Here is a 57,671-nt window from a genome sequence, read left to right on the forward strand (position 1 = left end):
CGCATGAAGTCCAAGCAGACCTCGAGTGTAAATTTTAGCAAAAGACATTATTATTGTTCCGTTATAGTGCTTTATTTTTAATCGTTTTGTGTCTTTTAATGCACCAAATAAGTGCTTATTTATTGTTTTTAATTTTAATTTCTAATGCTTCAACGTGTTTAAGCAGTTCATTCAGTCGTAAGTTGGCATTATTGAGTGCAGTACGTTGACGTTCAATTTCATCTTTTGAAACCAGATCCATCTTGGAAACAGCTTCATTGAGCAAGGCACGCAAATTATGTTCAATATCTTTTTTGGGCTGGTCTATTTGTTCCATGATTGCTTGTAATAAAGTTTCGATCATTGTTGATTCCCTAACGGTGCAGAAGTATGAGCAGTGTAGCATTGCTCAAACCTAGACTATAGCCCCCAACGATCAGATATAGTTTTGTTCGATAAGTAAAATCGTAAATTTTATAGTAAAAATGTCTGTTTTTTAAAGATCGGACTACGTTTAAAAGTATAAAATAGGTTATAAAGAAAACTCGTGCCGAAACTCTCTATTTTCCCCCAACCTTAGAAATTTTGGCACGAAATTTGAACATAAAACCTTACTGGTGAAAGAAGCCGAAGGAAACAAACATGAAGCTCGTAACTGCAATTGTAAAACCCTTTAAATTAGATGACGTGCGTGAAGCACTCTCTGAAATTGGTGTTCAAGGGATCACCGTAACTGAAGTCAAAGGCTTTGGTCGTCAAAAAGGTCATACTGAACTTTATCGTGGCGCTGAATATGTCGTTGATTTCTTGCCTAAAGTAAAAATTGAAATTGCAATTAGCGATGATATGGTTGATTCAGTGATTGAATCGATTACGCGTGTTGCAAGTACAGGAAAAATTGGTGACGGTAAAATTTTCGTGACTAATTTAGAACAAGTCATCCGTATTCGTACCGGTGAAACAGGTGCAGACGCTGTCTAATTTGGCACGAAGTTTGCTGAGTACCTAATAACTCAAAAAATACTAGGTTGGGGGATACGAATGAAAAAAATGCTCATTGCGCTGAGTTTGTCTGGCGCACTCTTAGGTGGTTCTGTTGCTTGGGCTGAAGAAGCTGTAACAGTACCCGTTGCTTCTCAAGATGTCACAGTGGTTGAAACTGCTGACACATCGTTCACAAATTCTGAATTAGCTGCAGTACCTACTCCAGCTGAACCAACAGTCGTGCCTGTAGAAGAAAAAGTAAAATTAGATACAGGTGATACCGCATGGATTTTAGTGTCTACAGCATTGGTTTTACTGATGACCATTCCAGGTTTAGCACTATTCTACGGTGGTATGGTTCGTAAGAAAAATGTCCTCGGCACAATGGCACACAGCTTTGTGGCAGCGGCAGTGGTCAGTATTACCTGGGTGGTGATTGGTTATACCCTTGCCTTTGGTGAGGGAAATGCATTCATTGGTGGCCTGGATAAAATCATGTTATCCGGCATTACCACACAGGCCTTAACCGGAACCATTCCTGAAATTCTGTTTGTTATTTTCCAAATGACTTTTGCCATCATTACCGTAGCCATCATTACCGGTTCGATTGCAGAACGTATGAAATTCAGCGCTTTCGTTGCATTCATTACCATTTGGAGTGTGGTGGTGTATGCTCCAATTACCCATTGGGTTTGGGGTGGCGGCTGGTTGGGTAAAGACGGCGCACTCGATTTTGCCGGTGGTACTGTAGTCCATATTAACTCGGGTGTTGCAGGTCTGGTTGCTGCATATATGCTTGGCAAACGTATGGGCTTGGGCCGTGAATCAATGGCACCGCATAATTTGACTTTAACCGTGATTGGTGCAAGCCTGGTTTGGGTGGGTTGGTTTGGTTTCAATGGTGGTTCTGCACTCGGTGCCAACGGTTCTGCAGGTTATGCCATAGTTGTAACTCAAGTTGCAGCGGCAGCCGCAGCAATTGCATGGTTAATTACTGAAAAGGTGGTACGTGGTAAGGCTTCTGTATTGGGCGGTGCATCTGGTGCAGTTGCCGGTCTAGTAGTGATTACACCTGCAGCTGGTTTTGTAACTGTAGGCGGTGCAATAGCCATGGGCCTAATAGGCGGTGTCGTGTGCTTCTGGGGTATTACTGCGCTTAAACGTGCACTGAAAGCCGATGACTCTTTAGATGCTTTTGGTCTGCATGGTGTCGGTGGTATTGTCGGTGCAATCCTGACTGCAGTATTTGCGAGTGAATTCATCATGGGGGATAAAGTCCCTACAGATATGATGCATCAATTATGGGTGCAAATTGAAGGTGTACTTGCAACGATCGCTTACTCTGGCGTACTGACTTTCATCATTCTTAAATTGATTGATCTGGTGATTGGTATTCGAGTTGAGGCGGATGATGAACGTATGGGTCTAGACTTAAGTCAACATGGCGAACGAGTAGAATAATAAAAAACTGATAATCAATATATGGTGTCAAACAGCCCTTATGGGCTGTTTTTTTTCCATATCTTGCGTAAGCCTCTACAAAGTGCAGAATTTTTGCTACACTCTAAATCCGATTTGATTTGTTCAATTAAACCGCTATGCATTGTCCGTTTTGCAACGCCGCAGACAGTAAAGTTATCGATTCGCGTTTGGCCGCTGAAGGCTGTCAAATTCGTCGACGTCGTGAATGTATCAGTTGCGGAGAACGATTTACCACTTTTGAAACCTATGAAGTGGTGATGCCTCGGGTAATTAAATCTGACGGCAAAAGCGAACCTTTTGATGAAGCTAAAATGCGTCGTTCATTGATGCATGCTTTGCAAAAAAGACCCGTCACACAAGAACAGATTGAAACGGTGCTCAGCGATATCCAACTACAAATTCGTCGCTTGGGTGAGCGTGATGTGAAATCACGCATGATTGGTGAAATTGTCATGCAATCCTTGTTTGCCCTCGATCATGTGGCTTATGTGCGTTTTGCCTCGGTGTATCAAGACTTCCAGGATGTAGAAGCTTTTCGTCGTCAAATTGAACAAATGCAACAGCGTGAACACTAAAAGAGTTTAAAGATGTCTAAGTTAAGTCAAGATCCCATTCACCAACATCAGGTGTGGATGCAACGTGCGATTGAATTAGCGCGACTTGGACAATATTCAACCAAACCCAATCCTAATGTTGGCTGTGTCATTGTTAAAGACGGTCAACTGGTTGGAGAAGGTTTCCATCCGAAAGCAGGACAACCGCATGCAGAAGTCTTTGCCATGCGTCAAGCCGGTGATCTTGCTCAAGGTGCAACCGCTTATGTGACTTTAGAACCTTGTGCGCATTATGGTCGTACACCGCCTTGTGCCAAAGGTTTAGTGGAAGCCGGTGTTACTAAAGTGATCGTGGCTTGTGCTGATCCGAATCCGTTGGTGGCAGGTAAGGGCGTACACATTCTAAAAGATGCAGGCATTGAAGTTGAAGTGGGCCTGTGTGAATCAGAAGCAGAACAACTCAATCTTGGTTTTTTAAAAGCCATGGCAACCGGTATGCCTTATGTGCGTTTAAAAGTGGCTTCAAGCCTTGATGGCCGTACGGCAATGGCATCGGGTGAATCGAAATGGATTAGCGGTAGCGCTGCCCGTCAGGATGTACAGCATTGGCGCGCGATTTCCGGGGTGGTGATTACCGGAATTGAAACGGTACTTGCTGACGATTGTCTGCTGAATGTGCGTCAGCTCAATGGTATTGACGATATCACCACTATTGTTCAGCCGAAACGTCTGGTACTGGATCGTCAGGGACGTTTACCGCTTCATGCAAAAATACTGCAGCAGCCTGATACGGTGATGGTCATGGGGCCTTTCCGTCAGGACTTGGCTGATTTAGGCGTATTACAGTTTGCAGTACAGCCATTAAAAGACTTGCTGCAGACCCTAGCTACACAGCACCAAATTTACGATGTACTGGTGGAAGCAGGAGTAACATTATCGACAGCCTTGTTACAACAACAGCTGGTCGATGAAATGATCAGCTATGTTGCACCGACATTTTTAGGTCAAACAGCACGTGCAATGTTTAGTGCGGAATTTAGCCGTATGGCAGAGCAACTTCGATTTAAGCTCATGCAGGTCACCCAATTGGGGGATGATGTGCGCTTAAGGTTAATTCCTTCTCAAGAGACAGTATGAATTCAGAGTCTTCGGTTTATCATAAACGTCGTCATTCAGCACGTACCACAGACGAATATCTTTTCAATCAGCTTGTTCCGTATCTAGGTAACAAACGGCGTTTACTTCATCTGATTTTGGAAGCACTTGAGAGTACGGGAACCTTAAATAGCAAAGATGGTCGTGCTCCGATTTTTGCTGACTTTTTTGCAGGCTCAGGCGTGGTTTCACGTCTGGCGCGTCAAAATGGTTATCGTGTGATTGCCAATGACTGGGAACCGTACAGTCATGCCTTAAATAGTGCGATTCTATCCTGCACGGAAGCGCCGGCATTTAAAGAACTGGGTGGTTATCAAAAAGCCATCGATTACCTTAACCGGTTGCCGGAAGTCAAAGGTTGGGTCACGCATAACCTGTGTCCGCGTAATGATGAAATTTATGATCCGGCTCGTGATCGTCTGTTCTTCAAACGCCGTAACGGCATGCGTATTGATGCGATTCGTCAGCAAATTGCCGCTTGGCAGGCACAAGGTGCGATTGATGATGTCGAGATGTCGGCATTGCTTGCACCATTGCTTTATTCAGCCAGTTTTGTCAGCAATACGTCAGGTGTATTTAAAAGTTTCCATCATGGTTGGGGCGGTAAAACCCAAACCGCTTTGGAACGGATTGAATCATTACTCTGGCTAACACCGAGTCGTTTTTGTGCGGTGGGTGAACCGAAAAAGCCGGCAGCAGAAATGTGGTGTGTCGATGCACAGCATCTGGCCAATCAAATGAGTAGTTTTGAAGTGGATGTGGCTTATCTCGATCCACCGTATAACCAGCATGCCTATGGTAGTAACTATCACGTACTGAATGCTTTAACCTTGTGGGATCAGACAGATTTACCCAGTCCAGATACCAAAGGCTATAAGAGCGGGATTGACCGGGCATGGCGTAAAGAGCGTCCTAGTCAGTACAACTCTTCCAAGTATGCCAAAGATGCCTATGAGAAATTGGTTGCAACGATTAATGCACGTTATATTCTGACCAGTTATTCGACCGATGGTAATATTGAAGCGGGTGATTTGCTGCAGGCGAATCTGAAACGTGGTCGTGTGACTTTGCTCACGCAAGATGTGCCACGTTATCGTGTCAGCAAGCAACGTCAGTCAGAGCGCGCACGTGTATTAGAGTTTATTGTGATTACCGATACTCATGCCAAATCGGGTCCACCACTGCGCCAATTATTGGGTCAGTTGTATCATTTTGCTGAACTGGGTGGTGTCGATACCACTGGTGTGAGTACGCAACTGGCATTGTGGTAAAACAAAGATATAAATAGAGAATAGGTTATGTTTACAGGCATTATTGAAAGTCTAGGCAAAGTGGAAAGTTTACAAAGCGTAGGCGGTGATGTCCGTTTGCGTATTGGTACCCATCTCGACATGTCAGATGTGCATTTGGGTGACTCAATTGCCACCAACGGGATTTGCCTCACCGTGATTGAATGGGGTGAAAACTGGTATGCGGCCGATGTATCGCGTGAGAGTTTAAACCGTACCACACTGGGCACATGGAAAGTCGGTCAGCGCGTGAATGTGGAAAAAGCGATGTTGCCCACCACACGTTTTGGCGGTCATATTGTCAGTGGTCATGTCGATGCTGTGGGTGAAATTACCGTGGTGCGTGAAGATGCCCGCTCCATTTATTATGAAGTGACTGCGCCTGTTGAAATTGCCAAATATTTAGCTGAAAAAGGTTCGGTGACGGTCGATGGAATCAGTCTGACCATCAACCATTTACGCGGCAATGTGATTAGCCTGAATTTGATTCCGCATACGGCTGAACGAACCAATATTGGTACTTGGAAAGCCGGCGCTAAAGTAAACCTGGAAGTCGATGTTTTAGCACGCTATATCGAGCGTTTAATGCTCGGTGATAAAGCGGCTGAAACCAAGGAACCATCCAAATTAAGTATGGCATTTCTGGCAGAAAATGGCTTCTTGAAGTAAAAAACCATAGAATAGAAAACAGTCTGGTTGAAAAGTCAGACTGTTTTTTTTTATTTTTATTTAGGTTTTTTAGTGGGCTGGGTAGATCATGGGGCTAAAGTGGATTTGTGAAAATGCTTGATTTTTTAATGCATATTGAACAATGGTTACCGACTTTACTGGACAACTATGGTCTGTGGATTTACGCCATTTTATTTCTCATTATTTTTGCAGAAACCGGCTCTGTATTTATGTTTTTCTTGCCTGGGGACAGTTTGCTGATTGGCATTGGTGCACTGTGTTCAACTACAGATGTGATCCATTTAAACTACATGGGATTGTTGCTTTTTAGTGCTTCGGTATTGGGTTATACCGTCAATTACTATACGGGTCAGGTGCTGGGATTTAAATTTTTTCATGAACATTCACGGTTTTTAAAACCTGAATATATTGTCAAGACCAATCATTATTTTAGCAAGCATGGTGGAAAAACCATTCTGGTCGCTCGTTTTGTGCCATTTGTCCGTTCATTTGCCCCCTTTGCTGCCGGGGCCGGGCATATGAGTATGTTCAGTTTTATGCTTTATAACGTGGTCGGTGGACTGATCTGGATCAGTCTGTTATTGGGGATTGGCTATGGCGCAGGCAATATGCTGGGAATTGCTGTAGATTTATTTTAAGTTGTAAGCATTTAGATGATATTTGAATTTGATTAAATTGAATAAACAATCTAATCAAAATATGAAAATAAAAATAGCCCACCAAAGTAGACGGTTTTGACTGGTCTGTTTCAGTGTTTGGTAATGGTGACAGCAGTACTTTCTACCAAAGATCTTAGCGCAGCAGGCATAGAAACAGAAAATTGTCCTTTTTCAGCTTCACGAGAAATATAAATCGAAACTGAATGGAAGTCGGCATGGCTAATCAGTAAGTCTTGAGCAGATACACGCCATTGTTCTCCAGCATTTAATGCAGCAATTTGAGTGGAAATTTGCTTCAAAATATCCATTTTTCTTCCTGTTAATATGATGTTAAGTATTAAAATAGCCTATCTTTAAATGTACTGATTTAAAGATATGACCATTCTGTGACATAAACATGTCATTTATATGACAGTAGAAAAATAGCCAGATCACGAGCCATGAGAAATTAATGTTTTGGTTTCTCGGTTGATAAATCAGAATCTTTCAAAATATAGTCAATTTCGTCTTGGCTGGCCTGATTTAATTTGGCACGAAAGACCGTAACCGCCTGTTCAATCAAGCTTTCAGCTTCTAATTCGAGACGTAAACGCACGCTTTCCAGTTCAGATAGCATGGTAGTGTCAGGAATCGACCGTATGCCTTTAGAAAAATTCAGTGCTGAGCCTTCAGGATTTTTATGATAACGTGCTGTATAAACATGCGTTTCATGCTCTAAATTTTGCCGGATAAAGGCCAAGGTTTGGCTTTGTTCGTCAAACTGTCGAGCTTCGTCTAGCTGCAAGGCTTGAGCATAGGCAGCCTGTTCCGCACGTTTATTTTCCAGCGACTTTTCTAGTGCAAGCTGCTTGCGAATGCGTGCTTCTTCAATTAATTGTGCCTTGCGCTCTGCGTATGCATGTTCAATTCTCTCAACAGAGTGTTGTTGTGCTTCCCTATCCTTTTCTAACCATTTTTGAATATTGGTTTCTGGTTTTAGCACATTGCAGACACGGTGCAGGTCATCAATAAAGACCTGACGAACAGCCTCAGGCACATCTAACCAGCGCTGTTTAAAATCTTGACCGACATTTAATGCCACCCCGTATCTCCTTATTGCAATTGACCGGCTAAAGCTTGAAGGTTCGTGGTTCAATACCTAAACGGCGATATTGTTTAAATTTTTCACGACCCAGTTGTTTTGCCGATTCGTTATTTTCTATGATTTCTATAATGTGACTAAATTTATCAATCTGTTCAAGCGCTTGATTGTTAAAATTAAACACAATCCAGTCGGATTGCTCTGGCAGTCGAGATGAAATACAAATCGTGGCATGTTCTTGATCAATCCCATGCGGAATAAAGCTGCCGGGATCAAAACTCCACAATTGTTCATCAAGCTGTTGCTGTAAGTTGGTGTCGGAACAATACAACCAGATATGTTCCGGTTGTTTCAGAATTTTACGGCACAAACGGCAAGTGCTTTCCACTTGCCGCTCATTACTTTTTTCAAATAGATAAAAGCTAACTTTAGCCATTCGACTGCGCACGGTTTGCCAGGAATTGAACCAGTAATGGAACAGGGCGGCCAGTTGCACCCTTGGCTGTACCTGAGTTCCATGCTGTTCCGGCAATATCTAAATGCGCCCAGCGATATTCACGGGTAAAGCGTTGCAAGAAACATGCGGCAGTTACAGCACCGGCTTTAGGCCCACCAATGTTGGCAATGTCGGCAAATGGAGAATCCAGTTGTTCCTGATAGTCTTCAATCACCGGCATGCGCCATACGCGGTCAAAACTGGTTTGACCTGCAGCGGTAATTTCAGCTGCAAGTTCATCATCGGGTGTGAACATACCGGTTAGAACGGAGCCTAAAGCCACCACACAGGCACCGGTCAAGGTTGCAATATCAATCACCAGCGCAGGGTTGAAACGTTTGATGTAGGTCAGGGTGTCACATAACACCAAGCGGCCTTCTGCATCGGTATTTAAAATTTCGACTGTTTGACCGCTCATGCTGGTGACGATATCGCCCGGACGTGTCGCATGACCCGACGGCATGTTTTCAGCTGCAGCAATTGTACCCACTACATGAATTGGCAGTTTTGATTCACACAGCGCGCGCATCGTACCGAGTACGGAAGCAGCACCACACATGTCAAATTTCATTTCATCCATACCCGCACCAGGTTTGAGTGAAATACCGCCGGTATCAAAGGTCACGCCTTTACCTACAAGTACCACAGGTGCTTGTTCGGTATTGGCCTGATATTCCATGGTAATGATGCGTCCCGGACGATCTGAACCTTTGCTGACTGCCAGAAACGCGCCCATACCGAGATCAGCCATTTGCTGTTCATCAAGAACGGTTACTTTTAACAGATCAGGATATGCTGCCGCCAAAGCTTGCGCCTGTTCCGCCAGATATTCAGGGAAACAGATATTGCCCGGACGGTTACCTAAATCACGTGCCAGGCTTTGACCTGATTGCACCGCGTGAATCAAGCTAAGTTGTTGTGCATTTAAACTGCTGTTGTTTGCAATAAGATGAATGTCTTCTAGAACGAATTCATTTTTCTTCGATTTATATTCATCAAAAGCATAGCTGGCTTGAGTTAAAGCCAAAGCAAATAAATAATGCTGTTCGGGTGCTAAAGCAGAAATATCAATGCTGATCTGTTTGAATTTTTTTTGTGACGCTTTGATAATGGTTTGTGCGATTTTTGCTAATTTGGCCGGTTGAATTTCAGCTGCCTTATCAATACCAATAAGCGCACTGTTGCTACATGCCGCCACTTTTCCGATCAGGGGGAGCGATTCAGTTAGACTGGCTTTAAATTGGGTTGCTTCAACTAAAGCATTTAAATCATTGATTTCATAAGCAGTCGCCACCTTTTGAAGCTGCTCAGAATCAACTAATATCAACAAATATGGGCTAGATGCATTCTCTTGGAATGACGTATTAATTGTCAGTTTCATGTTCTGTATTCATGCCTGTGAAAGTTTGCAAACCATTAAACCATTGAAACATTTCTATGAATAGAGTTTCAATGCGCAACAACAGTATAGGTTTTATATTTTCACCATTCGGGTAAACTAGCGCTAGTTTTTATTAGCCTCTTTTTTGGAAGAATTAATTTGATTATTCGGCGTTATCTGGTCAAGCAAGTGGTGTCTACATCCTTGGTTGTGATTGCCTTGCTTACCTTGATCATGATGGGTGGTCGACTGATCAAGTACTTTGGCATTGCGGCACAAGGTCGTTTAGATGTCAGTATTTTGTTCAGTATTATTGGTTATCGGCTACCGGAATTTTTAACCCTGATTCTTCCCCTAGGCTTTTTCATCGGTTTGATGCTGGTATTTGGCCGTCTGTATGTCGATCACGAAATGGCAGTCCTCAACGGCAGCGGTGTCAGTCGGCATCAACTGGGCTGGTTACTGATTCCGCTGGCCGTGGTATTTCTTGCGGTGCAAACCGTGTTGATGGTATGGATATCTCCTTGGGGGCTGCGTCAGTTTGAAGAGTTGACCACCAATCAGGCGGTCAGAACCGGTTTCGATTTGGTGCGTCCGAAAGAGTTTATTTCCTCCGGTCCTTACACCATTTATGCCGGAGACCTGTCAGAAGACCGTCGTAATCTTAAAGATGTGTTTTTCTATCAACGCGCAGAAAAACCGGGTAAACCGGATGTCATGATTTTGGCGAAAGAAGCCACGCGTGTAGAAATGGCCAATGAAACGGCCAGTATTGTCGATTTATCTGAAGGCCGCCGTTACGAAATTTTTCCGGGAAAACCAAAATATACCCAAACAGAGTTTCAATCCTATCGTTTACGTTTAGAAAGTGATGCCGAAGCCAAATTTGAAAGTGCAGAAGTTGAAGCATTGCCGATTGGCAAGCTCTGGAACAACCGTACTGACCCTGTTGTGGCGAGTGAACTGGGCTGGCGGATCTTCGTGCCATTTTCAGTGCTTGTAGCTTTAATCCTGGCAGTTGGACTTTCAGAAGTGACTCCTCGTCAAGGACGTTATTTAAAACTATTTCCGGCTTTGCTGATTTTCGCCAGTTTGATTGTGGCACTAATGGCATTGAAAACCCGTGTCAGTAAAGATGAGTTAGGAATTTGGGCATATCCTTTGGTCTTGGTCGTGTATGGTGTTGCGGGAGCCTTGTTCTCCCGAAAACAAAAGCTTGCGCCTAAAATCAAGAAACGAATTCAGCAGGCGAGGTCTTAAAAATGTTAGCACGTCGAATCATTGCCAAACATGTGACCAAAACCACGGCATTGGCCATGCTGGGGGCAACAGCAGTACTCTCTGTTTTACAGGTACTGTTTACCTATTTGGGTGAACTGGGTTCACTGAACGAAGACTATGGTGCCTGGCAGGCATTTCTCTATGTATTATGGGGTGCACCCCGCTATCTATATGAAATTTTACCGATCTCTGCATTAATTGGTGCTGTACTCGGTTTAGGTACTTTAGCCTCCAATAGTGAACTGGTGGTGATGCGTTCAATCGGCATTAGCTTATGGCGTATTGTCGGTTGGGTGATTCGCTCCGCATTAATCTTGGTGGTGTTATCCTTTGTCTTAAGTGAATGGGTCATTCCCTATACCAATGAGCAAGCCAAAAGCGTGAAAGATCACCGCAGTGTAAGTTCACTGGGTGAAGTCAGCGGTTATTGGACCCGCGAAGGTCAGCGTTTTATATATATTGATTATGCCAATGCACAAGGGCAACTGAAACATGTCCAAGTGATCGATTTTGATGATGATTACCACTTGAAAGGTGTTTTAAATGCCGAGCAGGGTCAGTTCGTTAAAGATGGTGCCTGGAATCTGAAAAGTGCTGCGCAAATGGATATTTTGCCGCAGGGTAATTCAACGCTGATCAAAACCGATCAGCTGCCTTTGGCCTTAGCCTTGCAACCGAAATATGTGCATATGGTCACCATTGACCCAGAAGATTTATCACCGAGCCAATTGGTGAGCTTTATGAGTTATATGCATGAATACAGCCAAGTCCCGAAAACCTATAAGCTGGCATTTTGGCAAAAAGTTGGCTCGCCATTTGCACTCATTGCTTTGGTACTGATTGCATGTTCGTTTATTTTTGGTCCTTTACGTCAACAGTCGATGGGTTTTCGTTTGGTCATCGCCTTATTTATTGGCTTGGGATTTTTCTATCTGCAAGATTTCTTGGGCTATGCAAGTCTGGTGTATTCACCTTCACCGGCATGGTTCGTATTTGTACCGATTGTGCTGATGATGCTGGTGGGCGGTTATTTACTGCGGCGCGCACGTTAACAGACTTAATAGTGATAAAAACAATGTGCATGATCAGCTTTAGTCATGATCTGCACATAGAGTCTTGACTGAAAATTCGTTAAGATATCCCGATGAAATTGTAAACAAAAGAGTGCTCATTATGACGGATGCAACTGCAGGCAAAATCCCTCACGTATTGGTAATTATGGATGGTGTGGGTCATCGCGAAGCGGTCGAAGACAATGCTTTCCTGGCAGCAAAACGACCAAATTTAACTGCTATGCAACAAAAGCATCCACATGGTTTAATTTCAGGTTCGGGCGAAGATGTCGGTCTGCCTGATGGTCAAATGGGCAACTCTGAAGTGGGTCATATGAACCTGGGCGCAGGTCGTGTGCTGTATCAGGATTTCACCCGCATCACCAAGGACATTCGTACTGGTGCTTTTTTTGAGCATGAAGTTTTGCTTGATGCGGTAGAGAAAGCCAAAGCTGCAAATGGCGTAGTACATATCTTGGGCTTGTTGTCACAAGGGGGCGTACATGCGCATGAAGACCATATTGTTGCCATGTGTGAATTGGCATTAAAACGTGGAGCGACAGTGTATCTGCATGCTTTCCTGGATGGTCGTGATACGCCACCGAAAAGCGCGCAACCGTCTTTAGAAAAATTGGATGCAGTTTTTGCCCAATATCCGGGTCAAGGTCGGATTGCGACCATGATTGGACGTTACTTTGCCATGGATCGTGACAATCGTTGGGATCGGGTTGAACAGGCCTATCGTCTATTGACTGAAGGGGAAGCTGCACGAACCGCAGCAACAGCAGTTGACGGTCTGGAACAGGCGTATGCAGCGAATGAGTCGGATGAATTTGTGAAAGCCACCCGTATTGGCGAGCTGGCTAAAATTCAGGATGGCGACAGCGTTGTATTTATGAATTTCCGTGCCGATCGTGCGCGTGAGATTACCAAAGCCTTTGTCGAAAAAGACTTTGCCGGTTTTGAACGTAAAGTCGTTCCCCACCTGTCTAAATTTGTGATGTTGACGCGTTACCAAGCGACGATTGATGCACCTGTTGCCTATATGCCAGAAGCGTTGAAAAACTCGATTGGCGAATACTTGTCGAATTTGGGTAAAACACAGTTGCGTATTGCTGAAACAGAAAAATATGCGCATGTGACTTTCTTCTTTAGCGGTGGCCGTGAAGATGAATACCCTGGCGAAAAACGTATCCTGATTCCATCGCCAAATATTGCAACTTATGATCTTAAGCCTGAAATGAGTGCTTATGAAGTTACCGATGAACTGGTTGCTGCAATTAACTCGGGTGAATATGACTTATTGGTGGTGAACTTTGCCAATGGTGATATGGTTGGGCATACCGGTGTATTTGATGCGGCGGTACAAGCCGTTGAAGCTGTCGATACCTGCCTCGGTCGGGTATATGAAGCAGTGATGGCAAAAAAAGGCCATATGCTGATTACTGCTGACCATGGTAATGTCGAGCAAATGCAGGACTACAAGAGTGGTCAGGTACATACGCAACATACCACAGAACTGGTTCCCTTCATTTATGTGGGACCAACTTCTGCGAGCATTGCTGAAGGCGGTGTACTGGCAGATGTGGCACCAACATTGCTCAGCTTAATGCAAATTCCTGTCCCTGAAGAAATGCAAGGTCGCAATTTGATTACTTTAAAATTATAAAATTAACCCGATAAACAGGTGGAAGGATGGTTTTACAACGCTGGAAGATGGTTGTCGCTTTAACAACGTTATTCATCTGTGTGAGCCATTCTGCACTTGCGGCTGTGAAAAACCAGCCTGTTTTGGATTTTGATGATGAAGTCGAACAAAATTATGCTGAAGTTCCGGTGGAATCGATTCAGCAATTTGTACAAATCTATAGCATTGTTAAAGAAAATTATGTAGATGCGAAAAATGATGATGCTTTGTTTCAGCAAGCCATTCGAGGCTTGGTCAGTGGCCTAGACCGTTATTCTCGCTACCTCAGTCCAGAAGATTATAAACAGCTGATGCAATATACCGAAGGTGATATTGCTTCTGTCGATTTTGAACTGATCTATGATCAGCAGTTACATCAATGGGTGATTCAAGGTTTAAAGGATAAAGCTGATTCTACCAAGCAAGGTTTACGCAATGGCGTAACGGTATTTAAGATTGATGATCAAGAACTGAAGAAACTCAATCCCGATCAGGTCAATAGTCTGCTCAATGGCTCAATTGGTTCAACCTTAACTTTGCAACTGGCACAAAATAGTACGCCTATAATTTTGGTACGCAGTAAAAAAATAGAAACAGATATCCAAGCCAGCGTTTTGCATAATCAGGTTTTAGTGATCAAGGTAAAAGTTTTTCAGCAAGACACTGCCAATGAAATTAAACGCTTAATTGAAGATCATTCTTCTTCACGTCTCAAAGCAGTGTTGCTTGATTTAAGAAATAATCCCGGTGGATTATTGTCTGCTGCAGTTGAAACGGCTGATTTATTTTTAAATCAGGGGGTGATTGTCTCTACCAAAAGCCGTTCTGAAGGCGCTCAACAATTTCAAGCTTTACCTAGTTTTGAGTTTCAAAATTTAAAGCTGGGTATCTTAATCAATAACCGTTCTGCTTCAGCCGCTGAAGTCTTTACTGCGGCAATGAAAGACCATGGCCGCGCTTGGGTCATCGGTGAGAAGAGCTATGGAAAAGGCGTGGTACAAAAGCTATTCCCGCTTTCCAATGGTGCTGCTTTACAGATGACGGTATCGCATTATTACACCCCGAAGGGGCAAATGATTGAAGGTATCGGGATTCAGCCGAATCAGCAATACCTGCTGCAACATGAGATGAAAGAAGAAAACTATCTTGAACATGTTGCAGAAATTATTCTAAACCGTAAGTAACGGTTTATTCCTCATCTGTGTCCAGACCAAATTTCTTTAAGCGGTAACGTAAAGAGCGGAAAGACATGCCGAGTTTTTTGGCTGCCAGCGTTCTGTTCCAATGAGTCAAGTTTAGCGCATTGAGTAAAATATCTTTTTCAATATTCTCCAGATAAAGCTCTAAACCTTCATTCGGTAACTTTTTAGCAGAGACCAAGATATCACTACGAAAAGCAGGGCTGGCTTCTTGCTGATGATCTAACGGTGCTGCTGTTGGATAACGCAATGGTGCGCTTTGTAAATGCGGTAAATCAATTTTATCTTCATCACTGAGCGTGATAGCACGTTCAATAATATTGCGCAGCTCACGAACATTGCCAGGATAATACTGGCCCAGCAAAAAGTTTTTCGCACGTTCAGTCAGTTGTTTTTGAGGAATGCTCCATTCCTGACTAATTTTTTGAATAAAATGATGCGCCAATAAAATAATATCCTCCCCCCGTTCACGCAGTGGCGGAAGGACCAGATCCATCACATGAATACGGAAGAATAAATCTTGTCGAAATCTGCCTTGCTGCACCAATGCATCCAAATCCTGATGACTGGCGCTGATCACGCGAAAATCGACATCAATTTCAGCATCTGAACCGACTGGACGAATCCGTTTTTCCTGCACTGCACGCAGCAGTTTGACCTGCATGGTTAAAGGCAGTTCAGCAATTTCATCTAGAAAAAGACTGCCACCATGTGCTGATTGAATCAGACCTTGTTTGTCTTGCGTTGCACCGGTAAAGCTGCCTTTCTTATGCCCAAACAGTTCACTTTCCATCAATTCAGTGGGAATGGCGCCACAGTTAATCGCAATAAAAGGGCCTTCATTACGATTGCTGAGTCGATGCACCAGATTGGCAATGACTTCTTTTCCTGTCCCGGATTCACCGCTAATAAAGACAGGAGCTTGAGAGCGGGCAATTTTATTTAAAGTAATGCGTAATTGCTGAATCGGCAGAGACTGGCCAATCAATAATTTTTGTTCCAGACTATCTTCTTTGCTTTGGAAATTTTCAACCGGTTTGTTCAACGCTTTTTGTAAGAGTTGCTCCAGGTGTTTCTGATTAATCGGTTTACTGACAAAATCAAAAGCGCCGGCTTTTAATGCCGCAATCGCAATTTCCATATTGCCATATGCAGTCAATACCGCTACAGGTAGGGCAGGAAAATGTTGACCAATCCATTCTACCAATTGCAGTCCATTCCCATCCGGTAAATTTAAATCCGTTAAACAGGCATCATATTCGTTTTCGGATAAGCATTTTTTGGCCTGTTCAAGACGATATGCGATATGGGTCTTGATGCCCATGCGTGATAAAGACATTTGCATTAAAGTACACAAATCTTCCTCATCATCTACCAATAAAACAAATGGTTGTCGTTCCAAAATTACACCCCAACACTATTAATTTAAAGCACCATCCAGGCATTCTATTCTAAAGCATGCGCCTTGTTTTTGTTCTACATAGTCCAGTTTTGCTTGATTCGCCTCACAGAAACTATGAGATAAGTATAATCCTAAACCAGTTCCCGTGATTTCGGTACTAAAAAAAGGTTGAAATAAGTAGGTTAAATCTTGGGATGCCACCCCTGAGCCAAAATCTCGGACTTCAATTCGGACATTGGATCCATGTGAATAAATATTTAATTCAATATGTGAATGCTCAGGTGAATTGTGCCGAATTGCATTACGAATCAGATTAATCAGAACTTGGCGAAATTGTGCTTCATCAAAAGTAATTGAGATTTTATTTTGTATGGTGCATCGAATCTGATGGATGATATCAGATAAATCTTCCTGGATCATTTGCGGAATAAATTGATTCAGATGGATCTGTGCAGGATGTGTTTCCCTGTTTCGCACCATATTTAAGGTGTCTTGGATGATACGGTCAATGCGCTGTGCTTGTTTTGCAATCATCTGACTTAATAGCTTTTGTTGGTTGGAATCACTATCAGGCAACAGTTCGTTGGCTTGAACAATCGCAGCTAAAGGATTGCGAATTTCATGGGCGATACTGGCAGACAATTGTCCTAAAGCAGCTAGTTTTAATTGTTGTACCCGTTGATTGATTTTGCCTGCATCTTGCAGCATCAACAGGGTGAGGGTCTGATGCGGAACCATTAACTTCTGCACTTCGATATGCATATGATAACGGCTTAGCTGTGACTCGAATTGAAATCTTTCGCCATCTTGCAGCTGATCAAACTTAATCAGTTCAAACAGATCAGGTTGTGTTTTGTATAAAGGATATTTGTCATAGGCATAGAGGGGGGGAATGCCTAACAGCATACACGCCGCAGGATTACTCAGTACGATATGACAGTTTTCATCCAGAACCAGATAACCGAGTTCAATCTGTTCCAGAATATAACGGTTCAGATTTTGCAGCCGATTGAGTTCCAAGGATTGAGAAAAATTTAAATTTTCCAGCAATTGGAAACGTCGTACAGCCACTTGAGCACTGCCATAAACCACAAAAAACAGGAATGCCAATAAGGCACTATTGCCAATATTATTTAATGAAGAGAAATCGAAAAGATTGCCTACAAATAGTTGATAAACAATACTAATGACGGCAATCAGGGTGATAATTAAAGCTTGTTGGGCATTTAACAGTAAAGACGCGGCAAAAATGGTAATCACAAACAGGAGACTTAAATGCAGATTCGGACCATCCATCGCAAAAGTAAGTAAACTTAAAGCAATGACGTCGACAGCAAATACAAGCTCCAGTTGTTGTGGAACTCTGGAGCGTATTTTTTTTAAGCTCAGTAACTGTATGCAGCTTATCAATACTAAGCAAATCAGGACGTAAAGATAGAGCTGTGGATAGCGATAATCTGTATTTAAAAGCTGGTAGGTGAGTAAAAAAATCAGCAGAAGACAGCTGGCAATAATCAGTCTGTAGGCGCCATACCAAATGCCTAAATGGTACTGATTAAACTCAAAATTTTGGGTAGGCTGCGTCATGCATGTCTTCTAGAAAGCTAAATCAAAAGCATTAAGGTTTAATCAGCCCATAACGAATGGCCAAATGGGTCAGTTTCACGTCACTATCTAAATTTAACTTTTCAAAGATACGATAACGATAAGTATTGACGGTTTTAACACTGACAAAAAGCTTATCGGCAATTTCCTGGGCACTAATACAATTCACTACCATCATCGCGACTTGCATTTCACGTTCAGAGAGTGAATCAAATGGCGATTGCTGGGTATCTGAAAGATATGAACTGGCCAGTTGTTCAGCAATATCTGCACTGAAATATTTGCCACCTTGCATGACTTTATTAATAGCACGAACCATTTCGGTGACCGGTGCACCTTTGGTGATATACCCTTTTGCGCCGGCTTTAAGCAATAATGATGGATAAGGTTCTTCAGCCAAACCACTCACCGCGACAACTTTGGTCTCAGGTGCGCTTTGCAAAAGACGGCGCGTGGTTTCTACTCCACCGATGCCCGGCATATTGACATCAAGTAAAACCACATTCGGATGATGGTGACGCACCAAGGTAATCGCTTCTTCCCCAGATTCAGCCTGACCAATCACTTGAACATCCGCATGGTCTTCCAGCATTCGGCAAATCCCGGTACGTACTAATTCATGATCATCTACTACTAAAACTGTGATCACCTATTTCTCCCCTCATATAAAAAAAGCAATTTTTTTGTTACATAAAGCAAAATAAGCTTGCAATGAAATGACAAAATTAGCAATCCTATTATTCATCTTTAAATGAAATGTTAAGCATAAAGGTTTATGCGTAAAAAATGTTCACCTTTGTGTTTAAATGTAAGGCATATTTGAGGTAATACACAAATGTATCTTGCCTCCATGAGTTGAGTAAACCACCGTGAAAAATTCGAACAAGTCTTTAATCCATGTGCTAGGTATGTCTATCTTACTTAGTCTGAGTTCTACCAGTTTTGCAGAACTTATCATGGATGCTTCTGGAGGCACAGGTCAAGCTGCTTTAAACTGGTCTTCTGAAGAGGCCAAACAATTACTCAATGGCGATGTTTCGACATTGAGCGAAGAACCAACGCCACTAGGTTCAACTAAAATTACCACTTCAGTGCGTAGTTCTAATGGTGTGATTAGTCATTCTGCACCTAAAACTGTACAAATTTTAGATAATTCAGGTTATAGCAACCAGCCTTCTGTTAATGCACGTGCCGCATTGGTGATGGATTCACAAACAGGTGAAGTGCTATATAGTAAAAATAGTAACACCGCATTACCGATTGCCTCCATCACTAAGCTGATGACTGCAGTGGTAATTTCAGATGCTCGACTGAACATGTCTGAAAAAATCACCCTGCAATCGATTGATTTCGCAGGAGCGGGCGGTAAAAATTCGAGTTCGACCTTGCGTGCCGGCGATTCAATGAACCGCGCGGAAGCGTTATTGTTTGCTTTGATGAAATCGGAAAATCCGGCTGCTGCTGCTTTGGCTCGAACTTATCCAGGGGGACGTGCTGCTTTTGTTTCAGCAATGAATGCAAAAGCAAAATCTTTAGGCATGAATTCGGCTCATTATTATGAATCCACCGGTCTTGACCCACGTAATGTGGCTTCTGCACGTGATTTAGGTATTTTGGTGAGTGCAGCGTCGCAATACAGTTTAATTCGTCAATTCTCAACCACACCAAGCTATGATTTTAATTTGGGCTACCGTGTATTGAAATCAAATAATACCAATGCTCTAGTGCGTAATGGGGGCTGGAATATTAATATTTCCAAAACCGGTTATATCAATGAAGCAGGGCGTTGTGTGGTCATGCATACCACTTTAAATAACCGTCCAGCTGTGGTGGTGCTTCTTGGAGCAGATTCATCTGCCGCACGTACCAATGATGCAACCCGTTTAATGAACTGGGCGAGCCAACTTCCAAAACGTATTTAATCTTTGCTGTATGTGTAGCGAAAAAAAGCCCCGCAATTGCAGGGCTTTTTGTATTTCTAATGATGCTAAAAAGAATTACATATTAGAAAGAATAGATTCTTTCACTTGATTCATTGTCGCATCGATTGACAGCATCACAGCATCAGAACATTGTTTGATGGCAGTATCTGGGTCTTTCAAGCCATTACCCGTCACAGTACACACAATCACTGAACCTTCAGCGATCTTGCCGGCTTTAATGTCACGGATGGCACCGCCCACAGATGCTGCAGAAGCAGGTTCTACAAACACGCCTTCGTACATTGAAAGTAAACGCTGTGCTTCAAGAATCTCGCTATCGGTTAATTCGTCAAACCAACCGTTCGAATCACGAACAACCGCTTTGGCATGGTTCCAGCTTTGTGGATTACCAATACGGATAGCAGTCGCAACAGTTTCAGGGTTTGCAATAGGAGCACCACGTAGGAACGGTGCAGCACCAGATGCTTGATAACCCGCCATGATTGGAAGGCCAGCAGGTTTAGGACCAGTGAAAGCATCTGTTTCAGCATCGTAAATCACTTGCTCAAATTCTTCTTTCGGCTGATTGGCAACTGCTTCGGTATACCCCATCCAGTGTGCAGTGATATTACCCGCGTTACCGACTGGCAAGCAGTGATAATCAGGTGCACGACCCAAAGCTTCAACGATTTCGTAAGCAATGGTTTTTTGACCTTGCAAACGATAAGGGTTGATTGAGTTTACGATGGTTACCGGCGCTTGATCAGCCACTTCTTTCACCAGGCGCATGCCGTCATCGAAGTTACCGCGAATTTGCATGGTGATTGCACCGTACATCATTGCTTGTGCCATTTTGCCCATGGCAATTTTGCCTTCCGGGATTAAAACGAAAGCTTTGATGCCTGCGCGTGCAGCATAAGCAGCAGCGGCAGCAGAGGTATTGCCGGTAGAAGCACAAATAATAGCTTTAGAACCTTCTTCAACCGCTTTGGTCACCGCCATGGTCATACCACGGTCTTTAAATGAGCCGGTCGGGTTTAAGCCTTCGTACTTCACATAGATTTCAACGTCTTTACCAATAATGCGTGGAATGTTCTCAAGCTTGATCAGTGGGGTATTACCTTCACCTAAAGAAATAGCACGAGTGGTTGCAGATACGGGTAAACGGTCGCGATAACGGTCAACTAAACCAGTATAACGATTGGCATTAGACATGATGATGTTCCAATTGTGTGTAGAGCTTGGCAAGGGGGAATACTCCCCTCAACCCGATTAATTATCAAGCGATTCTAAACGAATTCGTACAATTTCGCCATGAATGAAAGGCAATGCTTGAATTTGTTGCATCGCTTCATCCATTTTTGATTCCACGATAGGATCAGTTAAAATCACGATCGGAATCAGGTCTTTTAAGCGTGGTTGCTGCATGATGGCGTCAATACTGATTCCGGCACGACTTAAAATAGTCGTCACATCGGCAAGTACGCCCATTTGGTCTTCGGCATTAATACGAATGTAGTAACCCGTAGTCATTTGTTCACGCGTTAAAATTGGTAAATCCGTTAAAGCTTCAAAGGCCAGTTGCGGAATGGTTCCAGCGCCATCTTCGGTATAAATAATATCACGCACAATATCGACAACGTCAGCAACCACCGCAGAAGCGGTTGGACCAGCACCAGCACCAGCACCGTAATACAGTGTTGGACCGACTGCATTGGCTTGTACCAAAACGGCATTTTTCACGCCGTTGACATTGGCAATCAGCTGGTCATCTGGAATTAAAGTTGGATGCACACGTAATTCAATCCCTGCATTGGTACGGCGTGCAATACCCAAATGTTTGATGCGGAAACCCAAGTCTTCTGCATATTTCACATCTTGTGCAGTGACTTTGCCAATCCCTTCAGTAAACACTTTATCAAGCTGCAATGGAATACCAAAGGCACATGAAGCCAGAATGGTCAGTTTATGGGCAGCATCAATCCCTTCTACGTCAAAAGTAGGATCAGCTTCGGCATAACCGAGTTCTTGCGCTTCTTTCAGCACATCTTCAAAAGCACGGCCCTTTTCACGCATTTCACTTAAGATGAAGTTGCCTGTGCCATTAATAATGCCTGCCAACCAGTCAATTTTATTGGCTGCCAAACCTTCGCGAATGACTTTGATAATTGGAATACCGCCGGCAACAGCTGCTTCATAGGCAATTTGCACAGCGTTGTCTTCTGCCGCTTTAAATAATTCATTACCATGTTCAGCCAACAGGGCTTTGTTGGCAGTGACAATATGCTTGCCATGTTTCATGGCTTCCATGATGACTTCATAGGCAGGGTGGATACCGCCCATCACTTCAACCACAACGTCAACATCTGGCTGACGTACAATTTCTAAAAGATCAGCACTTTGTTTGATTGATTCTGGAAGATCCAAATCAGGACGCGGACGACGTGTACCCACATGGGTAATTTCAATTTCCCGACCGGTGCGACGTCTAATCTCAGCAGCGTTTTCTTTTAAAAGTTTAAGGGCACCACCACCTACAGTACCAAGACCGAGGATTGCCAGACGAACTGGTTTCACGTCACACTCCAATATCTAATCAATTTTAAGCGAACCTAGATCATAGCTAAAAAAAGCATGAGACTCTAGGAAAGAAATCACTTTATCTTCAACTATAAAAAACAGTAATTTAACGAATAAAAATTAGTTATTTAAACGTTCTGCCAATTCTTCAGGAGACAGGTATCCACCTAGATAAACACCATCTTCATTGTAAATTGCCGGTGTGCCATTTACGCCCATATTTAGACCAAGTTGATACTGATCTCTAACGGGGTTTTTGCATGTTGCTGGGGCAAGAGGCGCACCAGCAATGGCCTGGTCAAAAGCAGCCTGACGGTCTTTGCTGCACCAGATGCTTTCCATGGCTGGCATGAACTGTTCGCCACGTGGCCATGCGATATAACGCACTTCAATGCCTTTGGCATTAATTTCGCTCATGTGTTCATGCAGTTTATGGCAGTACGGGCAGCTGGCATCGGTAAATACATACACAATATGTTTGGTTTTGCCTTGCGCCTTATAAACTAAAAGATCTTCAGTTTTTAAGCCAGCCAGAAGCTTTTTGTTGGCTGCGGATTGCAGGTTTTCACTGACATTGTGGATTTTGCTGTCGCCCAAACGAAGCACATCGCCTTGAATAATGTATTTACCATCTGCAGTTGCGTAAACAGACGACATGCCTTCCAGGTTGACCCAATACAGGTTCGGTACTTCAGTGGCTTTAATATCCAGCACTTTGGCATTGATATTGGCTTTTTTAAAGTGCTGTTGCAGGGTGTTAATTAAACGCTGCTGTGCATTGCGCTCGGAAATATTCGAGGCCTGTCCGGTTGCGGGAGCACTAGCGGTTAAAGTGCCTTGCTTTTTTTCATCGTTATTTGAGTTGGAACACGCAGTGATGAGCATACTGCTTGCCAAAGTGCATGCAATAAAAATTTTTGAGCGGGTAAGTGACATAAACAACCCTTTCTTTTAGCTATATAAAAATTGATGGCCTAGCATAACAAAAAAAAAGCCCGGCTCGTTAACACTTCTTAGTCTTAGATGATCAATGAAGATCAGACTAAGCGCGAGGGTGATGCGTGGCATGCAGTTGCTGCATGCGAACTTGGGCAACGTGAGTATAAATTTGGGTGGTAGATAAATCACTATGACCCAATAACATCTGAACCACACGCAAGTCCGCGCCATGATTGAGTAAATGGGTAGCAAAAGCATGGCGTAAAGTATGCGGAGACAGTTCGGCTTGTACCCCGGCTTGTAGTGCATAGCGCTTAATGGCATACCAAAAATTTTGCCGGCTCATAATGCCGCCGTGCTGAGTCAAAAATACATAGTCAGTGGCAGATTTATATAAACTGGAACGTGCTTCATTGAGATATTTTTCGATCCATTCACAGGCCACTTGTCCTAATGGCACCAAGCGTTCTTTATTGCCTTTGCCGACAACGCGTAAATAGCCTTGTTTTAAATTAATCAGTTCTAGACGTAAATTGAGCAATTCCGTCACCCGTAGTCCACAAGCATAAAGCACTTCAAGCATGGCGCGATCACGCAAACCCAAAGCTGTTTCAATATTCGGGGCATGAATTAAGGCTTCAACTTCTTGTTCGGAAATATCTTTGGGCAGCGAACGGCCAATTTTTGGGGTTTTATGGGTTGCCACAGGATTGTCGGAGCGAAGTTTTTGTTCACGTAAAAACTTATAAAAAGAACGCAGTGCAGAAAGTGATCGGGCAATCGAGCGCGGACTTTTACCCTGTTTGGTTAATGCCAGTAGAACATCAGAAATGTCATCGCTGGACCATTGCGGCATGGAATTAGAGTTGCATTCACTACATTGAACCAAATCAGACAGATAGGCATTGCGAGTATGCGGACTGACGGTTTGTGCAATTAAATAATCTCGGAAACCCTGTAAAAAACTTAAATGTTCAGGAATGCTCACCGGAGCAGGGATACGAGGTTTTTTATTAAGCATGACAGTTCTACATTGAATGAAAAATCCAAGTTTTTCTTGGCTTGGGTCAATTTAGAACAATTTCTTGCCAATGTCGATCTGAGAGAGCAGATGAGAATTGGAATCAAACCTTACTTGGTAATTATTCTCATTTGTTTGTATACTGTTCAAAATATTTTAGGATTAGATGCGGTGCGTTTATCTGATTTAAAAGTGAAACAAACGGCCATCATCAGCAAAGTCAATAAAACTTTAGATGGCAATATTTCTCAAAACGATTTGGTCGCAAGCCGTTTAGAAACGCTAGGGTTTGTTCCGGGCACAAAAGTAAAGGTGATTACCAAAGGTGTTTTTGGTGGCGATCCGATTTTGATTCAAGTTGGATTTACCCGATTCGCACTGCGTAAAGTTGAAGCTGAAAAAATTGAAATTAATTTTGACGGAGCACCTGCATGAGTGATGCGCTACGTATTGCCCTGGTAGGTAACCCAAACTGTGGTAAAACATCATTATTCAACCATCTGACCGGCACCCGGCAAAAGGTGGCCAACTATGCCGGTGTCACGGTCGAGCGTAAGGTGGGACAGTTCACCTTGCCATCAGGCAAACCGGTTCGTGTTCTAGATTTACCCGGAACCTACAGCTTAAATGCGACCAGCCCGGATGAAGCCATTACCCGCGATGTGGTGCAAGGAAAAATTGCCGAAGAAGGGCAGCAAGATGCGTTCTTGTGCGTGGTCGATGCCACCAATTTGAAACTGCATTTAGGTCTGGTGCTCGAGATGATCGAGCTGGGTCGTCCGATTCTACTTGTGCTGAACATGATGGATGAAGCACGTCGCCGTGGTATGCAAATCAATACGCAAAAACTGGCGCAACGTTTAGGTATTCCAGTGGTGGAAACCGTTGCGGTACGTAATTCAGGCATTGAAAACCTGATGAATGCGCTTGATCAAGGTAAATATTCGACACCGCATACTGAACTCAGCGGCTTAACTGGCGATAATCATCATAAAATCACCACGATTTTGCATGATGTGGTGCAGTCAGTCGATCAGGAAGATAAACGCTCCGATTTCCTCGATAAAATATTTTTACATCCAGTCTTAGGTTTGGTCAGTCTGGCACTGATGATGTTTGTGGTGTTCCAGGCGGTATTTGCTTGGGCTGCACCCTTTATGGATGGTATTGAAGCCTTCTTTGGCTGGTTCGGTGAATTCGTTGGACAACACATATCGCATCCATTGCTGAACAGCTTGGTGGTTGATGGTGTGATTGCCGGGGCAGGTGGGGTGGTGGTGTTCTTGCCACAAATTCTGATTCTGTTCTTCTTTATTCTCGTCCTCGAAGAGTCGGGTTATTTGCCGCGTGCTGCATTCTTGCTGGATAAGCTGATGTTTAAAGCCGGCTTAAGTGGTCGTGCGTTTATTCCATTGCTGTCTAGCTTTGCCTGTGCAGTCCCCGGGATTATGGCAACCCGCAGTATTAGCGACCCACGCGACCGTTTAACCACGATCTTTGTTGCACCGCTGATGACCTGTTCGGCACGTTTACCGGTATATGCGCTACTCATTGCCGCCTTTATTCCAGAGTATATGGTTTGGGGGGTGTTTAATCTGCAGGGTCTGGTGCTGTTTGCTTTATACATGGCCGGAATTGTCAGCGCACTGCTGGTTTCTTTCATCTTAAAGTTTTTCCAGAAAGACAAATCACAACATATGTTGTTGATGGAATTGCCAAGCTACCGTTTTCCCGACGTGAAAAGTATTTGGATTGGTTTGCTGGACCGCGGCAAAATCTTCTTGAAACGTGTCGGTGGCATTATCTTCGCGTTATCAATTTTGCTTTGGTTCTTGTGTACTTTTCCGCAGCCGCCAGAAGGCGCGACTTTACCTGCAATTGATTACTCGCTCGCAGGTATGCTCGGACACGTGATGCAACCGATTTTTGCCCCACTGGGCTTTAACTGGCAGATCTGTATTGCTCTGATTCCTGCCATGGCGGCACGTGAAGTTGTGGTCGCGGCACTGGGTACGGTTTATGCCTTGTCTGCAACCGATGATGATGCAATATCGCAAGGTTTGGCGTCCATTATCAGCAGTGATAGTCACCTTGGTTGGTCGCTGGCGACCGGTTTATCGCTTTTGGTCTGGTTTATTTATGCACCGCATTGTCTGGCAACCTTGGCAACGGTGAAACGTGAAACAGGTTCATGGAAAACCGTGAGCTTTATGACCGCTTATTTATTTGGTTTGGCTTATTTAATGTCGTTCCTGACCTATCAAGTTGCGACCCACTATTTGGGTTAATTAAATCAGGTTAAGTTGACTGAAAATAATCTGTAGAGGAGATTGAGATGATTGAAGTTGTGATTGTTGCGGCATTGGTGATTTGGAGTGCAATTGTGGTCTTCAAAAAGGTATTTCCTCAGACGGCAAACTCAGTCTTCATGCAGTTATCCCGTGTTTGTGATAAGCAAGGATGGCTCAGTTTAGCCAAATGGTTAAAACCTGCCATGGTCTCTGGTTGCGGTGGAAGCTGTGGATGTTCTGCAACACAAGACAACACCCAGAAAAAACCGGAAGTTCAAGCGGTAAAATGGAAGTAATTTTCTAATTTTTGCCCAATTTAAAAAAACCGTCTTTTTTATGACGGTTTTTTTACGCGTGGACACAAAAAAAGACGCATAAAGTCAAAACAGAAAAAGCATTCAAAAGAGCAAAGTGCTAACATTTTGACAGTTTTAAAACATACCAACATATGGGGTAAAAATGTTAATTCAACGTGGTGGATTAAAAGTCGTTGCAGGACTCGGAATTTCAGGTGTTGCAGCAGTAAATTTCTTACATGAACATGGCTACCGCGTTGCAGTAACAGATTCTCGGAAGACGCCTCCGGGACACGATCAAATTCCAGGCGAAGTTCAAACCAGTTTTGGTCAGCTCGATCAAGAGATGCTATTACAAGCTGAAGAAATTGTGATAAGCCCGGGGCTTGATCCAAAAACGCCTGAAATTCAGGCAGCCATTGCCAAAGGTATTCCTGTAGTCAGTGAAATCCAGATTTTACGCCGTGCCACCGAGAAGCCAATTATGGCAATCACCGGTTCAAATGCCAAAAGTACCGTGACTACGCTGATGGGCTTAATGGCGAAAGATGCTGGAATTAAAGTCGCAGTCGGTGGCAATCTGGGTCGTCCGGCACTGGATTTAACCAAAGATGATCCTGAACTGTATATTTTGGAGCTTTCCAGTTTTCAGTTGGAAACCACATCTAATCTAGATGCAGCAGTCGCAGTCATCCTTAATTTGAGTGAAGATCACTTAGACCGTCATGGTGACATGATGGGCTATCACACTGCAAAACACCGTATTTTCCAAGGGGTGAAAAAAGTAGTCCATAACCGCGATGACTCACTGACACGTCCATTGGTTCCAGATGTAACCCCGATGCAAAGCTTTGGTTTAAATGCGCCAGATATGAATCAATATGGCATCTTAAAAGAAGATGACGGCACCCTCTGGTTGGCACGAGGCCGTAAGCGTTTACTGAAAAGTTCCGATATGTACATTCAGGGAACTCACAATGTAGCCAATGCTCTGGCATGTCTGGCTTTGGGCGAAGCAATTGGTTTGCCGCTTGAGTCGATGCTGGAAACTTTAAAAACCTTTAAAGGCTTGGAGCACCGCTGTGAATTTGTAAAAGAAGTGAATGGCGTACGTTATTACAATGACTCTAAGGGCACCAATATTGGTGCAACCTTAGCTGCAATTGACGGTCTGGGTGCTGCCATTGAACCTAAGCAAGGTAAAGTAGCAATTATTTTAGGCGGTCAAGGTAAAGGGCAGGATTTTACAGCCTTAAGGGATGCCTTAAGCAAATATGCCAAAGTTGCGGTATTGATTGGTGAAGATCGTGCAGTGATTGAACAAGCCATTGTCGGGACAACGACATTGCTTCATGCGGAATCGTTAAAAGAAGCGGTGGAATTATGCCAACAACATACCCAAGCCAATGATGTGGTGCTATTGTCACCTGCATGTGCAAGTTTTGATATGTTTAAAGGTTATAGTGAACGTGGACACCAGTTTGTTGCATGTGTGAACACACTTGCTTAGAAGAATTATAAGGAACGTTGTATGGCTGGGTTAGCTCAGACGACCATAAGTAAAATTAATCAGGTCTATAATGAGTGGGGAGCAAAAATCCCTGCTGAAGTTACACCGCGTAATGTGCTGATTTTTTGTGTGATTGCCTTGTTGTGTATAGGCTCAATCATGGTGGCATCGGCCTCGATGCCCTATGCCGACCGTCTACATGAAAATGCATTTCATTATGTGATCCGACATGGTATTTCAATTTTTGTGGCTGCTGTAGCCGCATTTTTAACCTATAAAGTGTCGTTGAACATCTGGTTCAATAACACCTTTCCCTTGTGGATCATGACCATTCTGTTGCTGACTGTGGTTTTAGTCGTCGGCACCGAAGTGAATGGTTCGACCCGTTGGATTCGTATTGCCGGCTTTACCTTGCAGGCATCCGAAGTCGCAAAAGTCATGATGGCCATTTTCACCGCCGATTATGTGGTACGCAGGGCACAAGAGGTTCGAAATAATCTATCCGGTCTGTTCCGCTTAGGTGGGGTCATGATTATCACTGTCGGTTTAATCCTGGCAGAACCGGACTTGGGCGCAACTGCGGTTATTGTCTTGATGATTTTGGGGGTGTTCTTTTTAGCCGGTGCACCACCAATTCAGTTCATTGGTTTCATGGTGGCGATTATTCTGGGCTTAGGGGCTGCAATTATTTTTGAACCCTACCGCTTACAACGGGCCTTATCCTTTACCGATCCGTGGGCAGACCCATTAGGAACCGGTTATCAGCTTTCCAATGCACTGATGGCCTTTGGTCGGGGTGAATGGGTAGGGGTAGGTCTAGGGCACAGTATCCAGAAAATGTCTTATCTGCCTGAAGCACATACCGACTTTATGCTGGCAATTTTAGGTGAAGAGTTTGGCTTCTTTGGTATTAGTACGGTACTGGTGTTGTCTTTTGTGATGCTGGTCTGTTGTATTAAAATCGGACACCGTGCTTTGCAGCATCAATATTTACGCGCAGGCTATTTGGCCTATGGCATCAGTATCATTTTCCTGCTGCAAATTCTGGTGAATGCGGGGATGAATATGGGTATGTTGCCAACCAAAGGTTTGACCTTGCCCTTTATTAGTTATGGTGGTTCATCGTTAATTATGTGTGCAGTGATGATCAGTCTAGTGCTGAAAATTGATGCCACCACGCAAAAAGCCAATCCGAGTAAAGAAGAATCAAGCTTCTAGCTTTTTTCTGGATGTAATTCTGACCATCAATCCTGCTGGGTATGGGTTAATACCGTACTCGGCATCTCAGTCCCACAATTCAGACATTTCACAAATTCTCCTTTCGCTTTTGAAAGGGGAATCAATGGGATAAAAAATAAAGAAAAATAAGTACGCTGTTGTTTTAGCTCATAGGCACTTCTGCTTCTACATACCGGACAAACAAACTGACTTTTCTAAATAACTTTGGTTTTAGGCCCGATTCCAAAAATAAAAAACATAGATCTGTCTATTTTCTGAAGATTAGCTTTGAGCTTAGCGCATTTTTGATTTTATAAATAAGTGCCTTGCAGTTCTTTTGTGTGGGGAATGTGTTGTATATCCCACTGGGCAATGGCTTGTTTGAGCATGTGGGCTGGGGTGTCTAAATCAACTTCTGGCTGATGCAAAGCACGAATCGTTTGTTGTAATAGTTCGGGGGCATGCTTGAGATCGAGTGCTTGCGCCATGTTCTGTTTGGAAAGCTTTTGTCCCTGATCATTCATCGCAAGTGGCAGGTGCATATATTCAAGTTTTGGATAGCCTAGGATCGAACCAAGCCATATTTGCCGTTCGGTGTTATCCAGCAGGTCTGCACCGCGCACTACATGGGTCATGCCTTGCAGATAATCATCCACCACCACAGCCAGTTGATAGTTGATAATGCCATCCCGACGCTTGAGCACAAAATCACCCAGATCCTGCTGTAGATTAGAACAATGGGTGCCTTGCAGACGGTCGTTAAAACAAATTTCCTGACCGGATACTTTGACACGAATGGCTTGCTGCTGAAAAGGCAGATTTAAATCTCGGCAAGTTCCCGCATAGATATGATTTGAACTCAGCATTTTGCGGGTGCATTGGCAGGCGTAGACCAGACGATTTTGATGGAGTTGATCGATGACTGCATCGTAGAGGTCTAAGCGGTCTTTCTGGAAAATGATTTCTGCATCAGCTTCGAACTGAAATGCATCTATTGAACGCAGAATATGCGCTTCACTACCGGGATAAATACGCGGAATATCGGTATCTTCAATCCGGACCAGCCATGTGCCGTTATGCGCACGTGCATCGCAATAACTGGCCACAGCAGTGATGAGTGAGCCAAAATGCAAAGGGCCGGTTGGCGATGGCGCAAACCGACCCACATAAGCCATCCTGTTATCCCCCTCCTGTATTGAAGGAGGGGGCAGGGAAGGATTATTAAGCATTAACTGTAATTAACCGTTATTTTGCTTCTCTTTGATTTCTGCTAAAGTTTTGCAGTCAATACAAAGGGTTGCAGTTGGACGTGCTTCAAGACGACGCAGGCCAATTTCAATACCACACGTTTCACAGAAACCATAGTCATCGTTTTTAATCGCTTCAACTGATTGCTCAATCTTACGGATTAATTTACGTTCACGGTCACGGGTACGGAGTTCAATTGCAAACTCTTCTTCTTGTGTCGCACGGTCATTCACGTCAGGCAATGCAGTATTTTCATCCTGCATGGTATTTAAGGTACGATCCACTTCAGACATCAGCTCTTCTTTCCACGCCAACAGAATTTGGCGGAAATGTTCAAGCTGTCCTTCGGACATGTATTCTTCATTTTTTTTCGGCTGATAAGGTGCAATACCAAATAAGCTAGCAGTAGAACCACTTTCTGACGCTTTTGGCTTGGTTTTTCGCACGCGTTTTGTAGATTTTTCGTCTACAACATCAGTTTGTTCATCTAAGACTTGATTTTGGTTGTCATTCGCCATATAGGGCATTCCTCATCATATACGCATTATCTATACGCAAAAAATATGGTGATATGCAAGTGTTTTTATCCAACCCTTAGGAGATTCTCCTTCGAGGGCCGTCATCATATAGACTTTTTGTGCTTTTTGATAGTCTTTGATGCCTGGATTCCATCTATCACGCTTTGTTTTGAAGCCATAAAGTAATGGAAAAAAAGCAAAATGAAAAGTTAATAACCTGAAATTTCAATATTAATTTTTTGCTTGCCAGTTTCGGTGCGATAAATTTCAGTTTGTAACTCTCCATTTGCTTTCAAATGTAGTACACGAAACCCAGGTGCTTCTTGATCTAGCGCAAAATCATCACTTAAAGGTTTGAACTGGACACAGGTTGAAGGTGTTGAAAAAAATTGAATATTTTGCCATTCATTCAAGGAGTCCTGATGAACATGACCACTTATGACTGCTTTTACATTGCTGTGCTTGGCTAAAATATCGGTTAAATTCTCAGTATTTTTCAGTTTGTGTTGATCGATCCATTTTGACTGCATATCGAAAGGATGATGATGACATGCTACCACTACAAATTGCTGTTGGAATTTAGATAAAATTCGATCCAGTTGTTGCAGTTGCATATCCTCAATCCAGCCATCCGTTTTGCCACGCACCGCGCTATTTAGTAACACGATGCTCCATCTGCCAAAATGAATCGCATGAACCTGATTTTGATTGCGATAGAAAGGGAACAGGTCAATATTGTCATGATTTCCCGGAATTTGATAAAACGGGATACCTAAATGCTGCATAAATGCCAAATAACGGCTATAGGTTTCTTTCACGGGCACTTGGGCTAAATCACCGGTATGGATGATGGCATCCACCTTTGGATATTGCTGCTGAATGTGCTTTATTACGGCATGAAAGCTCTGTTCAGGATTCATAGACACAAATTCTAGATCTTCCTGATTCATCAAATGGGTATCTGAAATTTGAATAATGGTCCAGTCATGCTGGTCGTCATTGTAATTGGATAAAGTCATGTCTGACTCCTTAGACATTCCTTGTCTTCTTAATATGTTGTTGTAACCATTGCAATGCCATAATGACCGGTGCATTTCTTAATCGACCATGGGTGAGGAGATTTGTAATTTCGCTGTAGTCAATCAGATGCAACTGAATATTTTCACCTTCATCCGCCATGCCAAATACACCGCCTTCTTGAGGAAGAGTAGCTTGGGCACTGTATAAATGGAACAGTTCTGAGCAGGCACCAGCAGATGGATAAAAGCTGAATAGATGCTGTAACTCATCAATTTCACAGCCTGATTCTTCCAGACTCTCACGACGGATACAGCTTTCCGGCGATTCATCACCATCGAGTACCCCGGCAATGATTTCCAGTTGCCAAGGTGAATCCGAATCATCCATCGCACCCACACGGAATTGTTCAATCAAGGCAAATTTTTGTTGGGCATCATCATAAATCACTACCCCGGCAGCTTCAGGTCTGTGAATCAGCTCACGTTGAATGATAGGCGTATATTCAGTTTGATTAAACAAACGATGACAAAGACTGACTTTCTCAACCTGAATGAAGCCACGGAAAAGATATTCGCGAGACTGAATTTTGACTTCATCGCTATTATATGTGGCTTGCTTAATAATATTCATATAGCTCAGTCAGGATGAAAAACAATCACTCATCCTAACTGAGAATTTCATGAAAATAAAAGATTTTTTTTGCCAAATTAAAGCTTGTGGTACAGTTTTTGGCCATGTTGTTGATAGGTGGTTTTCATTGTTTCGAATCCCGCGGCTATCTCTGCACTCTGTTCTTGGGCATGCTCAACCTTACTTTGATTTTTCGCATAATCTCTCACGTTTTGAGTGATTTTCATCGAACAGAATTTGGGTCCACACATCGAACAAAAGTGCGCTGATTTATGAGCTTCCTTCGGCATGGTTTCATCATGCATGCTGCGTGCAGTATCAGGGTCAAGACTCAAATTAAACTGGTCTTCCCAGCGGAATTCAAAACGCGCTTTGGATAAAGCATTGTCACGCACTTGTGAGCCCGGATGACCTTTGGCTAAATCGGCAGCATGCGCGGCAATTTTATAGGTGATGATGCCATCTTTAACATCTTTTTTGTTCGGCAAGCCCAAATGCTCTTTCGGTGTGACATAACACAGCATAGCGGTGCCATACCAGCCAATCATCGCGGCACCAATCGCTGAGGTAATATGGTCATAACCTGGGGCGATATCCGTGGTTAAAGGACCGAGGGTATAGAAAGGTGCTTCTTGGCAGACTTCAAGTTGCAAATCCATGTTTTCCTTAATCATGTGCATGGGCACATGTCCTGGGCCTTCAATCATGACTTGAACATCATGTTGCCATGCGCGATGGGTCAGTTCTCCTAAGGTGCGTAATTCTGAAAATTGCGCTTCGTCATTGGCATCCTGAATACAGCCCGGGCGTAAACCATCGCCTAAACTGAAAGATACATCATAGGCTTTCATGATTTCGCAGATTTCATCGAAATGGGTATAGAGGAAGTTTTCTTGATGATGGGCCAGGCACCACTGCGCCATGATCGAACCGCCACGCGAGACAATCCCGGTTAAGCGGTTTGCAGTGAGCGGAACATAGCGCAGCAGTACACCTGCATGAATGGTAAAATAATCCACACCTTGTTCGGCTTGTTCAATCAGGGTGTCTTTAAAGATTTCCCAGGTTAGATCTTCGGCCACACCATCGACTTTTTCCAGGGCTTGATAGATCGGAACCGTACCAATTGGAACAGGCGAGTTACGGATAATCCATTCACGGGTCTCATGGATATTTTTCCCGGTCGACAAATCCATAATGGTGTCCGCGCCCCAGCGGGTGGCCCAGGTCATTTTCGCCACTTCTTCATCAATGCTTGAACCGAGTGCCGAGTTACCAATATTGGCATTGATCTTGACCAGGAAATTACGTCCAATAATCATCGGTTCAATTTCGGGGTGGTTAATATTGGCGGGAATAATTGCACGGCCTTCAGCCACTTCCCGACGGACAAATTCTGGCGTAATTTCAGTTAAGTTTTTTGCCCCGAAGTTTTGACCCACATGTTGACGTGCATCTACACCCTCAAGCTGGCGTTGATTCTCACGGATCGCGATATATTCCATTTCAGGGGTAATGATGCCCTGACGTGCATAATGCATTTGAGTGACATTTTTGCCTGCTTGGGCACGACGCGGCTTTTGAATATGGGCAAAGCGAATTTCTGCGGTACGAATATCTTTTAGACGTTCTTGTCCAAAGGCAGAAGTCAAAGTATCTAATCGTTCGGTATCTTGACGTTCTTCAATCCATGCTTCACGTACATTGGGTAAACCTTTATTCAGGTCAATGGCAACGTTAGGATCGGTATACACTCCTGAAGTGTCATAAACCAGAATATCAGGATTCTGTTCGCCGCCTAAACCCGTCGGGGTATCGGTCAGTTCAATGGCACGCACCGGCACTTGAATATCCGCGCGAGAACCTTGGATATAGACTTTTTTTGAAGCGGGTAAAATACGGGTGAGATCTTTAGCATCTTGCTCGTGTTGAGCAGAAATATCTGTTGCAGATAGATTCGTTAACTGGTTCATTGCAATGATCCTTATGAATGACATCAACGAATCAAGCACGACCAAAAACGTGGCGGATTTATCTGGTTTAATTCAATGAGAATATCAACAAAGCAGATAAATTGAGGGCTTCAGTTTTTAGATGCTTGATTCCTACGCAGGTCTTAACCTGATCAGGTTCAACGGTACTCGTGCTTAAGTTTTTATAGAAAAAACTGACACAATCTCAGCGAGCAATTACTCGCGCTCCGTCAAGCGATGGACAAATATTAGCATGCCCAAGTACTAAAAACATTCACATTAAATACCGCTTTTATCTCGTTGTATAAACTTTTAATTTAATCAGAAGATTAAAGACAGACTGCATCACTAAAACAATCACGTGTTTTAGACAGGCTTAAGTTTTGCAACGCTAAATACTGATCTAATTGTTTCAGTGTGAGCTGATTTTCAGACAGCGACTGTTGTTCTTTTGGGCTTAACTGAAGGGGGATTTCTTTTAAGCGCTGCGGTTTAGATAATTGTAGAAATTGCAGAAATTTTGTCGCTTGAAGTGCCAAATACGAATTTTTGACTTGAGCTAATTTTTCAATTTCATCCATCGAGCTAGCTTGGATTGCATATTGATCAAGATAAGTATCCGAGACAGGCGAGTCGTTCATGCCTTTAAATAAAAACAGGGTGTATATCTGTAGAAGATATTCTGCATCTTTGCGATAGCTGCTTTTAGGATATTGATTTAAATATTCTTCCCAAAATAAGGCACGGGTTACAATTTCGTGCGGCTCAATCATTAAGGTATTTTCAACAAATACGGGCATCATATTTTGGGACGCCAAATTTTCAATAAAGACTTGTTCAGCTCGCGGCATGTAGGGAGCAAAAATTTTGGCTAGATATTCAGGACTGCGACGATAATTGACTAAGCCTTTGCCTGCATCGAACAGCTCGATATAGGCTTGACCCTTATGTTTCAATAAATATTGGTCACGTAAATTAAGTTGTTCAAAATGGTTTTGTTGAATGGTGGGATGCTGAGACAAATCAAAAGCATGCTCTTCAAAAGCCATTTGTTGCGACGGTGTTCTATCTACCGCTAGGAAGTTGCTATACATTTGATTAGACAGGACCAACAAATGCTGTTGTTCAGCAAATGTAGAGAGCGGTAGGCATAATTTTAAATCTTGATTGATCTGTTCCAAGGCAAAAGTGGTACGTTCCGCATTAATTTCTGCCATATTCTTTTCAATATTTTTGCATAATAAAGATAAATCGACTGTTTCATCTTGCCGCGATTGTTTTTGTACCTGTTCTGGCATAGGCTGAGGTTCAGGTTTTTGACAGCCGAGCAACAGCATAAAAAAGACAAGGGGGAAGCATCGCTTTATAGAGAATATTTTTTTGAAAGAAAGAGTCATTCGATATCTGGATGCATACGGCAATGAATTTAGAGCAGTGTGGCTATTTTATAGCTGAAAAGGATTTTTTCTGTGTAGTATTGTGAAGGAGTTTAGTTACGCGGTGTGAGCATTCACTGGCATTTTATAAAGTATCGAGATAGCATAAGTAGATAGTAAAAATTAATAAAAATCATACGGAAAATTAAGGAGATCATTCTAATATTGCATAGTTTTCTGAGAAACATGCATGTTTGCAGATGGTCTGATAGGGTGCAGGGATTTAGCATAAAAAATGAATATAAAAATAGTTATCAGTGCATGTGTTTTACTGGTAAGTCCATGCAGTTATGCTTTGGATTTGGTTGAGGCTTATCAACGTGCAAAAACTACAGATCCAAACTGGCAAGCTGATCTTTTGCAGTATGAGGCAGATCAATTAAATCTGGGGATTGCGAAAGGAAACTTGCTTCCCACCATTACGGTTTCTGGAAATGTCACCCGTAAAAGTCAAGATGCGAATCAGACCAGTATTCCGGGTTTTCCTGTGGACGCATTTAGTGCATCTTCCTCAACCACCAAACAAATTGCCATGACTGTACGGCAACCGATCTTCCGTTGGGATGCTTGGGAAGGTTTAAAGCAGGTGAAAACTTCCGTGAGTTTGAGTGAGGTCAATTTAAAATTACAAGGTCAGGAACATATTTTAAATGTCTCTGAGTCTTATTTTAATGTGTTACGTCAACAGAGTTTAACCACTGCAAATCTACAAGAAGAAAAAGCCTTGTTGGAACAGCTTAATGTGATGAATGCAAAATTGCGCGAAGGTCTGGTGGCAAAAAGTGATGTTAGTGAAGCCAATGCCCAATATCAAAGTGCAAGAGCTAACCGTATTTCTACTCACGTACAATTAATTTTGGCCCAAGAGCAGCTGGCACAAATCATTGGACCCTATCGTGAAAATTTGGCGATACTCAGAGACGATTTTCAATTTCAAAAACCCTATCCTGCTGACTTGGATGCCTGGACGGCTTTAGCGCAGAGTCAGAATCTTTCGATTCAGCAAGCCCGGCTACAACAACATTATGCAGAAGATCAAAAGCGGGTAGAAAAAGCTGCGTTATATCCACAAATTGAGGCGGTGGGCACTTATGGGTATGCCAAGCAATCTCCACAAAATGTCATCTCCAGTGACGGTCAGTTTGATCAGATTGGTGTGGAGATGAACTGGAATGTGTATAACGGCGGGCGAACGCAAAAATCCATTCAAAAAGCTGCGGTGAATGTGAAAAAAAGTGAAGCTCAGCTGGATGCCGCAATTCGTAAAGCCAATACCGATGTAAAAAAATCCTATATGCAGGTGGAAACCGATCAGGCCAAATTACAGGCGCGTAAAGCGGCCATGGATTCCTCCGACGTGGTATCTCGAGCGTCCAAGGCGCAATATGAAGAAGGCTTGAAAACCTTGGTCGATGTGCTGTTGGCGCAACGAAATGCTTTTTCGGCCAAGCAAGATTACTTAAATGCACAATATGATTATTTAATTAATGTACTGCGCCTCAAGGCCTCGGTTGGAAAATTAACCGAACAAGATATTGAAGAAATGAATGCCTGGCTGATCGAGAAAGTCACCGCGCAACCCAGCTAAAGATTTGGATTTTTGTCATGAAAGGTTCATATTAGATATGATTTAATATTGAACAAAATTTTTCATCCTGAAATCGCTGTTGTGGAGTAAGTCCCTTGCCAAATAATCCGGTGCTGAATCACCATATTTCTTCGCAATTTAATGAAGAATTGCAGGATGTAAATACCAAATTTATGACCATGGGCGGCTTGGTGGAACAACAAGTGGCCAATGGTATTCGTGCCTTATTGGACACCGATGCAAGCCTGGCGATTGATGTGCAATTTCAGGACAATATCGTCAATCGTTTAGAGACGGAAATTGATGAAGCCTTAACCCTGATTTTGGCGCGCCGTCATCCGGCTGCCATTGATTTGCGTATGGTAATAGCCATGTCGAAAGCCAATACCGATTTAGAGCGTATTGGTGATGAAGCGGCAAAAATTGCACGGATTGCCCAGAATTTGTGTGAAGAAGGCAATTCACCGCGCGGCTACATGGAAACCCGTCATATTGGCAATCAGGTACGGGTCATGATTCATGATGCTTTGGATGCCTTTGCGCGTTTAGATGTCGATCAAGCTTTGCGTGTATTACTTGCCGATGCCGATATTGACCGTGAATATCAATCGGCAACACGTACTTTAATGACCTATATGATTGAAGATCCGCGTCATATTTCACGGGTGATCAATGTATTATGGGTACTGCGTTCTTTAGAGCGTATTGGTGATCATGCACGAAATATTTCTGAACAAGTCATTTATATGGTCAAAGGTTTGGATGTGCGTCATACCAGTGTTGAAGAAATTGAAGAAAAAGTTCAAAAACGCTAATTTCTGAATCAATTCTCAACAAAGCCTCAACCTGGATTGAGGCTTTTTTATCAGGATTAGATTCATTAAAACCAAATTCAAAGCACAGATTCTAAAGAGAGCAGGTGGTTAACTATGCGTCTCTTCCTCAGGATACTCTTCAAAAGTTTTGGCAATTTTTTCAATGTTTAAACTCTTGGCCATGGCATCAAAAATTTCTTTATATACGCCTTCTTGATGATAGAGCGCGTCATGTTCGCCGTGTTCGGCAATGTAGCCTTCTTTCATCACATAGGTGTAATCGGCATCAATGATTTGCGACAAACTGTGCGAAATCATAATCACAGTTCGCCCTTGCTTGATTTGATCCAGACTGTGTTTGATTTGCTCCGAAGCAATCGCATCTAAACTGGCGGTCGGTTCATCCAGAAAAATAATCGGCGGATTCTTTAAGAACATGCGGGCGAGGGCAATGCGTTGTTGTTGTCCGCCTGAAAGCATCAAGGCATCAGCATCATAGGCATGCGGAAGCTGTAAAATTTGTTCATGAATCGAGGCTTTTTTGGCAGCCGTCATAACATCCTCAATACTGGCATCGGTTTTGCCATAGCGAATATTTTCAAAAATAGACCCTTGGAAAATATGATTTTTTTGCAGCACCAAACCAATATGATCGCGTAGATATTGGGTATCAATGTCTTCCAGATTTATGCCATCGAGTTGAATCTCGCCAGACGCGGGCTGATAAAATTTATCCAATAAGCTGATCAAGGTCGATTTCCCGGCGCCGGATAAACCGACCAAAGCGGTGATTTTATTCGGTTGAAACACCATGTTGATATTCTTTAAGGCATGGTGGCCATTGGGATAGTAAAATTCGACATTTTTAAGTTCGAACTTGCCAGTGATCACCGGTTTTTGTGCCCCACTCGGCTCGATTTCATGATCGGCTTCCAAAATTTTAAAGAAGCTTTCCGAGTAAATCATCGCGTCATTCACTTCATCATAAATACGATGCAAGGAGCGAATCGGGGCGGAGACGTTATTGAATAACAGCACATGGTACATAATCATGCCGATACTCATCTGACCATCCAGCACAAAATAAGCCGTTAAAATAATGATCAGTACAATACCAATCTGTTCGATAAATGTTTTTAAGCCGTCAAATAAAAAACTGGTTTGACGGGTCTGCATTTGATTGTTGGTCAGTTCTTTTTGTAGTTTGAGCTGTTTTTCGGATTCAATCGATTCACGGTTAAAGGATTTAATCACGGTAATCGAGTTGATAATGCTGAGGATGCCTTGGCTCTTTTTTTCACGTCCATCACGCAGTTTACGTCGCCATCCGCCCAGTTTTTGCGCTTGCTTAAAGGTCAGCCAAAAATAAATCGGCACGATACTTAAAGCCACCAAGCCGACATAGAAATTGGCATAGAACATCAGGCCAAGCGCTACAATTGCGCTGGTAAATAGCGGTAAAATATCGATAAAGAAGATTTGCACCAGACGCGTTAGCGAACCAATACCGCGGTCAATACGGGTTTGCAATTTACCGGCCTGGTTATTGTCTTCATTAAAGAAAGCCAGTCGATAGGTCAGGAATTTCTCAATGATGCCTTGGGCCAAATCCTGCGAGACGAAAATTCGTAGCTTTTCGCCATAAAATTTTTGTCCAAATTGCACAAAGGCATTGATGACTTCCTTACCCAGTAAAATAGCAGAGATAGTGATCAGGATATGCCAGCCTTCAGACAGTCCTAAACCTGCTTCAATCAGGCGATTAATATTATCAACGGCATATCTTAAAGTCAGTGCATTGACCTGTGCAGTGAGCGATCCAATCAGGGTTAAAATAAGGGTGGCAATGACCAATACGCGATAAGGATGAACAAAAGATCGAAGTTTTTGAAATAAGTGCCATAAATTCATATGCAATTTTTTTATTGTCCAGCTCGATTTCAGTTTAAGCCCGATTTTCTGATGTCACAAGCGCATACAATGTTTTGAATTGTGAGCAGAAATAATCCGCTAAAATAAAAGTGAATCGTACATTTATTCCTGACTCTGTATTTTCGACCATGAACTTTGAATTGTTTGCACCTGAAGCTCAAGCCAATCTCTTGCCCTGTGACGGGATTGTAGAAGATTATGGGCTGATTTTAACGCCTGAGCAGAGTGAAAAATATTTGCAGTATTTTTTAAGCAATTTAGCTTGGCAACATGATCAGGTGTTTCTATTTGGACAGCATCATATCACCCAGCGCCAAGTGGCTTGGTATGGCGATGAAAATTATCGCTATCACTATTCCGGCACGGTAAAGCAGGCACATATATGGAATCCTGCGTTATTTCGTTTAAAGCAGCATATTGAAAAATTGGTTGGGCATCGTTTTAATTCCTGTTTGGCGAATCTGTATGAGCAGGGTACTCAGGGCTTAGGCTGGCACAGTGATGATGAAGCGACATTGATTTCCGATAGCGGACAAGAAACCGTGATTGCTTCTTTAAGTTTTGGTGCAATGCGTAAATTCAGTTTTAAGCATAAACACAAAGCAGAAAAAGTCGCTGTAATGTTACATAGTGGTCAGCTGATTGTAATGCGAGGCCAAACACAGCAGTACTGGAAGCACGCCTTAATGAAATCGACACGAATAGTTGAACCCAGGATTAATCTGACCTTCCGTTATTTTTTTTAAAGAATAAGGCGTAAATTTGAAAGGCTAAAAATAAATAAAGGTAAAAAAAAAGCTCATGCATAGGCACAAGCTTTTTCTCTGAGGATGTCGCGCAAATTGTCATGGAATACAATTGGCTACATGAAGAACAATAATCATATTATGAGAATAATTTTAATATTACAATGGTTAAGATGGGCTTTATTTTGCATAAATTGATATTTGATTGAATTTTAATACAATTTTAAAGCTCGTTCTCTCTAGATATTTCAGCAAATTTTTTCTCAATCAATGCTGCATTTTCCTGCAAGATTTCAATCAGTTTCTCGAAATTAATAAATTCAAAGCGATTTTTAGAGCCTAATAAGGTCAAAGCTAAAGGCGGTTCCTTGCTGGAAAATTTCACCGCAATAGAAAGAGTGGCAAAATTCGGATCCACTTCTCCATTGGAAAAATAATAGCCCTGCTTTTTAATCTGTTTCATCTGTAACAAAAATTCTTCTTCGCTATGCGCAAATCCGATTTTAGACAGTTCAGGCGCAAAGCGCTGGTAATAATCCAAAATGCGCTGTTTGGGCAAATGCGCCAGAATCACTTTGGCAGAAGAACCCTTATAGATGGGGCGAGGGCTACCACGACCATACGTCAGTGTAGTTATGTCTTTATACAGTTCATGATGAATATCGATACATGAGTCGTAATTCAAATGCGTGAGCAGACAGCCGAATTCAGTACGTTCCACAATTTGCTGCATAAACGGAATACTAATTTGCACCAACGGATCTGTGGTACGAGAAATATAGTCCAGTACTGCAATCTTAGAACCCAGCGTATAGTCACCGGAAGTACCACTTAGGCGCTGTAATAATTCTGAGGATACCAGTTCTTTCAAATACCGGTAACTGGTGGGTTTAGACAGTCCTAATTCTTCACTAATGATATCGACATTAATGATAGGGCGAGACACCGAAAACAGATCCAAAACGGTGAGAATCTTACCAAAACTAGAAATTGCCATAAATACCTGCTTGGTCAAAGCATATAAAAAGAGAAAGTAACATGCATTACTTTATAACAAAAAATTAGCCAGAGGAGAGCTTTTGTTGCGACAATGCTGTATTTGTCAGCATTTAAAAATATTTTATTTCCAGCATGAGAAATTTAATAACACTGAGTAAAAGATACTCTTTTAATTTAATGAGTATTATCATAAAAGGATATTATTATTGACTTTTTGTTGGTTTATTGAAAAAATAGCCAGAACAAATATCTAATGATGAATCTTTAGCCTTATTGGTTATCTGTTTTTCTATTTTATTTCGCATAAATAATAAGATGCGAAAATTTCTCCATTCATTTTGAATGACGATCATTTCTGATGACATATTTATACATGTCTATTTTTTACACGATGTACCTTAAAGGTAGATCGTGCACTTTAGTCGTCGTTAAAAAATCACTGTAGTGAAGCGTTAAACCTTAATCTGAGATAAGCCAATGCTGCTGACCAAACAATTACTCGCATTTCGTCCAAACAAAATGGATTGGATTTTTGCGACTAAAACTTTTGTGGCAGGTATGTTGGCACTTTATGTTGCATTTTCTTTGAATCTGGCTTATCCGATTTGGGCGGTTGGTACGGTCTTTGTTATTGCCAACCCCTACTCAGGCATGACCTCGTCAAAAAGTATTTATCGGGTTTTGGGAACCTTGCTAGGAGCTATCGTCTCAATTGCAGTCACCCCATTTTTGATAAATACGCCGTGGTTATTTACCTTTTTCTTGGCAGTTTGGGTGGGATTCTGCCTGTATATTTCATTGCTGGATCGAACCCCGCGCAGTTATGTTTCTATGCTGGCAGGTTATACCACGGTCATTATTTGCTACAACATTGTTTATTATGCCGATACGGTATCTATCTTCGATATGGCGATCGGACGTTTTCTGGAAATCACCGTTGGGGTAGTCTGCAGTGCCATTGTCACCACGACTATTTTTCCGCTAAATATCGGACCGGCTGTAGAAACCCGAGTTTCAAAAACCATTCAGGATACCAACGCATTATTTGACCAGATCTTGCTAGATCAAAAACAACTGCACCATTACAACCAGTTACTTGGCAATATTACCCGGGATACCTCCGATATCCATACCATGGCGGTACATTTATCGTATGAGAAATCCAGCCTTCGGGGGATGACCAAGCCGCTTCAGGAAATGCTGCATCAATTAACCGTATTGGTGGCAAATCTGGTGGCAATGTCGGAACGCATGAAACAGCTCGACCAAATTGATATGAGCTATCGTACCAAGCTGAAAGATGTACATGCGCATATTGCAGAATTTTTAAAAGATGAGCATGAGATCAAGCCACAAGAACTGAATCTTTTGCCCAGTCAGTATGAAGCTGATTTTGAGGTCTTGGTGACCTCGGCGCGACCTGAACAGGGGGTCATTTTAAATAGCTTGAAGATGGATATCCGGCATTTTATTCAGAATGTTCGTGCAGTGAAACTGATTTGGCAGCGCATTCAGCAAGGCGATGATTCCTTGCCTGAAAGTATGAGTCCTTTAAGCACCATCTATCCGAGTTTACATCGAGATCATGGCATGGCCATACGTGGCGGCATTTCAGCATTCATTATTATTCTGATTGCCACTGCTTTCTGGATTTTAAGTGGCTGGAAAGCAGGATTCATGTTGGCAGAAATGGCTGCAATCACTGCCTGTATTTTAACGGCCATGGATAATCCGGTACCGGCATTGAAAATGTTTATCCGTGGCAATATTTATGCGATCGTGGTGGTCTTTATCTATGCCTACGGGATTTTCCCGCATGTCACCACCTTTTGGGAACTGGGGTTGGTTCTTGCGCCATTCATCATATTTTGTCTGATGCTATTTCCGCATCCACCTTTAACCGGACTGGGCCTACCTTTACTGATGGGAGCGGTGATGGGGCTGAATTTTCAGAACAGGTATTCGCTCAATCAAATTACATTTTTTGATGCATCGATTGGTTCGCTGATTGGTCCGATAATTTCGGTTTATGTGATTCACCTGGTTCGTGCGATGTCCCCCGATATTACCGTACAGCGCATTTTGGCTTTGCATTATAAGGCAGTCCGAAAGGCCTTGTATCTGCCTTATGGTGCCGAGTTTAAACGGCATTTGCGTAGTATGCTGGATCGAATTGGAGTGCTCAACAGTAAAGCTGCTATTGAGTCACAAAGTTTAAAAAAAGATATTAATTTGGCATTGATCGAAACCAGTGCAGTAATTGACCTGGCGCGACTGCAGGAGCTGATCGACAAACTGCCCGAGCAAGAATCTATTGTTTCTTCGATTGAAGAGTTGCAGCAGTCGCTAGATGACTATTTCCGCGCCAAAGAAATGCAGCGACCACATGCCGATATTTTACAAAATTTATTGCACAGTATTGCGATGGTTCAGTCTGTAACCGATGAAGTCGAAAATCCGGATGTTGCCCAGCGCCTGAAAATTTCACTCAACAATATCTGCAGCAGTCTATGTCATCAAAACACCGTAAATATGAATGAACAGAAAATTTTGGCAGGGAGCTAAGCATGGGCGAACTTAATCTGTATGGGGTTTATGTCCCGATCCTTTTAATCCAAAGCATGCTTGCTTATGTGCTGCTTAAAATCGTGATGCTTGGAACAGATCGACTGGTTGATCAGGGCTGGATTGTATGGCCGAGCATATTTAATTTGTGCCTGTATGTCGTGCTGCTTTTTCTGGTGCATTGGCTCTTTATTATGTGTGCCATCTAAGATGAACACCACTACTTCCCAAATTGAAATGAATGAGGTAAACCTGAAATGACATCCTTTGATCTACGCAAAATAATCCGACCGATTGTTTTGCTGGTAGTGGTACTGATCGCGATTTTCGCCATTATCCATATCTGGAACTATTACAATTCCGAACCGTGGACGCGTGATGGTCGTGTACGTGGCGATGTAATTCAGGTGTCTTCGGATGTATCGGGTCTGGTGACTGACGTCTTGGTACAAGATAACCAAAGCGTTAAAAAAGGGCAGGTGCTGTTTAAAATTGATGTCGCCCGTCAAGCCATTGATGTCGAGCAAGCCAAATCTGATTTGGCCAAGGCCAAAGCGGGTTTAGCTGCAGCTGAAGCAGAATTGGCCCAGGCTCAAGCCAACGTGGTGGAGTCGGAAGCCAATATTAACTGGGCAGATAAAAATGCCAACCGCTATTCCAATTTAATGGATGGCGCGATTTCAAAGCAAGAACAAGAGCAGATGTTTGCAACGCGTGATCAATCGCATGCAGAACATGAACAAATGCTTGCAGCTATTGCACAGGCCAAAGCCCATATCGTGCAGCAAAAAGCGCTTATTAAAGTGGCGACCAGTAATCTGCACCTGACACAACTGAATCTGCATCGCTCTGAAGTGGTTGCACCTACGGATGGAACCTTATCCAATTTTGAACTGCAACAAGGTAATTATATTAAAGTGGGACAAGCGGTTGCCGCACTCGTAAACCGTCAGCAGTTATACATTGTCGGTTATTTTGAAGAAACCAAGCTGAATAAAATTTATGTCGGTGCGCCTGCAACCATTCAATTGATGGGTGATTCTGAAAAGTTAAAAGGACACGTGCAAGGGATTGCATCGGGGATTGAAGACCGAGAACGTAGCTCGACCTCTGGACTGTTGGCCAATGTGAATCCAACCTTTAGCTGGGTGCGTTTGGCACAGCGCGTACCGGTAAAAATTGTTCTGGATGAAGTGCCGAAAAATGAATTGGCTTTTGTCGCTGGACGTACTGCAACCATTCATATTGAAAAACCCGCCAAGTAATCAAATTTATTATTCATTTCAATAAAAAAGCCATTCAGTGTTGAATGGCTTTTTTGCATCATTAATGTTTCATAAAACTAAGGCTTAAGCCCTTCAGGATTGCGATACCAGCTTTCAATAAAAAGTGCCGCTGCAACACTGTCCGCAGACAGATTTTTTGCGCGACCTTGGGCTTGATAATGACCCAGTTCATCACGCGCTTCACGGGTGGTCAAGCGTTCATCCACCATCAAAGTTTCAATGTTGGTTTGATGGCGCAAACGGCGGGCAAACTTGCGTGAACGTGCCGAAAGTTCAGATTCGCTATCATCCATATTGAGCGGCAATCCCACTAAAAATAAAGTAGGCTGATACTGTTTCACAATTTTCAGTAATTCCTCCCAGTTCGGAATGCCATCTTTCATCGGAAACAGGGCAAGCGGATTGGCACTTTCAATCAGTGATTGACCGACCGCCATGCCCATTTTTTGTGTACCAAAATCGAATGCCATAATCAGTTGAGGTTGTGATAAATCAGGCATGTCCGATCTCTGATGAAAGCCAAGTGCGGTCTACGCCCATTTTTTTATAGGCAGCATCCCAGCGGTCGTCGTAAGGTAAGTTGAAAATTAAATCCATATCCGAATCACAGATGAGCCAGTCGCCACGTGCCAGTTCTTTTTCAAGCTGGTTTTTGCCCCAACTGGCATAACCCAAGGCAATTTGATAACGCCCAACGCCTTCATTATGTGCAATGGCATCTAGGATATCTTTAGATGTGGTGATACAGACATTATCACCCACGGCAATGGATGAATGCCAGGTCGGCTGACCGGTATGCAGTACAAAGCCTGCTTCCGGGCGTAATGGTCCACCCTCTAATACCTCATGGGGATTGACATTATCCGCTTCAATTTCCAGATCATTCAGTAATTCTTTGATTGAAAGACCGGAAGGGCGGTTAAGGATAATGCCTTGAGCACCATCTTCATCATGTCGGACCAAATAAATGACCGTACTGGCAAAAAAATCATCGGCTGAATCAGGAGGTGCAATCAGACAGCGATGTGTTAGATATTGTTTAGTCATCTAAGCCATTTCCTCCTTAAAATCAGAAAAATCTGATTAAATTAATAATAATGCTTTTATGCGTAACTTACTTAACTAATTGAGTTTCGCCGATAATTTTATGGGAGTTACCCTACAAAATTATACCTGATGAAACTTAAGTTGACGTAATTGCTTGGCATGTTGCAGGGTTGTGTCGTTAATTTCTACCCCACCGGTCATACGCGCCAGTTCATCAATACGTTGTTCTTCATTCAGGTCAATAATGGTGCTGCTTGCAGGATCCGTTTGGCGCTTCTTTACCAGCAGGTGTTGATCGGATTGTGCAGCAACCTGAGCTTGATGGGTGATACATAAAATCTGTACATGTTGGGCTAAACCTGCCAACAAGCGTCCCACCATTTCTGCCGTACCGCCACTGATGCCGACATCAATTTCATCAAAGACTAAGACTTCGGACTCGGTCTTTTCCGCATTCATCACTTGCATGACTAAAGCAATACGTGACAGTTCACCACCGGATGCGACACGTGCCAAGGGCTGTGCCGGAATACCTTTATTGGCAGTAAACATCAGCTGAATAAAGCTGAGGCCTTCTGATGACGCCTGTTCCAGCGGTTCAAACTTGAATTCAAAATAAGCTTCCGGCAACGCCAGTTGCTTCACTTGTTCGGTGAGTTTTTTTGCTAAAGGAGTCGCAGCTTCGCGACGAATCTCATCTAAGTGTTGGGCTTTGGCTAAAAAGTCTTGATGAGACAATTCCACTTGTTCAGCTAAAGTTTCAGGATCTTCCAGCTGATGCAGCTGTTCAAGTTCAGCCTGCCATGCTTCATATTCTTTTTTCAAGCTTTCAGGCTGGCTACGGTATTTACGCGCTAAACGGTGAAAGAATTCCAGTTGTGAATTCAGTTCTTCCATGCGTTCAGGATCAAAACTTTGACGGTCAATAAAGAGATGCAAATTTGCCGTCGCATCGGCCAGTTCACTTTGCGCATTGAGTAATGAGTTATAAATTTCCGCGAGTTGCTCACTGCGGCCGGCATGCGTTTCGAGGCGGCGAATAATCGAAGAAACTTCCTGAGTGATATTGGGTTCCGCTTCATCCAGTACATTTAAACTATAACTACAATCCAGCATGATATGTTCATGATGACTTAAACGGTCGAACTCTTGCTCAATCTCTTTATAGTCAATTTGCGTGATTTCTTCGAGTTCTTCGAGCTGTAATTCCAAGGTTTCGATGCGTTGTTTACGGGTCGCTTGTGCATCCAATGCAGCTTGATGCTGGCGAATATCTTTTTGCCAGGTGCTGTAGGCATCCCGGACATCTTGTGCCGGTTGATAAAAGTTGTTGTAACGGTCTAGCCAGTGCTTGGGATAAGGATGTTCCAGCAATTGTTGCTGACTATGCTGACTATATAGCTGCACCAGTAAACGACCAATTTCTTTCAGTTCAGCCAAACTGCTTGGGCGACCGTTAATCCAGGCTTTACTGCGACCCGTCGCAAAAATCACCCGTCTTAAATGGATTTCGCCAGATTCATCATCCAGCTCATGTGCTTTAAGCCATTCAGCTTCGGGACTTTGTTCTTTATAACTAAAAACAGCAGTGACATCGGCTTTGTCGGCGCCAAAACGGACATAATTGGTATCGGTGCGTTCACCCAAACAGGCAGACAGGGCATCCAGTAATAAAGATTTACCCGCACCTGTCTCACCGGTTAGAACATTGAAACCTGGTTCAATATCAATGGCTAAATGATCGGCTAAAGCAAAGTTGATCAGAGTTAAGTGTGTCAGCATAAACGCATCCGGGCTGCGAAAAGTTTTAATCTAAGATAGTGAAATTTTGTTTTGGTCACAAGCCAGCTTTATTTTTAAGATGACGTTAAACATCACTATTTTACCCGATATTTATAATGAAAATACCTTTTACCGAAGATACCCTATAAAAACAACATCTGCTGCAATTGAATTCACTATTAATCCGCTATTCGTGAACATGTCGCCAAGCCTGCCAGAATAGGAATTACACAGATCAACTTATGTGAGTTATGCTCAAATACTCTGCGTGATTTAGATCAGTGTATCCAGTTCATTTCAGAAATATTGTTCAGCGGCGATATTTTTCATCTGATTGAAAACAAGTTTCACGATCATACAAAAATGACTCAATTGCTGCGGGTACCCATCTTGGATCGATATTTTTGAGAGGGTATCTTGGGGCGGGCTTTAAATAGCAAATTGAGTCAGCCCGCTTGGCTTTAGACCGATAGAAAGTTACTCGGTTGAGGTTGATTATTTTGCTACAAAAATTGCTTATTGGGGCTGCGAATAAACCTTTAGTCGATACAATACAAAAACTTATTTGTGCTTATGCTAAGCTTGATTTAGACTCTCGCAAACTCGTGCTAAATCTTGCGCTGATTGATGCAGAACAAGAACTGCAACAATTTGTAAAATATTGATTTAGCCGTATGAAACACCGATTGATTAGTGGCATGCAGCTCTTTAAACTACATCAATCAAAAATTATAAATGCGCATTATCTGGAGAATACGCATGTCAAATCAGTTTGATCATGTTTCTGTTATCAAAAAATCGAATGTTTACTTCGGCGGTTCATGTATTAGTCATACCGTGCAATTCGAAGATGGCACAAAAAAGACACTAGGGGTAATTTTACCAACTGAACAGGCACTGACTTTTGAAACGCATGTGCCTGAACGTATGGAAATTATTTCAGGTGAATGCCGGGTCCAAATCGCGGATAAAATCGAGAGTGAATTGTTCCGTGCAGGGCAGTCTTTTTATGTCCCAGGCAATAGCCGTTTTAAAATTGAGACCGATGAAGTGCTGGATTATGTTTGTCATTTAGAAGGCTAAACATAAGTCGGACTAAGGCAAAGAAATTTTAGCCTGAATCAGTTAAACTAGATTTAAGCATCAATCCTGTAAAGTCAGCTTTGCAGGATTTTTCTTTTTTACCTTGTATAAATACATTTTAGAGGCCGTTCATGGCAAAAACCGAATATTTCTATGGCGTTCACTCAGTGGAGTCATTACTTGAGCTTGAGCCAGAGCGTGTACTTACTTTATTTACGCTAAAAGGTCGTGACGATCAGCGTTTAAAAAACGTCTTGGCTTTGGCTGATCCTTTTGGTATCAGTGTGCAACAAGCCAGTCGTGAAAAACTGGAAAAATTGGCAGGTCAGCCTTTTCATCAGGGGGTAGTTGCCGCTGTTCGTCCTCATCCAACCCTGAATGAGCAAGATCTGGATGATTTGCTGAAACAAAATCCTCAAGCCTTGTTGTTGGCTTTAGACCAGGTCACTGACCCACATAACTTGGGTGCGTGTATTCGTACCGCAGCGGCAATGGGTGTTGAAGCGGTAATTGTATCGCGTGATCGTTCTGCAAGCTTAACTCCGACAGCACGTAAAGTTGCTGCAGGCGGTGCAGAAAAAGTCAAGTTTATTCAAGTGACCAATCTTGCACGTACCTTGAGTAACATCAAAGATGAATTCAATGTACGTGTTGTCGGTACCATGCTGGATGAAAAAGCATTACCGGTGCAGCAGTTTGACTTTACCGGAACAGGTATCTGTCTGGTGATGGGCGCTGAAGATACAGGTCTACGTCCAATTACCCAGTCACAGTGTGATCAAACGGTTTACATTCCTATGGCAGGAAACTTGCAAAGTTTAAATGTCAGTGTGGCAACCGGTATGGCTTTATATGAAGCTTGCCGTCAACGTAATGTGTAGTTTTATTATCTAAATTTAAAAGTTGTTGGTTATGTCTCCCCGGTCTCAAGGTTATCTCTATGTCGCTATTACCATGTGTATCTGGGGGGGATTTACCATTACGTCCCGCTTAAATGCTCAGTGGGGGATCAGCGCCTGGGATATCACGGCATTACGTTTTGCTCTGGCCTTTTGTATTTTAATGCCGATCTTGATCTATAAAAAAGACCTGGCCTTTTTATGCAAAAAAGAACCTTTTCTTTTGGCGATGATTGGCGGGGTGGGATACTGTCTGACCTCCTATAGTGCATTTCATTATGTACCCGCCGCCCATGCAGCTATTTTTTTAAATGGCTGCATTCCTTTGTGTACAGCGCTTGCCGGATTTTTCCTGTTTAAACAGCCTTTTGATAAACATACCTGGATTAGCCTGATTATTATGCTCGCTGCCATCAGTGCAATGAGCTTTTTGATGTATCAGGAAACAGGCGTGGCTTTTGGTTTTGGCGACATGCTGTTTTTATTAAGTGCCATCTGGTGGGGTGTGTTTACCGTATTACTGCGTCAATGGAAACTTTCGGCATGGCATTCTATGGCCGGGGTCGCCATCTGGTCAGCGATCATTTATGTGCCGGTTTATTTACTATTTTTACCAAAGAATTTAACCGAACCTGAGCCGCTCCATTTATTGATGCAGGTCATTTTTCACGGTATTTTTGTGGTGATTGTAGCGACACTGACTTATGTCGAAGCCATTAAACGCTTAGGTGCTTTCAAGACCGGCAGTATCGTGACTTTGGCTCCTTTTATGGCAGCCATTCTAGCTGTGCCGCTATTAGGTGAACCTTTAAGTCTGGCGATTATGTGTGGCTTAATCGGTATGGCGATTGGTGCTTTGCAACCGTGGCGCTGGCTTATGCATAAAGACAGTTTGCAGCAGCAACTGGATCAACAAAAAAAGCAGTCTTAATCGGCTGCTTTTTTTTGCTTGCTACGCTCTAAATAAGCATGATGCAGCGGTTTTAAATGGCTATATAAATGGTCAAGATGTCCGTCATTCAGCACGATATCATCGGCCAGGCTTTGTTTCTGCTGACGTGGCATTTGTGCCTGAATAATTTTCTGAATCTGTTCAATGGATTGGCCATCACGTTGGCTGGCGCGCTGAATTTGTAAATCTTCAGTTGCATCAATGAGTAAGGTATAGTCAGTTAATTCATGTTGATTGGTTTCAAACAGCAGGGGAGAAACCAGAATGGCATAGGGACTGGTTGCGGTATGCAGTTGTTGAATAATGGATTGACGAATAGCAGGGTGGGTGATGCTTTCCAGTAATTTACGTGCGTTCGGATCTTTAAAAATATGGTCACGTAAAGCACGGCGATTCAGTTCTCCATTGTCTAACAGAACCCAATCCCCAAATGCAGCATGAATTTGTTGTAACGCAGGTTGTCCTTTTTCGACAATCTCACGTGCCACTAGGTCTGCATCAACAACAGTGATGCCTTGGGCTTCAAACCATGTACTTGCGGCAGATTTTCCGCTGCCAATCCCACCTGTTAAACCCAAGATAAAAGTCATTTACTCACCTAAATTATTGTCCTAAATAGACTTTCATAATCTGCTCGCCCCAAATAAAGGCTATCCAACCCGCAATGGCAATATAAGGACCGAAAGCAAAAGGCTGGTTTTCTTTACGTATTTTCAGCAGAATAATGCCAATGATTGCTCCCACCATGGATGAAAGTAGCACAATCAACGGCAGCATTAAAGGACCCATCCAGGCACCTAAAGCCGCAAGTAACTTGAAGTCTCCATAGCCCATGCCTTCCTTGCCTGTAATGATTTTAAACAGGTAATACACAATCCAGAGACACAGGAAGCCAATAATATAACCCCAGATTGCCGAGGTTGGAGAGGTATAGATGGCATAACTATTAATGCCCAAGCCGAGTGCTGCTAAAGTTAAGGTGTAACGGTCAGGTAAAAGCTGGGTATCAAAATCAATAAAGGTCAGTGCAATGAGGATCCAAGTCAAAAGCAAACCAAAGAGCATTTGTAGGGTCGGTCCGAAAACCGCAACAATCACCAATGAGCAGGCTGCTGTGAGTAGCTCAATTAAAGGGTAACGAATACTGATTGGATTCTGGCATGAACCACATTTACCGCGTAAGACCAGCCAACTGAGGACAGGAATATTTTGATACCAGCGAATTTCAGTATGGCATTTAGGACACGTAGATGCAGGTTTACTTAAGGTAAGCTTGGCTTCATCAATGATCGGCTGTTCAGGATGCAAAAACAGTTGGCAATCGCTACGCCATTCTTGCTCCATCATCTTCGGTGTACGGTAGATGACGACATTGAGAAAACTACCAATGCAGAGACTAAAAAGCCCAACTGCAAAATAAAGTGCAGTGGGGTTGTTTATAAAATAATCAATCAATTCTTGCATTACACCACAGAACCCATTTGGAAAATTGGCAGATACATGGCAATGACTAGGCCACCCACAAGGACACCAAGTACAGCCATAATTAAAGGTTCCATCATCGAGGTTAGGCCGTCGACCGCATTGTCGACTTCATTTTCAAAATGGGTCGCTACCTTATCCAGCATGCTGTCCAGCGCACCTGATTCTTCACCAATCGCAACCATTTGCACGGCCATGGAGGGGAATTTGTTGGTAACACGCATGGCAAATTGTAGCTGTTGACCTGTGGCGACATCATCGCGAATTTTCATCACGGCTTCTTCATAGACACAGTTGTTGGTTGCACCAGCGGTCGACTCTAAAGCATCAATCAGGGGTACACCGGCAGCAAACGTAGTCGCTAAAGTTCGGCTGAAACGCGCGATAATGGCTTTATAAACCAGATCACCAAAAATAGGGGCTTTGAGCGCTGCTTTATCGAGGAAATCACGGAATTTTTTACTGCGTTTTTTCGCTTCCATAAAACCGGCAATAATGGCACCAATGACAATAATCAGCACAAACCAGTATTTCTGCATCCATTCCGACATATTTACCACCATTTTAGTAAATGCCGGTAAATCTGCACCAAAGGAGCTAAACAAATCCTGAAAGACAGGAACGACTTTCACCATCAAAATAATTGTCACCACAAGTGCAACGACAATAACAGCCATAGGATATTTCATGGCCTTTTTAATTTTTTGCTTTAAAAGTTCACTTTTTTCTTTATAGATGGCAACTCGGTCAAGCATGGTTTCCAAGGCACCAGACTGTTCCCCTGATTCAACCAGTGAGCAAAAAAGATTGTCAAAGTATTGAGGGTACTTTTTAAGAGCACCAGCAAAGGTATTTCCGCCTTCGACTTCACCTTTAATACCTAAGACTACTTCACGCATAGAGGGGTTTTCTAGTCCTTCAGCCACAATTTCAAAGCTTTGTACCAGCGGTACACCCGCTTTCATCATGGTGGCGAGTTGGCGTGTGAAAATAGTGATATCAAGTGTAGATACCTTTTTTTTCATTAAGCCTTCGAGAATATTTTTTCTCTTTTCCCGAATCGTCTTAATGGTAATTCCTTGCTTGCGTAAGGTCACTTTGGCAAGTGCCATGTTACGTGCAGGTAATTCTCCTTTAAGTTTTTCCCCTTTACGATCAACCCCTTCATAACTGAAGGTTGGCATCATCTTTGCTTTTTTGACAGCCATGAATTTATCCTTATTTTTAAATGCTTAATCTATTCGCTGGTCACACGATTAACTTCTTGAAGAGAAGTCACCCCCTGCATGACCTTGATTAATCCTGAACGACGTAAATTATTAAACCCCGATTTTAAAGATGCTGCAGCAATTTCAAGTGCATTGCCATCTTCCATAATAATTTTCGAAATTTCAGGTGTTACTTTCATTACTTCATAAATACCGACACGACCCTTATAGCCTTCACGACATTCTGAACAGCCAACAGGTTGATAAACTTTAAAGTCTGGATGTTTAAGATCTTGTTCTTTAAATCCCATTTCCAATAAACTTGGTTCTGGAACATCAGCAGGAATTTTGCATTGTGGACATAAACGTCGCGCTAAACGTTGTGCAATCACCAAGTTTACCGAGGTGGCAATATTAAAAGAAGGTACGCCCATGTTCCTTAAGCGCGTCAATGTTTCCGGCGCACTGTTGGTATGGAGTGTCGACATCACCATATGCCCGGTCTGGGCCGCTTTAACGGCAATTTCTGCCGTTTCTAAATCTCGAATCTCACCGACCATGACAATATCAGGATCCTGACGCAGGAATGACTTCAGAGCAACAGAGAAGGTTAAGCCGACTTTCGCATTCACATTGACCTGATTAACGCCTTCCAAGTTAATTTCCACCGGATCTTCGGCGGTTGAGATATTGGTATCTTCACGATTGAGAATATTCAAACCCGTATATAAAGAAACGGTTTTACCCGAACCTGTCGGCCCTGTAATCAGCAGCATGCCTTGCGGTTTGTCCAGCGCCTGCATGAATAACTCTTTTTGCTCAGGTTCATAGCCCAATGCATCAATACCCAACATGGCACTGGATGGATCCAGAATACGCAGTACTAATTTTTCACCAAACAAGGTGGGTAAGGAGTTGACACGGAAGTCGATAGCTTTACTTTTTGAAAGTTTGAGTTTAATCCGTCCATCTTGGGGTAAACGCTTTTCTGAAATGTCCATTTGGGACATCACTTTTAAACGCGACGCTAAACGTGTGGACAATTGCAAGGGTGGAGTCGCAATGTGACGTAATACACCATCAATACGATAACGAACCCGATAACTTTTTTCATAAGGTTCAAAATGCAAGTCTGACGCACCCATACGAATGGCATCAATCAGTAATTTGTTAATGTATTTAACAATCGGTGCTTCATCAGCCTGCTGAGTATCATCTTCATCATCTTTTTGACTGAGATCTTCTTGTTCTAGATTTAAATCAATATCATCATCAGAAAATTCAAAGCTATCGGCTTCGGTAAAGTTTTGTTCAATCAGTTTTATTAGTTTTTGATGTTCAACAATTACCGCTTCAATATTCATTTTACTACTGAAGCGGATCGCATCCATAGCATCCATATTGGTTGGATTGCTGGTGGCGACATAGAGTAAATTGCCACGTTTAAAAATAGGCAATACACGATGTTTGCTAATCAGTTTTTCATCGATTCCTTCACGGATAATTTGTGCCGAATCATAAACACTGAGGTCGAACAGCGGTTCCCCAAACTCTTGAGAAATTTTTTCTGCAATATCGAGGGACGAAATTTTTAATTGATCAATGAGAAAAGGAACAATATCTTGATTGGCTTTTTTTGCACTTAATACTGCATTCTGCATGTTTTCCGCAGAAACTAAGCCATCTTCAACCAAACGGCGAATAAAACCAGTAAATCTTGGTGAACCTTGTAATGCTGCCATGCTTTAATATGCCTGCTCAATCAATTTGTTTATAATTGGTATCTTTAAATTATACTTTTGTTGTATAAAAATACCATATCTGAATATGTTGTCATCTACTTAATATCAGATAAAACTTTGAACCAGTCGTAATTCCATGCCGAAGTTTATTTTAAGAAGGTAATGAGGCGTTGCAAAAAAAATAAGAATGGCTTAAAAAAGCCCTGTGAAAATTTTCTAAAAAATGCTGAATTCCGTGTAGAATGTGCGCGGTTAAATGAATTGTTTTTAATAGGTTACTGTATGTCGGGTTCGGCTATTACTCCTTGGGTTGTTGGCAATTGGAAAATGAACCCAATGCAGGCAGACGCCAAAGCGCTGTTAAATGACTTTAAAGAATTATTGCAAAATAATGAAATTAAAGAAGAAAATTGTCATTTAGGTGTTGCGCCTACGATGCTAGCTTTGGCAAGTGTTCAGCAAGAATTAGCCAGTTCGGTTAGACCTGTTTATACCGTTGCGCAGAATGTTTCGCGCATTGCGGGTACGGGGGCATATACTGGTGAAGTAAGTGCTGAACTGCTGAAAGATCATCAAATTGATTTTGTGCTGATCGGTCATTCAGAGCGCCGTGAAATTTTTGGTGAAACTGCGCAAATCCTCAATGAAAAAGTTAAAAATGCTTTAAATGCAGGCTTAACCATTATTTATTGTGTAGGTGAAAGCCTGGAACAACGTGAAAATGGTCAAGCAGAGCAGGTGGTATTACAACAAATCTGTGATATTTCTGCGGTTGTTCAAGCGGAACAGTGGCAAAAAATTGTAATTGCCTATGAACCGATTTGGGCAATTGGCACCGGTAAAACTGCTTCACCCGAAGATGCACAGGGTATGCATGGCAAAATTCGTGAAGGTTTAACTCAAATCACATCCTTCGGTTCAAGCATCGCCATTTTGTATGGCGGTAGTGTTAAAGCTGAAAATGCAG

The 57,671-nt window shown here is 42.7% G+C and carries 55 protein-coding genes, 1 pseudogene and 1 riboswitch (2 of these 57 only partly in view); of the genes and pseudogenes, 27 read left to right on the top strand and 29 right to left on the bottom strand.

All coding sequences use genetic code 11. The annotated features are described in order from the left end of the window. Both AY606_RS05610 and AY606_RS05615 read right to left on the bottom strand, forming a co-directional pair. Positions 1 to 48, bottom strand: the 5' end (the start) of a protein-coding gene (locus AY606_RS05610) for a YifB family Mg chelatase-like AAA ATPase (RefSeq protein ID WP_067865984.1). Its footprint begins 1,440 nt before the window's first position; the window shows 48 of its 1,488 coding nt (coding positions 1–48); its start codon is at positions 46 to 48; the stop codon falls past the left edge of the window. 67 nt (positions 49 to 115) lie between these two features. Further along, positions 116 to 343, bottom strand: a complete 228-nt coding sequence (locus AY606_RS05615; protein ID WP_067865987.1) for an accessory factor UbiK family protein — start codon at positions 341 to 343, stop codon at positions 116 to 118. Positions 344 to 621: 278 nt separating this feature from the next. Here AY606_RS05615 and glnK point away from each other — a divergent pair, with 278 nt between their 5' ends. The 7 genes from glnK to AY606_RS05650 all read left to right on the top strand — a co-directional run bounded on the left by glnK (position 622) and on the right by AY606_RS05650 (position 6,771). Continuing rightward, a complete protein-coding gene (gene glnK / locus AY606_RS05620) occupies positions 622 to 960 on the top strand; it encodes a P-II family nitrogen regulator (RefSeq protein ID WP_005094485.1) in 339 nt (112 codons plus the stop codon). Positions 961 to 1,020: 60 nt separating this feature from the next. Further along, positions 1,021 to 2,424 carry an ammonium transporter gene (locus tag AY606_RS05625; protein ID WP_067865989.1) on the top strand — a complete coding sequence of 468 codons (1,404 nt, stop codon included), beginning with the start codon at positions 1,021 to 1,023 and terminating at the stop codon, positions 2,422 to 2,424. Between the two features lie 137 nt (positions 2,425 to 2,561). Beyond that, positions 2,562 to 3,020 (top strand): transcriptional regulator NrdR, encoded by a 459-nt coding sequence (nrdR, locus tag AY606_RS05630; protein ID WP_067865992.1) that lies wholly within the window; start codon positions 2,562 to 2,564, stop codon positions 3,018 to 3,020. A 12-nt stretch (positions 3,021 to 3,032) separates the two neighbouring features. Continuing rightward, complete coding sequence (gene ribD / locus AY606_RS05635) at positions 3,033 to 4,136, top strand: bifunctional diaminohydroxyphosphoribosylaminopyrimidine deaminase/5-amino-6-(5-phosphoribosylamino)uracil reductase RibD (RefSeq protein WP_067865995.1); 1,104 nt, start codon at positions 3,033 to 3,035, stop codon at positions 4,134 to 4,136. Then, positions 4,133 to 5,425 (top strand): DNA adenine methylase, encoded by a 1,293-nt coding sequence (locus AY606_RS05640; RefSeq protein WP_067865998.1) that lies wholly within the window; start codon positions 4,133 to 4,135, stop codon positions 5,423 to 5,425. Before ribD ends, AY606_RS05640 begins: the two co-directional genes overlap by 4 nt. Before the next feature lie 27 nt (positions 5,426 to 5,452). After that, positions 5,453 to 6,112 (top strand): riboflavin synthase, encoded by a 660-nt coding sequence (locus AY606_RS05645; protein ID WP_067866001.1) that lies wholly within the window; start codon positions 5,453 to 5,455, stop codon positions 6,110 to 6,112. A 113-nt stretch (positions 6,113 to 6,225) separates the two neighbouring features. Further along, the gene (locus AY606_RS05650) at positions 6,226 to 6,771 is read left to right on the top strand and encodes a VTT domain-containing protein (protein ID WP_067866004.1); all 546 of its coding nucleotides are present in this window, start codon (positions 6,226 to 6,228) and stop codon (positions 6,769 to 6,771) included. A gap of 110 nt (positions 6,772 to 6,881) precedes the next feature. Here the strand turns inward: AY606_RS05650 and AY606_RS05655 are convergent, their stop codons facing one another. The 4 genes from AY606_RS05655 to AY606_RS05670 all read right to left on the bottom strand — a co-directional run bounded on the left by AY606_RS05655 (position 6,882) and on the right by AY606_RS05670 (position 9,750). Continuing rightward, complete coding sequence (locus tag AY606_RS05655; RefSeq protein ID WP_067866007.1) at positions 6,882 to 7,100, bottom strand: hypothetical protein; 219 nt, start codon at positions 7,098 to 7,100, stop codon at positions 6,882 to 6,884. Between the two features lie 140 nt (positions 7,101 to 7,240). Further along, complete coding sequence (blhA, locus tag AY606_RS05660; RefSeq protein ID WP_067866010.1) at positions 7,241 to 7,873, bottom strand: cell division protein BlhA; 633 nt, start codon at positions 7,871 to 7,873, stop codon at positions 7,241 to 7,243. A 28-nt stretch (positions 7,874 to 7,901) separates the two neighbouring features. Then, positions 7,902 to 8,309, bottom strand: coding sequence for a DNA polymerase III subunit chi (locus tag AY606_RS05665; RefSeq protein WP_067866013.1), 408 nt, complete (start codon positions 8,307 to 8,309; stop codon positions 7,902 to 7,904). Continuing rightward, positions 8,302 to 9,750 (bottom strand): leucyl aminopeptidase, encoded by a 1,449-nt coding sequence (locus tag AY606_RS05670; protein ID WP_067866016.1) that lies wholly within the window; start codon positions 9,748 to 9,750, stop codon positions 8,302 to 8,304. The genes AY606_RS05665 and AY606_RS05670 overlap by 8 nt, the downstream gene beginning before the upstream one ends. Before the next feature lie 159 nt (positions 9,751 to 9,909). Between AY606_RS05670 and lptF the strand changes: the two genes are divergently transcribed. The 4 genes from lptF (at position 9,910) to AY606_RS05690 (ending at position 14,954) form a co-directional block, all read left to right on the top strand. Then, positions 9,910 to 11,010, top strand: a complete 1,101-nt coding sequence (gene lptF / locus AY606_RS05675) for an LPS export ABC transporter permease LptF (RefSeq protein ID WP_067866019.1) — start codon at positions 9,910 to 9,912, stop codon at positions 11,008 to 11,010. A 2-nt stretch (positions 11,011 to 11,012) separates the two neighbouring features. Further along, complete coding sequence (gene lptG / locus AY606_RS05680) at positions 11,013 to 12,083, top strand: LPS export ABC transporter permease LptG (protein ID WP_067866022.1); 1,071 nt, start codon at positions 11,013 to 11,015, stop codon at positions 12,081 to 12,083. 121 nt (positions 12,084 to 12,204) lie between these two features. After that, the gene (gpmI, locus tag AY606_RS05685) at positions 12,205 to 13,752 is read left to right on the top strand and encodes a 2,3-bisphosphoglycerate-independent phosphoglycerate mutase (protein ID WP_067866025.1); all 1,548 of its coding nucleotides are present in this window, start codon (positions 12,205 to 12,207) and stop codon (positions 13,750 to 13,752) included. 26 nt (positions 13,753 to 13,778) lie between these two features. Beyond that, a complete protein-coding gene (locus tag AY606_RS05690) occupies positions 13,779 to 14,954 on the top strand; it encodes a S41 family peptidase (protein ID WP_067866028.1) in 1,176 nt (391 codons plus the stop codon). A 4-nt stretch (positions 14,955 to 14,958) separates the two neighbouring features. On the opposite strand, the gene AY606_RS05695 is transcribed toward AY606_RS05690, so the two are convergent. The 3 genes from AY606_RS05695 to gacA are packed head-to-tail and all read right to left on the bottom strand — an operon-like array spanning position 14,959 to position 18,625. Then, entirely contained in the window at positions 14,959 to 16,374 is a 1,416-nt protein-coding gene (locus tag AY606_RS05695) for a sigma-54-dependent transcriptional regulator (protein WP_171255368.1), read from the bottom strand. 15 nt (positions 16,375 to 16,389) lie between these two features. Continuing rightward, positions 16,390 to 17,958 carry a sensor histidine kinase gene (locus AY606_RS05700; RefSeq protein WP_067866033.1) on the bottom strand — a complete coding sequence of 523 codons (1,569 nt, stop codon included), beginning with the start codon at positions 17,956 to 17,958 and terminating at the stop codon, positions 16,390 to 16,392. Between the two features lie 31 nt (positions 17,959 to 17,989). Continuing rightward, on the bottom strand, positions 17,990 to 18,625 hold the full coding sequence (gene gacA / locus AY606_RS05705; RefSeq protein ID WP_067866036.1) for a response regulator transcription factor GacA: 636 nt from the start codon (positions 18,623 to 18,625) through the stop codon (positions 17,990 to 17,992). Positions 18,626 to 18,845: 220 nt separating this feature from the next. Between gacA and pbpG the strand changes: the two genes are divergently transcribed. After that, positions 18,846 to 19,898 carry a D-alanyl-D-alanine endopeptidase PBP7/8 gene (gene pbpG, locus AY606_RS05710; protein ID WP_155858131.1) on the top strand — a complete coding sequence of 351 codons (1,053 nt, stop codon included), beginning with the start codon at positions 18,846 to 18,848 and terminating at the stop codon, positions 19,896 to 19,898. Positions 19,899 to 19,973: 75 nt separating this feature from the next. On the opposite strand, the gene thrC is transcribed toward pbpG, so the two are convergent. The 4 genes from thrC to xerD form a co-directional block, all read right to left on the bottom strand. Further along, positions 19,974 to 21,113: a threonine synthase gene (gene thrC, locus AY606_RS05715; RefSeq protein WP_067866041.1), complete on the bottom strand. Its 1,140-nt coding sequence runs from the start codon at positions 21,111 to 21,113 to the stop codon at positions 19,974 to 19,976. A 57-nt stretch (positions 21,114 to 21,170) separates the two neighbouring features. Next, positions 21,171 to 22,475, bottom strand: a complete 1,305-nt coding sequence (locus AY606_RS05720) for a homoserine dehydrogenase (protein WP_067866044.1) — start codon at positions 22,473 to 22,475, stop codon at positions 21,171 to 21,173. 123 nt (positions 22,476 to 22,598) lie between these two features. Further along, positions 22,599 to 23,414 carry a DsbC family protein gene (locus tag AY606_RS05725; protein ID WP_067866047.1) on the bottom strand — a complete coding sequence of 272 codons (816 nt, stop codon included), beginning with the start codon at positions 23,412 to 23,414 and terminating at the stop codon, positions 22,599 to 22,601. A gap of 106 nt (positions 23,415 to 23,520) precedes the next feature. Continuing rightward, complete coding sequence (gene xerD / locus AY606_RS05730) at positions 23,521 to 24,438, bottom strand: site-specific tyrosine recombinase XerD (RefSeq protein WP_067866050.1); 918 nt, start codon at positions 24,436 to 24,438, stop codon at positions 23,521 to 23,523. A 171-nt stretch (positions 24,439 to 24,609) separates the two neighbouring features. On the opposite strand from xerD, the gene AY606_RS05735 reads away from it, so the two are divergent. From AY606_RS05735 to ftsW, 5 genes are all read left to right on the top strand, one after another. Then, entirely contained in the window at positions 24,610 to 24,873 is a 264-nt protein-coding gene (locus tag AY606_RS05735) for a FeoA family protein (protein ID WP_067866608.1), read from the top strand. Further along, on the top strand, positions 24,870 to 26,726 hold the full coding sequence (feoB, locus tag AY606_RS05740; protein WP_067866054.1) for a ferrous iron transporter B: 1,857 nt from the start codon (positions 24,870 to 24,872) through the stop codon (positions 26,724 to 26,726). Before AY606_RS05735 ends, feoB begins: the two co-directional genes overlap by 4 nt. Before the next feature lie 47 nt (positions 26,727 to 26,773). Further along, on the top strand, positions 26,774 to 27,025 hold the full coding sequence (locus tag AY606_RS05745; RefSeq protein WP_067866057.1) for a DUF6587 family protein: 252 nt from the start codon (positions 26,774 to 26,776) through the stop codon (positions 27,023 to 27,025). Positions 27,026 to 27,188: 163 nt separating this feature from the next. Continuing rightward, positions 27,189 to 28,535, top strand: a complete 1,347-nt coding sequence (gene murD, locus AY606_RS05750; RefSeq protein ID WP_067866060.1) for a UDP-N-acetylmuramoyl-L-alanine--D-glutamate ligase — start codon at positions 27,189 to 27,191, stop codon at positions 28,533 to 28,535. 21 nt (positions 28,536 to 28,556) lie between these two features. After that, positions 28,557 to 29,753: a putative lipid II flippase FtsW gene (gene ftsW / locus AY606_RS05755; protein WP_067866063.1), complete on the top strand. Its 1,197-nt coding sequence runs from the start codon at positions 28,557 to 28,559 to the stop codon at positions 29,751 to 29,753. Positions 29,754 to 29,779: 26 nt separating this feature from the next. Here ftsW and AY606_RS15750 read toward each other — a convergent pair. From AY606_RS15750 to AY606_RS05785, 7 genes and pseudogenes are all read right to left on the bottom strand, one after another. Further along, positions 29,780 to 30,013 (bottom strand): annotated as a pseudogene (locus AY606_RS15750) (zinc-ribbon domain-containing protein). Positions 30,014 to 30,064: 51 nt separating this feature from the next. Beyond that, the gene (gene gluQRS, locus AY606_RS05760; protein ID WP_171255361.1) at positions 30,065 to 30,982 is read right to left on the bottom strand and encodes a tRNA glutamyl-Q(34) synthetase GluQRS; all 918 of its coding nucleotides are present in this window, start codon (positions 30,980 to 30,982) and stop codon (positions 30,065 to 30,067) included. A 9-nt stretch (positions 30,983 to 30,991) separates the two neighbouring features. Beyond that, positions 30,992 to 31,519 carry an RNA polymerase-binding protein DksA gene (gene dksA, locus AY606_RS05765; protein WP_067866069.1) on the bottom strand — a complete coding sequence of 176 codons (528 nt, stop codon included), beginning with the start codon at positions 31,517 to 31,519 and terminating at the stop codon, positions 30,992 to 30,994. 209 nt (positions 31,520 to 31,728) lie between these two features. Further along, on the bottom strand, positions 31,729 to 32,538 hold the full coding sequence (cpdA, locus tag AY606_RS05770) for a 3',5'-cyclic-AMP phosphodiesterase (RefSeq protein WP_067866072.1): 810 nt from the start codon (positions 32,536 to 32,538) through the stop codon (positions 31,729 to 31,731). A gap of 10 nt (positions 32,539 to 32,548) precedes the next feature. Further along, a complete protein-coding gene (locus AY606_RS05775) occupies positions 32,549 to 33,169 on the bottom strand; it encodes an NUDIX domain-containing protein (RefSeq protein ID WP_067866076.1) in 621 nt (206 codons plus the stop codon). A gap of 77 nt (positions 33,170 to 33,246) precedes the next feature. Next, the gene (gene thiC / locus AY606_RS05780) at positions 33,247 to 35,142 is read right to left on the bottom strand and encodes a phosphomethylpyrimidine synthase ThiC (protein ID WP_067866079.1); all 1,896 of its coding nucleotides are present in this window, start codon (positions 35,140 to 35,142) and stop codon (positions 33,247 to 33,249) included. 112 nt (positions 35,143 to 35,254) lie between these two features. Further along, positions 35,255 to 35,382: riboswitch (TPP riboswitch) on the bottom strand. Between the two features lie 89 nt (positions 35,383 to 35,471). Then, positions 35,472 to 36,539: a hypothetical protein gene (locus AY606_RS05785; RefSeq protein WP_212838718.1), complete on the bottom strand. Its 1,068-nt coding sequence runs from the start codon at positions 36,537 to 36,539 to the stop codon at positions 35,472 to 35,474. Positions 36,540 to 36,813: 274 nt separating this feature from the next. On the opposite strand from AY606_RS05785, the gene abuO reads away from it, so the two are divergent. Together abuO and phoU are read left to right on the top strand one after the other, a co-directional pair. Continuing rightward, positions 36,814 to 38,166, top strand: a complete 1,353-nt coding sequence (gene abuO, locus AY606_RS05790) for a multidrug efflux outer membrane protein AbuO (RefSeq protein WP_067866085.1) — start codon at positions 36,814 to 36,816, stop codon at positions 38,164 to 38,166. A gap of 95 nt (positions 38,167 to 38,261) precedes the next feature. Next, a complete protein-coding gene (gene phoU / locus AY606_RS05795; RefSeq protein ID WP_067866087.1) occupies positions 38,262 to 38,981 on the top strand; it encodes a phosphate signaling complex protein PhoU in 720 nt (239 codons plus the stop codon). Positions 38,982 to 39,089: 108 nt separating this feature from the next. On the opposite strand, the gene AY606_RS05800 is transcribed toward phoU, so the two are convergent. After that, positions 39,090 to 40,892: an ABC transporter ATP-binding protein gene (locus AY606_RS05800; protein WP_067866090.1), complete on the bottom strand. Its 1,803-nt coding sequence runs from the start codon at positions 40,890 to 40,892 to the stop codon at positions 39,090 to 39,092. Between the two features lie 149 nt (positions 40,893 to 41,041). Between AY606_RS05800 and AY606_RS05805 the strand changes: the two genes are divergently transcribed. Next, positions 41,042 to 41,659, top strand: a complete 618-nt coding sequence (locus tag AY606_RS05805; protein ID WP_067866609.1) for an alpha-ketoglutarate-dependent dioxygenase AlkB family protein — start codon at positions 41,042 to 41,044, stop codon at positions 41,657 to 41,659. 223 nt (positions 41,660 to 41,882) lie between these two features. Here the strand turns inward: AY606_RS05805 and AY606_RS05810 are convergent, their stop codons facing one another. Continuing rightward, positions 41,883 to 42,656, bottom strand: a complete 774-nt coding sequence (locus AY606_RS05810) for an IclR family transcriptional regulator (protein ID WP_067866093.1) — start codon at positions 42,654 to 42,656, stop codon at positions 41,883 to 41,885. Positions 42,657 to 43,135: 479 nt separating this feature from the next. On the opposite strand from AY606_RS05810, the gene AY606_RS05815 reads away from it, so the two are divergent. Genes AY606_RS05815 through AY606_RS05825 form a run of 3 tightly spaced genes read left to right on the top strand, consistent with a single transcriptional unit; the run spans position 43,136 to position 46,488 of the window. Next, entirely contained in the window at positions 43,136 to 45,223 is a 2,088-nt protein-coding gene (locus AY606_RS05815) for an FUSC family protein (protein ID WP_067866096.1), read from the top strand. 2 nt (positions 45,224 to 45,225) lie between these two features. Beyond that, on the top strand, positions 45,226 to 45,432 hold the full coding sequence (locus tag AY606_RS05820; RefSeq protein WP_067866099.1) for a DUF1656 domain-containing protein: 207 nt from the start codon (positions 45,226 to 45,228) through the stop codon (positions 45,430 to 45,432). 48 nt (positions 45,433 to 45,480) lie between these two features. Next, positions 45,481 to 46,488: an HlyD family secretion protein gene (locus tag AY606_RS05825; RefSeq protein WP_067866100.1), complete on the top strand. Its 1,008-nt coding sequence runs from the start codon at positions 45,481 to 45,483 to the stop codon at positions 46,486 to 46,488. A 77-nt stretch (positions 46,489 to 46,565) separates the two neighbouring features. Here the strand turns inward: AY606_RS05825 and ruvX are convergent, their stop codons facing one another. The 3 genes from ruvX to recN form a co-directional block, all read right to left on the bottom strand. Next, entirely contained in the window at positions 46,566 to 47,009 is a 444-nt protein-coding gene (ruvX, locus tag AY606_RS05830) for a Holliday junction resolvase RuvX (RefSeq protein ID WP_067866102.1), read from the bottom strand. Further along, positions 47,002 to 47,556 (bottom strand): YqgE/AlgH family protein, encoded by a 555-nt coding sequence (locus AY606_RS05835; RefSeq protein WP_067866104.1) that lies wholly within the window; start codon positions 47,554 to 47,556, stop codon positions 47,002 to 47,004. The genes ruvX and AY606_RS05835 overlap by 8 nt, the downstream gene beginning before the upstream one ends. 120 nt (positions 47,557 to 47,676) lie before the next feature. Then, positions 47,677 to 49,338, bottom strand: a complete 1,662-nt coding sequence (recN, locus tag AY606_RS05840; protein ID WP_067866106.1) for a DNA repair protein RecN — start codon at positions 49,336 to 49,338, stop codon at positions 47,677 to 47,679. Between the two features lie 759 nt (positions 49,339 to 50,097). Here recN and ppnP point away from each other — a divergent pair. The 3 genes from ppnP to AY606_RS05855 all read left to right on the top strand — a co-directional run bounded on the left by ppnP (position 50,098) and on the right by AY606_RS05855 (position 52,251). Next, entirely contained in the window at positions 50,098 to 50,421 is a 324-nt protein-coding gene (ppnP, locus tag AY606_RS05845; RefSeq protein ID WP_067866108.1) for a pyrimidine/purine nucleoside phosphorylase, read from the top strand. Between the two features lie 131 nt (positions 50,422 to 50,552). Next, positions 50,553 to 51,302 carry a 23S rRNA (guanosine(2251)-2'-O)-methyltransferase RlmB gene (gene rlmB, locus AY606_RS05850; protein WP_067866110.1) on the top strand — a complete coding sequence of 250 codons (750 nt, stop codon included), beginning with the start codon at positions 50,553 to 50,555 and terminating at the stop codon, positions 51,300 to 51,302. Between the two features lie 31 nt (positions 51,303 to 51,333). Continuing rightward, on the top strand, positions 51,334 to 52,251 hold the full coding sequence (locus AY606_RS05855; protein ID WP_081408368.1) for a DMT family transporter: 918 nt from the start codon (positions 51,334 to 51,336) through the stop codon (positions 52,249 to 52,251). On the opposite strand, the gene coaE is transcribed toward AY606_RS05855, so the two are convergent. From coaE to pilB, 4 genes are read right to left on the bottom strand one after another with little or no spacing between them, the layout of a single operon-like run. Next, positions 52,248 to 52,862 carry a dephospho-CoA kinase gene (gene coaE / locus AY606_RS05860; protein ID WP_067866114.1) on the bottom strand — a complete coding sequence of 205 codons (615 nt, stop codon included), beginning with the start codon at positions 52,860 to 52,862 and terminating at the stop codon, positions 52,248 to 52,250. The genes AY606_RS05855 and coaE overlap by 4 nt on opposite strands. 13 nt (positions 52,863 to 52,875) lie before the next feature. Beyond that, complete coding sequence (locus AY606_RS16755; RefSeq protein WP_067866116.1) at positions 52,876 to 53,736, bottom strand: prepilin peptidase; 861 nt, start codon at positions 53,734 to 53,736, stop codon at positions 52,876 to 52,878. Beyond that, a complete protein-coding gene (locus AY606_RS05870; RefSeq protein ID WP_067866117.1) occupies positions 53,736 to 54,962 on the bottom strand; it encodes a type II secretion system F family protein in 1,227 nt (408 codons plus the stop codon). The genes AY606_RS16755 and AY606_RS05870 overlap by 1 nt, the downstream gene beginning before the upstream one ends. A 29-nt stretch (positions 54,963 to 54,991) precedes the next feature. Next, the gene (gene pilB / locus AY606_RS05875) at positions 54,992 to 56,704 is read right to left on the bottom strand and encodes a type IV-A pilus assembly ATPase PilB (RefSeq protein ID WP_067866119.1); all 1,713 of its coding nucleotides are present in this window, start codon (positions 56,702 to 56,704) and stop codon (positions 54,992 to 54,994) included. 282 nt (positions 56,705 to 56,986) lie between these two features. Here pilB and tpiA point away from each other — a divergent pair, with 282 nt between their 5' ends. After that, a protein-coding gene (gene tpiA / locus AY606_RS05880; protein ID WP_067866611.1) for a triose-phosphate isomerase crosses the window boundary here: on the top strand, positions 56,987 to 57,671 show its 5' portion. 107 nt of this gene lie beyond the right edge of the window; the window shows 685 of its 792 coding nt (coding positions 1–685); it begins with the start codon at positions 56,987 to 56,989; the stop codon falls past the right edge of the window.

It is taken from the genome of Acinetobacter sp. SFB (genome assembly GCF_001647545.1).
GTDB lineage: Bacteria > Pseudomonadota > Gammaproteobacteria > Pseudomonadales > Moraxellaceae > Acinetobacter.

What these genes read in the sequence shown, in the direction of transcription:
- AY606_RS05615 (WP_067865987.1), bottom strand. Translation starts at nt 343, where the DNA reads ATGATCGAAACTTTATTACAAGCAATCATGGAACAAATAGACCAGCCC.
- glnK (WP_005094485.1), top strand. Translation starts at nt 622, where the DNA reads ATGAAGCTCGTAACTGCAATTGTAAAACCCTTTAAATTAGATGACGTG.
- AY606_RS05625 (WP_067865989.1), top strand. Translation starts at nt 1,021, where the DNA reads ATGAAAAAAATGCTCATTGCGCTGAGTTTGTCTGGCGCACTCTTAGGT.
- nrdR (WP_067865992.1), top strand. Translation starts at nt 2,562, where the DNA reads ATGCATTGTCCGTTTTGCAACGCCGCAGACAGTAAAGTTATCGATTCG.
- ribD (WP_067865995.1), top strand. Translation starts at nt 3,033, where the DNA reads ATGTCTAAGTTAAGTCAAGATCCCATTCACCAACATCAGGTGTGGATG.
- AY606_RS05640 (WP_067865998.1), top strand. Translation starts at nt 4,133, where the DNA reads ATGAATTCAGAGTCTTCGGTTTATCATAAACGTCGTCATTCAGCACGT.
- AY606_RS05645 (WP_067866001.1), top strand. Translation starts at nt 5,453, where the DNA reads ATGTTTACAGGCATTATTGAAAGTCTAGGCAAAGTGGAAAGTTTACAA.
- AY606_RS05650 (WP_067866004.1), top strand. Translation starts at nt 6,226, where the DNA reads ATGCTTGATTTTTTAATGCATATTGAACAATGGTTACCGACTTTACTG.
- AY606_RS05655 (WP_067866007.1), bottom strand. Translation starts at nt 7,100, where the DNA reads ATGGATATTTTGAAGCAAATTTCCACTCAAATTGCTGCATTAAATGCT.
- AY606_RS05665 (WP_067866013.1), bottom strand. Translation starts at nt 8,309, where the DNA reads ATGGCTAAAGTTAGCTTTTATCTATTTGAAAAAAGTAATGAGCGGCAA.
- AY606_RS05670 (WP_067866016.1), bottom strand. Translation starts at nt 9,750, where the DNA reads ATGAAACTGACAATTAATACGTCATTCCAAGAGAATGCATCTAGCCCA.
- lptG (WP_067866022.1), top strand. Translation starts at nt 11,013, where the DNA reads ATGTTAGCACGTCGAATCATTGCCAAACATGTGACCAAAACCACGGCA.
- gpmI (WP_067866025.1), top strand. Translation starts at nt 12,205, where the DNA reads ATGACGGATGCAACTGCAGGCAAAATCCCTCACGTATTGGTAATTATG.
- AY606_RS05690 (WP_067866028.1), top strand. Translation starts at nt 13,779, where the DNA reads ATGGTTTTACAACGCTGGAAGATGGTTGTCGCTTTAACAACGTTATTC.
- AY606_RS05700 (WP_067866033.1), bottom strand. Translation starts at nt 17,958, where the DNA reads ATGACGCAGCCTACCCAAAATTTTGAGTTTAATCAGTACCATTTAGGC.
- thrC (WP_067866041.1), bottom strand. Translation starts at nt 21,113, where the DNA reads ATGTCTAATGCCAATCGTTATACTGGTTTAGTTGACCGTTATCGCGAC.
- AY606_RS05725 (WP_067866047.1), bottom strand. Translation starts at nt 23,414, where the DNA reads ATGTCACTTACCCGCTCAAAAATTTTTATTGCATGCACTTTGGCAAGC.
- xerD (WP_067866050.1), bottom strand. Translation starts at nt 24,438, where the DNA reads ATGCTTAATAAAAAACCTCGTATCCCTGCTCCGGTGAGCATTCCTGAA.
- feoB (WP_067866054.1), top strand. Translation starts at nt 24,870, where the DNA reads ATGAGTGATGCGCTACGTATTGCCCTGGTAGGTAACCCAAACTGTGGT.
- AY606_RS05745 (WP_067866057.1), top strand. Translation starts at nt 26,774, where the DNA reads ATGATTGAAGTTGTGATTGTTGCGGCATTGGTGATTTGGAGTGCAATT.
- murD (WP_067866060.1), top strand. Translation starts at nt 27,189, where the DNA reads ATGTTAATTCAACGTGGTGGATTAAAAGTCGTTGCAGGACTCGGAATT.
- ftsW (WP_067866063.1), top strand. Translation starts at nt 28,557, where the DNA reads ATGGCTGGGTTAGCTCAGACGACCATAAGTAAAATTAATCAGGTCTAT.
- gluQRS (WP_171255361.1), bottom strand. Translation starts at nt 30,982, where the DNA reads ATGCTTAATAATCCTTCCCTGCCCCCTCCTTCAATACAGGAGGGGGAT.
- dksA (WP_067866069.1), bottom strand. Translation starts at nt 31,519, where the DNA reads ATGGCGAATGACAACCAAAATCAAGTCTTAGATGAACAAACTGATGTT.
- cpdA (WP_067866072.1), bottom strand. Translation starts at nt 32,538, where the DNA reads ATGACTTTATCCAATTACAATGACGACCAGCATGACTGGACCATTATT.
- AY606_RS05775 (WP_067866076.1), bottom strand. Translation starts at nt 33,169, where the DNA reads ATGAATATTATTAAGCAAGCCACATATAATAGCGATGAAGTCAAAATT.
- thiC (WP_067866079.1), bottom strand. Translation starts at nt 35,142, where the DNA reads ATGAACCAGTTAACGAATCTATCTGCAACAGATATTTCTGCTCAACAC.
- AY606_RS05785 (WP_212838718.1), bottom strand. Translation starts at nt 36,539, where the DNA reads ATGACTCTTTCTTTCAAAAAAATATTCTCTATAAAGCGATGCTTCCCC.
- abuO (WP_067866085.1), top strand. Translation starts at nt 36,814, where the DNA reads ATGAATATAAAAATAGTTATCAGTGCATGTGTTTTACTGGTAAGTCCA.
- AY606_RS05800 (WP_067866090.1), bottom strand. Translation starts at nt 40,892, where the DNA reads ATGAATTTATGGCACTTATTTCAAAAACTTCGATCTTTTGTTCATCCT.
- AY606_RS05805 (WP_067866609.1), top strand. Translation starts at nt 41,042, where the DNA reads ATGAACTTTGAATTGTTTGCACCTGAAGCTCAAGCCAATCTCTTGCCC.
- AY606_RS05810 (WP_067866093.1), bottom strand. Translation starts at nt 42,656, where the DNA reads ATGGCAATTTCTAGTTTTGGTAAGATTCTCACCGTTTTGGATCTGTTT.
- AY606_RS05815 (WP_067866096.1), top strand. Translation starts at nt 43,136, where the DNA reads ATGCTGCTGACCAAACAATTACTCGCATTTCGTCCAAACAAAATGGAT.
- AY606_RS05820 (WP_067866099.1), top strand. Translation starts at nt 45,226, where the DNA reads ATGGGCGAACTTAATCTGTATGGGGTTTATGTCCCGATCCTTTTAATC.
- AY606_RS05825 (WP_067866100.1), top strand. Translation starts at nt 45,481, where the DNA reads ATGACATCCTTTGATCTACGCAAAATAATCCGACCGATTGTTTTGCTG.
- ruvX (WP_067866102.1), bottom strand. Translation starts at nt 47,009, where the DNA reads ATGCCTGATTTATCACAACCTCAACTGATTATGGCATTCGATTTTGGT.
- AY606_RS05835 (WP_067866104.1), bottom strand. Translation starts at nt 47,556, where the DNA reads ATGACTAAACAATATCTAACACATCGCTGTCTGATTGCACCTCCTGAT.
- recN (WP_067866106.1), bottom strand. Translation starts at nt 49,338, where the DNA reads ATGCTGACACACTTAACTCTGATCAACTTTGCTTTAGCCGATCATTTA.
- ppnP (WP_067866108.1), top strand. Translation starts at nt 50,098, where the DNA reads ATGTCAAATCAGTTTGATCATGTTTCTGTTATCAAAAAATCGAATGTT.
- rlmB (WP_067866110.1), top strand. Translation starts at nt 50,553, where the DNA reads ATGGCAAAAACCGAATATTTCTATGGCGTTCACTCAGTGGAGTCATTA.
- AY606_RS05855 (WP_081408368.1), top strand. Translation starts at nt 51,334, where the DNA reads ATGTCTCCCCGGTCTCAAGGTTATCTCTATGTCGCTATTACCATGTGT.
- coaE (WP_067866114.1), bottom strand. Translation starts at nt 52,862, where the DNA reads ATGACTTTTATCTTGGGTTTAACAGGTGGGATTGGCAGCGGAAAATCT.
- AY606_RS16755 (WP_067866116.1), bottom strand. Translation starts at nt 53,736, where the DNA reads ATGCAAGAATTGATTGATTATTTTATAAACAACCCCACTGCACTTTAT.
- AY606_RS05870 (WP_067866117.1), bottom strand. Translation starts at nt 54,962, where the DNA reads ATGGCTGTCAAAAAAGCAAAGATGATGCCAACCTTCAGTTATGAAGGG.
- pilB (WP_067866119.1), bottom strand. Translation starts at nt 56,704, where the DNA reads ATGGCAGCATTACAAGGTTCACCAAGATTTACTGGTTTTATTCGCCGT.